At 55.6% G+C, this 57,671-nt stretch carries 45 protein-coding genes (1 of these 45 only partly in view); 30 read left to right on the forward strand and 15 right to left on the reverse strand.

The features are described 5' to 3' along the window. Positions 1-518, forward strand: the 3' portion of a protein-coding gene (locus DU506_RS00690) for a hypothetical protein (protein ID WP_147273700.1). The gene continues 214 nt to the left of window position 1, outside the view; 518 of the gene's 732 nt are visible here — the last part of the coding sequence; its start codon lies off the left edge, out of view; its stop codon occupies positions 516-518. 47 nt (positions 519-565) lie between these two features. Here the strand turns inward: DU506_RS00690 and DU506_RS00695 are convergent, their stop codons facing one another. Further along, complete coding sequence (locus DU506_RS00695; protein ID WP_114485032.1) at positions 566-1,729, reverse strand: plasmid recombination protein; 1,164 nt, start codon at positions 1,727-1,729, stop codon at positions 566-568. An 839-nt stretch (positions 1,730-2,568) separates the two neighbouring features. On the opposite strand from DU506_RS00695, the gene DU506_RS00700 reads away from it, so the two are divergent. The 6 genes from DU506_RS00700 to DU506_RS00725 all read left to right on the forward strand — a co-directional run bounded on the left by DU506_RS00700 (position 2,569) and on the right by DU506_RS00725 (position 14,450). Then, entirely contained in the window at positions 2,569-3,195 is a 627-nt protein-coding gene (locus DU506_RS00700) for a hypothetical protein (RefSeq protein ID WP_147273701.1), read from the forward strand. Between the two features lie 12 nt (positions 3,196-3,207). After that, the gene (locus DU506_RS00705) at positions 3,208-4,029 is read left to right on the forward strand and encodes a hypothetical protein (protein ID WP_114485034.1); all 822 of its coding nucleotides are present in this window, start codon (positions 3,208-3,210) and stop codon (positions 4,027-4,029) included. Between the two features lie 183 nt (positions 4,030-4,212). Further along, positions 4,213-5,007: a hypothetical protein gene (locus DU506_RS00710; protein WP_147273702.1), complete on the forward strand. Its 795-nt coding sequence runs from the start codon at positions 4,213-4,215 to the stop codon at positions 5,005-5,007. 65 nt (positions 5,008-5,072) lie between these two features. Next, positions 5,073-7,184 (forward strand): ATP-dependent helicase, encoded by a 2,112-nt coding sequence (locus DU506_RS00715; RefSeq protein WP_114485036.1) that lies wholly within the window; start codon positions 5,073-5,075, stop codon positions 7,182-7,184. A 62-nt stretch (positions 7,185-7,246) separates the two neighbouring features. Further along, positions 7,247-13,306: a strawberry notch-like NTP hydrolase domain-containing protein gene (locus DU506_RS00720; protein WP_114485037.1), complete on the forward strand. Its 6,060-nt coding sequence runs from the start codon at positions 7,247-7,249 to the stop codon at positions 13,304-13,306. A gap of 79 nt (positions 13,307-13,385) precedes the next feature. Continuing rightward, a complete protein-coding gene (locus DU506_RS00725; RefSeq protein ID WP_114485038.1) occupies positions 13,386-14,450 on the forward strand; it encodes a hypothetical protein in 1,065 nt (354 codons plus the stop codon). Positions 14,451-14,757: 307 nt separating this feature from the next. On the opposite strand, the gene DU506_RS00735 is transcribed toward DU506_RS00725, so the two are convergent. Next, entirely contained in the window at positions 14,758-17,580 is a 2,823-nt protein-coding gene (locus tag DU506_RS00735; protein WP_114485040.1) for a type IV secretory system conjugative DNA transfer family protein, read from the reverse strand. 81 nt (positions 17,581-17,661) lie between these two features. On the opposite strand from DU506_RS00735, the gene DU506_RS00740 reads away from it, so the two are divergent. Next, entirely contained in the window at positions 17,662-18,039 is a 378-nt protein-coding gene (locus tag DU506_RS00740; protein ID WP_114485041.1) for a hypothetical protein, read from the forward strand. 126 nt (positions 18,040-18,165) lie between these two features. On the opposite strand, the gene DU506_RS21530 is transcribed toward DU506_RS00740, so the two are convergent. Further along, on the reverse strand, positions 18,166-20,007 hold the full coding sequence (locus DU506_RS21530; RefSeq protein WP_181870647.1) for a hypothetical protein: 1,842 nt from the start codon (positions 20,005-20,007) through the stop codon (positions 18,166-18,168). A 234-nt stretch (positions 20,008-20,241) separates the two neighbouring features. Here DU506_RS21530 and DU506_RS00755 point away from each other — a divergent pair, with 234 nt between their 5' ends. From DU506_RS00755 to DU506_RS00780, 7 genes are all read left to right on the forward strand, one after another. Further along, complete coding sequence (locus tag DU506_RS00755) at positions 20,242-21,615, forward strand: hypothetical protein (protein WP_114485044.1); 1,374 nt, start codon at positions 20,242-20,244, stop codon at positions 21,613-21,615. A 72-nt stretch (positions 21,616-21,687) separates the two neighbouring features. After that, the gene (locus DU506_RS21415) at positions 21,688-22,023 is read left to right on the forward strand and encodes a hypothetical protein (protein ID WP_147273704.1); all 336 of its coding nucleotides are present in this window, start codon (positions 21,688-21,690) and stop codon (positions 22,021-22,023) included. 121 nt (positions 22,024-22,144) lie between these two features. After that, the gene (locus DU506_RS00760) at positions 22,145-23,758 is read left to right on the forward strand and encodes a hypothetical protein (protein WP_114485045.1); all 1,614 of its coding nucleotides are present in this window, start codon (positions 22,145-22,147) and stop codon (positions 23,756-23,758) included. Positions 23,759-23,899: 141 nt separating this feature from the next. Further along, positions 23,900-24,517 (forward strand): hypothetical protein, encoded by a 618-nt coding sequence (locus tag DU506_RS00765; RefSeq protein WP_114485046.1) that lies wholly within the window; start codon positions 23,900-23,902, stop codon positions 24,515-24,517. Positions 24,518-24,522: 5 nt separating this feature from the next. Beyond that, the gene (locus DU506_RS00770; protein WP_147273705.1) at positions 24,523-27,021 is read left to right on the forward strand and encodes a hypothetical protein; all 2,499 of its coding nucleotides are present in this window, start codon (positions 24,523-24,525) and stop codon (positions 27,019-27,021) included. A gap of 5 nt (positions 27,022-27,026) precedes the next feature. After that, entirely contained in the window at positions 27,027-27,983 is a 957-nt protein-coding gene (locus DU506_RS00775; RefSeq protein ID WP_147273706.1) for a hypothetical protein, read from the forward strand. Positions 27,984-27,996: 13 nt separating this feature from the next. Further along, positions 27,997-28,851, forward strand: coding sequence for a sigma-70 family RNA polymerase sigma factor (locus DU506_RS00780; protein ID WP_147273707.1), 855 nt, complete (start codon positions 27,997-27,999; stop codon positions 28,849-28,851). A 45-nt stretch (positions 28,852-28,896) separates the two neighbouring features. On the opposite strand, the gene DU506_RS00785 is transcribed toward DU506_RS00780, so the two are convergent. The 9 genes from DU506_RS00785 to DU506_RS00825 form a co-directional block, all read right to left on the reverse strand. Further along, positions 28,897-29,358 carry an RDD family protein gene (locus DU506_RS00785; protein WP_114485050.1) on the reverse strand — a complete coding sequence of 154 codons (462 nt, stop codon included), beginning with the start codon at positions 29,356-29,358 and terminating at the stop codon, positions 28,897-28,899. A 127-nt stretch (positions 29,359-29,485) separates the two neighbouring features. Then, positions 29,486-29,968 (reverse strand): hypothetical protein, encoded by a 483-nt coding sequence (locus tag DU506_RS21535; protein WP_181870648.1) that lies wholly within the window; start codon positions 29,966-29,968, stop codon positions 29,486-29,488. Positions 29,969-29,978: 10 nt separating this feature from the next. Beyond that, positions 29,979-30,338 (reverse strand): hypothetical protein, encoded by a 360-nt coding sequence (locus DU506_RS00795; RefSeq protein ID WP_114485051.1) that lies wholly within the window; start codon positions 30,336-30,338, stop codon positions 29,979-29,981. 13 nt (positions 30,339-30,351) lie between these two features. Further along, complete coding sequence (locus DU506_RS00800) at positions 30,352-30,663, reverse strand: hypothetical protein (protein ID WP_114485052.1); 312 nt, start codon at positions 30,661-30,663, stop codon at positions 30,352-30,354. Positions 30,664-30,735: 72 nt separating this feature from the next. Beyond that, on the reverse strand, positions 30,736-32,097 hold the full coding sequence (locus DU506_RS00805; protein ID WP_114485053.1) for a zincin-like metallopeptidase domain-containing protein: 1,362 nt from the start codon (positions 32,095-32,097) through the stop codon (positions 30,736-30,738). Positions 32,098-32,152: 55 nt separating this feature from the next. Then, on the reverse strand, positions 32,153-36,850 hold the full coding sequence (locus DU506_RS00810) for an LPD1 domain-containing protein (RefSeq protein ID WP_114485054.1): 4,698 nt from the start codon (positions 36,848-36,850) through the stop codon (positions 32,153-32,155). A 106-nt stretch (positions 36,851-36,956) separates the two neighbouring features. Continuing rightward, positions 36,957-38,168, reverse strand: coding sequence for a hypothetical protein (locus DU506_RS00815; RefSeq protein ID WP_114485055.1), 1,212 nt, complete (start codon positions 38,166-38,168; stop codon positions 36,957-36,959). An 11-nt stretch (positions 38,169-38,179) separates the two neighbouring features. Then, on the reverse strand, positions 38,180-38,764 hold the full coding sequence (locus DU506_RS00820; RefSeq protein WP_114485056.1) for a hypothetical protein: 585 nt from the start codon (positions 38,762-38,764) through the stop codon (positions 38,180-38,182). A gap of 2 nt (positions 38,765-38,766) precedes the next feature. Then, positions 38,767-39,462 carry a hypothetical protein gene (locus tag DU506_RS00825; protein ID WP_114485057.1) on the reverse strand — a complete coding sequence of 232 codons (696 nt, stop codon included), beginning with the start codon at positions 39,460-39,462 and terminating at the stop codon, positions 38,767-38,769. 150 nt (positions 39,463-39,612) lie between these two features. Between DU506_RS00825 and DU506_RS00830 the strand changes: the two genes are divergently transcribed. The 8 genes from DU506_RS00830 (at position 39,613) to DU506_RS00865 (ending at position 48,148) form a co-directional block, all read left to right on the forward strand. After that, positions 39,613-41,979 (forward strand): hypothetical protein, encoded by a 2,367-nt coding sequence (locus DU506_RS00830; protein WP_114485058.1) that lies wholly within the window; start codon positions 39,613-39,615, stop codon positions 41,977-41,979. Between the two features lie 109 nt (positions 41,980-42,088). Beyond that, on the forward strand, positions 42,089-42,778 hold the full coding sequence (locus DU506_RS00835) for a hypothetical protein (RefSeq protein ID WP_114485059.1): 690 nt from the start codon (positions 42,089-42,091) through the stop codon (positions 42,776-42,778). A 30-nt stretch (positions 42,779-42,808) separates the two neighbouring features. Further along, positions 42,809-43,741 (forward strand): hypothetical protein, encoded by a 933-nt coding sequence (locus tag DU506_RS00840; RefSeq protein WP_114485060.1) that lies wholly within the window; start codon positions 42,809-42,811, stop codon positions 43,739-43,741. A 13-nt stretch (positions 43,742-43,754) separates the two neighbouring features. After that, on the forward strand, positions 43,755-44,735 hold the full coding sequence (locus DU506_RS00845; RefSeq protein ID WP_147273708.1) for a hypothetical protein: 981 nt from the start codon (positions 43,755-43,757) through the stop codon (positions 44,733-44,735). After that, positions 44,735-45,826, forward strand: coding sequence for a hypothetical protein (locus DU506_RS00850; protein ID WP_114485062.1), 1,092 nt, complete (start codon positions 44,735-44,737; stop codon positions 45,824-45,826). The genes DU506_RS00845 and DU506_RS00850 overlap by 1 nt, the downstream gene beginning before the upstream one ends. Then, entirely contained in the window at positions 45,823-46,887 is a 1,065-nt protein-coding gene (locus DU506_RS00855; RefSeq protein ID WP_114485063.1) for a secretion/conjugation apparatus DotM-related subunit, read from the forward strand. Before DU506_RS00850 ends, DU506_RS00855 begins: the two co-directional genes overlap by 4 nt. A 74-nt stretch (positions 46,888-46,961) precedes the next feature. Then, positions 46,962-47,786: a hypothetical protein gene (locus DU506_RS00860; protein WP_114485064.1), complete on the forward strand. Its 825-nt coding sequence runs from the start codon at positions 46,962-46,964 to the stop codon at positions 47,784-47,786. Positions 47,787-47,803: 17 nt separating this feature from the next. Beyond that, on the forward strand, positions 47,804-48,148 hold the full coding sequence (locus tag DU506_RS00865; RefSeq protein WP_114485065.1) for a hypothetical protein: 345 nt from the start codon (positions 47,804-47,806) through the stop codon (positions 48,146-48,148). 260 nt (positions 48,149-48,408) lie between these two features. Here the strand turns inward: DU506_RS00865 and DU506_RS00870 are convergent, their stop codons facing one another. Further along, positions 48,409-49,653, reverse strand: a complete 1,245-nt coding sequence (locus tag DU506_RS00870) for a hypothetical protein (RefSeq protein WP_114485066.1) — start codon at positions 49,651-49,653, stop codon at positions 48,409-48,411. After that, complete coding sequence (locus DU506_RS00875) at positions 49,650-50,276, reverse strand: PDDEXK family nuclease (protein WP_114485067.1); 627 nt, start codon at positions 50,274-50,276, stop codon at positions 49,650-49,652. Before DU506_RS00875 ends, DU506_RS00870 begins: the two co-directional genes overlap by 4 nt. A gap of 93 nt (positions 50,277-50,369) precedes the next feature. Here DU506_RS00875 and DU506_RS21540 point away from each other — a divergent pair, with 93 nt between their 5' ends. Further along, complete coding sequence (locus DU506_RS21540; RefSeq protein ID WP_181870649.1) at positions 50,370-51,491, forward strand: hypothetical protein; 1,122 nt, start codon at positions 50,370-50,372, stop codon at positions 51,489-51,491. A 204-nt stretch (positions 51,492-51,695) separates the two neighbouring features. Beyond that, positions 51,696-52,070, forward strand: a complete 375-nt coding sequence (locus DU506_RS00885; RefSeq protein WP_114485068.1) for a histone-like nucleoid-structuring protein, MvaT/MvaU family — start codon at positions 51,696-51,698, stop codon at positions 52,068-52,070. A gap of 79 nt (positions 52,071-52,149) precedes the next feature. Here DU506_RS00885 and DU506_RS00890 read toward each other — a convergent pair whose 3' ends face one another. After that, positions 52,150-53,193 (reverse strand): hypothetical protein, encoded by a 1,044-nt coding sequence (locus DU506_RS00890; RefSeq protein WP_114485069.1) that lies wholly within the window; start codon positions 53,191-53,193, stop codon positions 52,150-52,152. Between the two features lie 239 nt (positions 53,194-53,432). Between DU506_RS00890 and DU506_RS00895 the strand changes: the two genes are divergently transcribed. The 5 genes from DU506_RS00895 to DU506_RS00915 all read left to right on the forward strand — a co-directional run bounded on the left by DU506_RS00895 (position 53,433) and on the right by DU506_RS00915 (position 57,209). Continuing rightward, positions 53,433-53,681, forward strand: a complete 249-nt coding sequence (locus DU506_RS00895) for a hypothetical protein (RefSeq protein ID WP_114485070.1) — start codon at positions 53,433-53,435, stop codon at positions 53,679-53,681. A 144-nt stretch (positions 53,682-53,825) separates the two neighbouring features. Continuing rightward, entirely contained in the window at positions 53,826-54,926 is a 1,101-nt protein-coding gene (recA, locus tag DU506_RS00900; RefSeq protein ID WP_114485071.1) for a recombinase RecA, read from the forward strand. A 113-nt stretch (positions 54,927-55,039) separates the two neighbouring features. Further along, on the forward strand, positions 55,040-55,639 hold the full coding sequence (locus DU506_RS00905; RefSeq protein ID WP_114485072.1) for a P-loop nucleotide/nucleoside kinase family protein: 600 nt from the start codon (positions 55,040-55,042) through the stop codon (positions 55,637-55,639). A 14-nt stretch (positions 55,640-55,653) separates the two neighbouring features. Beyond that, positions 55,654-56,229, forward strand: coding sequence for a hypothetical protein (locus DU506_RS00910; RefSeq protein ID WP_147273709.1), 576 nt, complete (start codon positions 55,654-55,656; stop codon positions 56,227-56,229). A gap of 71 nt (positions 56,230-56,300) precedes the next feature. Further along, complete coding sequence (locus DU506_RS00915; RefSeq protein ID WP_114485074.1) at positions 56,301-57,209, forward strand: hypothetical protein; 909 nt, start codon at positions 56,301-56,303, stop codon at positions 57,207-57,209. Positions 57,210-57,671: the final 462 nt, after the last annotated feature.

The raw sequence follows: 57,671 nt of genomic DNA on the forward strand, positions 1-57,671 counted from the left end.
GACAGCTGTTGATTCGCTACGGCTATTCCGATCAGGGGCAGCTGTTGATTGAGAGCGGGTCTGAGCTCCTAGATCCGCGCTACGAGGGCGCTAAAACCCGCGTGTTTGACCGCGATTCTCGCGCTTACACCATGCAGGATCCGCCGGGCGGTATGCGGTTCCAAAACATCGTGAAAAGCTGTTTCTACCGTTCGGGCGAACCGCGAAAGACTGGCGAGCCTAATGCGGCCAATACCCAGCAGATGCGCCTGCCCAGAAAGATCACCGCCCACCGTTTTGTCCCGGCCAGGCGCCAGGATGAAACGGACCGGAAAGATGAATATATCTTTGAAGTTGTCGGATCACCGTTTCATGCGGGGGCGCATACCGAGAAAAGCTATCAGGCCTACTTCTACGGCAGCAAAGTGGATTACGTGCCAGTTTATGGTCCAGACGGTGCTCAAATATCAGAAAAGCGGGTTGTGCGCCCACCGAGCTGGTATAGCTTCGCTTGCAACCCTCGATCCATTCGGTATTGATACCTGCTTAAAGGACTAAGGCGTACAAGGTACGCCTTTTTTAATGACTATTGCTCGGGAGTGGGTGGCTTTGGGGTCCTTCTTAGCTTCCCCAGTGTATCAAGAGGGCTTTCCGGGCGAGTATCACCACGACTGGAGTTTCGCACCAAGGAGTCTTTCGGTTGATTGGTTGCTGAATTATTAACGTAACTATCGAGTCGATCTTGGCGTGGCTGTGTGACTGTCGGATCAGGAGCATCGTCTTTTTTACGCTGGTCAGGCTTGCCTTCACCCTTGCGGGCATCTTCTTTCATTTCCCTGGCCAGCTTATCAATAACGGCCTGATCTTGAATTGCACGCGCCAGCATCATGTCGATAATCTCATCTTGGGACATTCGCGCTATAAGGGATTTTCTCTCCAGTGCAGTGCCAATCATCCGGCGAATGATTCCTTGCACTAAAGGGTCTTGCTCGACAGAAGGGGAGGTCTCTTTATCTGCAGTGGCGGGCTGCTTTTTCTTGAATGGAATGCCCATTGCTTTATTGGTTTCACCAAGGCCAGGTTCTCCAGGAGGAAGTCTGTTTTTAGCGGCTATTGCTCTTGAATGCTGGCGAGGGATTCTCTCTGTCGGTGGTTTTTCGAGTTCATCCACGTACTTGTGCCCGACTTCTCGGAAGTACGTCTTTCGCAAGGCATCTTTGTCGGGTAACGGTGGATTGGCAACGGCACCAACATTCCACTCTTTGCGTGAGAGCATGTCATCGCCCGGGGTAAACCAGAAGTGCAAGTGCGGGTACTTTTCATCAAAATGCTGGATGCAATAATCCAGCGCCATTTGCTTTTCTGCAAGATAGTTCTCCACCCAGGCGATCGACTCTTGAGTGAATGTATCTATCAACTTGCGGGAGGTATCCCCAGCAAGCGTGGGAAGGCTAATAATGATGGTGCCTAACGCAATGGCGTCGGAGCGAACCCCCCGATGAACCTTTCTTCCCTTGAAGTTCATCACCGAGACCGAGGCGCCCATCGTGTTCTCGATCCACTTCTGATACTCGAGTATCGATTTCCACCGCTGGCGCACGGGAATCACCTTGATATCGGCCTCTCCCTCGATGTGCCGGGAATGGGAAGGGGCACGACGCCCTTCCGCCGTAACGGAGCCGAGCGTGCCTTTCTTGCGTCCATCTCCACGGGGGTAACCCTGGATGCGGATGAACTGGTAGGTCGGCATGGTGAATTTCCCTCCTGAGAGATGCCCTTCTGGGGCCAAGACTACCATAGGTTACGCCACCTTTGGGCGGGATAGTTTCGGCTTTGCAGTAAGATAGTTTTGCGTATCTACCCCAAAAGAATGGGAGATAGACGCCATACAGAATGGGGTTATCTCATTTTTTGCCAAAACTATCCCGCTTTTGAGTAGCTTTTTTGTACTGTGCGAGGCAGAATAGTTTGACGATCGAGGCGCTGTTATCTGGCTAAATGAAGCAGGTCGGCATTGCTGCCCAGGAGATCAGACGAGGGAGGTCAGGTAGCGTTGGGTTCAGCATGCAACATTGAGGTATTTTGCCAGGTAACGAGGGTTGGCATGGGGCGACGGTGTGGTTTTTAGGCTGGAATTTGCTCGCAAGGTGGTTAGGTGGTGATAAGGATCTTCCCGAACTAGGAATCAGACCCGATCAATCACTGATCAAGTACCAATCAGACCCCGGTCAGACCCCAATCAGACCCCAATCAGACCCCAATCAGACCCCGGTCAGACCCCAATCAGACCCCGGTCAGACCCCGGTCAGACCCCGGTCAGACCCCGGTCAGACCCCGGTCAGACCCCGGTCAGACCCCAATCAGACCCCAATCAGACCCCAATCAGACCCCAGTCAGACACCGACCAGCCCCCCTTCTAGCTATATCCTTACTTTGATATACCTGTTTTATACCTTAATTTTCAGTAGCTTATATTGTGGTTGGCTTTAGTTTTTTGTGTTTCGGGCCATTCTTTTTGATCGACAACCACGCTCAATAATAAAATGCTATGCTGTATGTACCGGAAAAAACGAGTGAATAGCATTTAACATGGATCGACCTCCACAGCCTGATCTGACAGCTCAATTCTGCAACATCCCGACTAAAAAGGATCGGGAAGGTGGAGTCGTTGTGAGCCCAGAGGTTGCGAAGCTATACGAACGGCGGGAGCAGGTCTTGGGGCAGCTTGAAAAGTATTCCTTTAAAGAGGTGATTAGCGCCCTGCGTAAAATTGGCATCAGGGTCTCCTACGGCACCTTGCATAATTTTGCAAAGGTGAATAAGGGGAAAGACAGGCCTGAAAAATGGTTTGTTAATGAGAAGCTATCTCCTGAGCATAGGCAAAAAGCTCGCCATGTGACGAGTTTAGCTAAAAGCGACCTCGAGACGCCTATTGAAAAGGGTGACTCTAAAGTTGCGAACTCGGAGCCTCCCAAGCCCCGCAATAAGACTGCAATTCTCGACTCCAGCAAAGCAGACAAAAAAATTATATCGTCGGATGCCTGTCATGCCAACCTCCCAACTAAAGGTGAGCTAATCGATGATCGGCCATTTTTAAAAATGACCAAAGAAGAGAAAATGGCCCATAGACTTAAATTCATTGAAGAGGATGTAAAAAGAGAAGCAGAGCGAGACAGACGGGTAGAAATAAGCTTGAACGAAATGGATCGAAAATAGAGAGGTGATGAAATGCTGTCAATTGTAGTGAATACTAAAGGTGGTGTGGGAAAGTCAGCTTTTTCCATGCAGGTGGTTGCTCCTTATTTGTTGTCGCGGCTGGGAAGCGCGTCACTTATTGAGGTAGATGACCAGAATCACGATGCTTCTGACTACGACAATACTGAAATTCTTTGCAGGCAAATAAAGATTGGTGATAATCCGCATCGAGCGGTAGAGCGTTTGAACGAACTTACTATTGATAATAACGTTGTGATCGACGTTGGTGGGAATAAAACGGCAGAGGCTTTCCTTCAAGCAGCTGGAAATAATGGGCTTTCCAGATACGTTGACTTCATAGTAATTCCTGTATCGCAGACAGGAAAGGACGTAGAAAACGCTAAAAAAACACTGGATCTTATTAGAAAGCACTTCCTGGGTTTTGAGGGTAAAATACTTTTAGGTGCTACCCGTCTTAACGATGGTTCGGATAGGGATGCATTGCAATATTCCATGCCGGACGCAACCGAATTATACGCGTATGAAAAACTTGATGGATTTCTGATTTTACCTGAGAGCGATGCCATACCTATGTCACGCATGATGGGCATGTCAGCTTGGGAGATAGCCCAAGGTGCTGAAGGTATTCGTGAAATGTGCTTTGCTCAGATAGATATAGCTCGCAAAGCAGGGCAGGCGACACACGAAATGCGTGGATGGACGCGCAAATTGCGCTGCACGCAGTCATCGGTGAAGCTCATGCCTCACTTGGAGGATCTGTTCAATACCTTGGACGAGGTGCTGACCTGCCCAGCCGCTAGGTCTATTGCGCCCGTGGCTGCTGAGGACGAGTAAATGGCCACTGAGCGCGAAGTTCTTGACGACCTTTATGGCCATGCCATGGTTGTCATTGCGGCCCTTGACGGCTCGGTGGATCGGCCAGGTATTCTTCAGAAGCTTGAGGGTACCAGCGCCCAACCGGGCATGATTCAACGGGTGTACGGTACAACACAGCGCCTTGAACAGGCGCTGCTCGGCATGGAAGCTCTGCTCGACCTGGTTAGGCCAGGTGGGGAGCAGGATGCCTATCTCGCGCAGATCAAGGATCGCTTCGGTGAGATGCTGGCCTCTCAGGGCGAGCATGCCCTTCGGCCAATCATCGATTCTGTCCAGGCTTCTGTTCAGGAGGTGCTGAATGCAATCAAGCGTTCCAAGGATGAAGCCCAGGACATCCTGGTTCGCCTAAACGATTTTGATGATGCGCTTGATGACCAGTTTCATCAGGTAAAGGCTAATGCGGAAGCCACCAACGAAAGCCTTCATGAAATCATGGATTCGCTTTCTTCTCTCAGGAATGTGGATCTGACTCAAGTTCAGATGGACTTGCAGAGTTGCCTTGAAGAAGTGACCAAGGATGTTATCCAGGAGCATCGTGCATCGGATCAAAAAGCGCTTGATGAGATGCTCGCAAAGAGCCGCAAGGCTTTTCTGGAAAGCGTTCAAAGCGAGATGGATGGTCAAAACGTCTTGATGCAGGATCGGTTACGCAAGAGCAATGCCGATTTAGCCAAAGCCGTTGAAGGCACCACCTATACCGATGCGCTTAAAAAGCTCCAGTCGCAGGTCACTGACCTGACCGAAGCTAAAACAACCGCTTTATCCGAGCGTGACGCCCTGCAGCGCAAACTGGATAAGCAGAGCAGGGGTAAAAGTATCGACGCCGATACGCGTGTGTTGTCGCCAGCCTTTATCATCTCAGTCGCAGTCGGGGCATCTGTGCTCTCGGCGGCAGCCTCGGTGACAGGGGTTGCTTGGTTATTTGGTGCTATCTGAACGCCGGAAGTCACCTCTTGACCCCTATGTAGTTGGGTAGGATCGCTTAAACGAGGTGAACAGGCATGAGGCTCGATAAAGACCAGGAAGTAGTCGCACAACATAATCACGGCGCCATGCTGGTTCTGGCTGGGGCCGGATCGGGGAAGACTGCAAGCATTACTGGGCGGGCCGCCAACTTGATTAAACGGGGCATACGCCCCGATTCTCTCTTGCTCACCACCTTTTCCAAGAAAGCAGCTTCCGAGATGAAGACCCGGCTTGGCGCTCTGGTCGGCGACGAAATGGCGGCCCAGGCCACTATCTGCACCTTTCACTCGCTGGGCGACAAGATCATTAAGGAATGGCCAACCGAGTGTGAGCGAGAAATGGGAATGTCGATTCTGGATGAATCCGACCAGCGAGGGCTTTTCCGGCGACTGCTCAAAGAAGTGGTCAAAGTCGATAATCTTAAAGATCTTGATTATCGGAAGTGGCTGAGCGCCTATGACCGACTGGCTCAGGATGGTGCCCGGGCAGTTGAATCACAGCATGCCAACCGCTTCTGCGAGATTATGCAGACGCACGCCGGTATCGAGCGCCAGGACCAGCTGAATTGGCTTTGGCGTGTGTTTGGAGCCTTCGAGAAATTCAAGCGCGAGCAGAATGTTGTCGATTTCAATGACCTTCTTACGCTTCCACGAATGGCGCTCGAACGTCACGAGATGCTAAGGGATGCGCTCGCCTTTCGCTATCCTTACGTAACAGTGGACGAGGCTCAGGACACCTGCATTGCTCAATATGACGTGATTCGGCTGTTCGCCAAGAGCCACGGGAATATCGTGGTGGTAGGCGACGATGACCAATCGATTTATGGATGGCGTGGGGCGAGCGTTGACAACATGAAGCGCTTTATTCGCGACTTCAATCCTCAGGTCGCTCGCCTTGAGCGCAACTACCGAAGCACCCGACCCATAGTCGCTGCCGCAGCGCAGATGATTGCCAACAACACCGGCCGATTGCTGAAAAATCCCTATTCAGAGTGTGACGAAGGCGCAGCGCCTGTTTTTCACTCAAACAAGAATGATCACGATATGGCCCACTCGATCGTGGCCGATATCAAAGTGGCCAGGGCTCAAGGTGTGCCCTGGAATGAGCAAGCCATTCTTTACCGAAAGAATCGCATCGGAGAAATTCTGGAGCCGTTGTTGCTTGAGCACAACGTTCCCTACGAAGTTTATGGTGGTAAGAAGCTTACAGACCGCAAGGAAGTGAAGCTGGCAATGGCGCTTGCGCGACTGGTGATTAACCCCAGGGATCAGATGGCGTTTCATAAGCTAGCGGATGGAATAAAGGGGTTAGGTGAGCGTGGCGTGGAATCCCTCTGTAGTGATGCCGAGCAGTTTTCCGGCGGCGATCTCTTCGCTAATACCGAGGTGATTCGTAACGCCAAGGCCCGAGAGAGCGTGGAGCACCTTGGTTCTCTGGTGGGAATCCTGCGCAGACGTTCGCCAGAGGAGCTTATTCCCACGCTGGTCAACGAGATTGGGATATCAACGTATTTCCCTAAAGAGACCGAGAAGCAGCTTGAGCAGCGTATGGACCGCCTTGGTCGCTTTGCCGATTGGATCAGTCTGCTGGTAGAGAAGCAGCGCAAGATGCAAAGCGACCTGGATCCTTGGCACATGATTCTGCAGGCCACGCTCGAAGAGCCCGAGACGGATTTAAGCGACAACGACAAGGTGATTCTTTCAACCGTCCATCGTGCTAAGGGGCTTGAGTGGGAGCGTGTTTATATAGCGGGAGCTTCTGATGGCCTCATGCCGATGGCCAACAAGTCGGGTGAAGTGAGCGACGAGCAGGAAGAGCGCCGCCTTGCCTACGTCGGGAGCACAAGAGCCGCAAAGGTATGCACGCTCTATCATTGCGCCATGCTCAACCTTGGGTACGACACTCTGCTGATGAATCCCAGTCCTTACCTTGCCGAAATGGGTGCCACCCCAGGGCGCAGCCTTCAAGACCCCTTGCCGTTAATCCCAAAATTGAAGAGAGAGGGAGGTGTCGATGTTGGCAATCTGGTTGCCCAGCAAATAGCGCAAAGCGCTGAGCAGCGAGAGAGTGCGCCTGAACCAATAACGCAAGAACAGCCGGAACGCACTCGCTACAGCTGGGAATCACAGGAAATTCCCGGTTGGTAACACCCAGCCTGGCTATTTGGCCCCTATATGGATAACAGGCACGATTTCACAGGAGAGACAGGATGGCCGATACAACTATGCCCTGGGTGGATCTATCCGCATACCAGCTGCAGCTAGCCCTGGCATCGCTCGACGGTATGCCGCAGTACGTCGTTATTGGAACACCGGAGGCGCTTGCACAAAGTAAGGCGGCCCTTGATACCCTCGGCTTCAAGCCTCGTGGTCAGCATGTATACCTTGAGAGTCTCCATGACCTGCCGGCTTTCGCGGCATGGGAAGGTGTGTTGCCAAAAGCTGTCATCGACTACGCCAAATCCCCCCGCGACATAGCTAAGGATAAGGCCTCTGCCCTGTTTATGGTGAAGCTAAAGTGGGTGGATCCCAAAGGGTTTGCGGTGCCGGCTGTGCCTCAGGCGTCAGAACCAGAACCGGAGCCGGAGCCTGAGCCTGAGCAGGCGCAAGAAACGGCGCCCAAGAACACGTTGCGCTGGCTTGATTTATCGTCCTACGGGCTTTCCATTAGCTACCGCTCAGTGGGTGATACAGGTGAGCTTGGGCAAGGTGACATGGCGATTGCCGTGGTAGGCAGCAAGTCCTCGGAGCAAGCCTATGCGCGGATCTTTGAAGAGCTGGGTGCAACTGTCGATCTCGACCGGGAATCAGGGACCCATGCTCGTATCATTTTCAATGAGGGTTTTTCCCCGGAAACACTCGAGGCTATTCAGCAGGCGATGCCTCTGGCTGAAAGCAAGGAAATGCCCCGGGCAGAGGTGGTGGTTGGGACGGCAGATAATCCGTTCGCCGCCTGGGAGTCTCTCGATCAGATCGATTGGGCCGACTATCGCAACCAACTGGCTAGGGAGGTAGTGACCCGCAGTGCCAGTGATACCCCCCAGCCATTCACGGAAGACCAGCTGCGTGATCAGCTTGCCAAAAGTGCTGCGCTTCCCCCGGAGCTGGTTACGCGTGAGGCCGGCATTTCCGGGCGGCTGTTGCAGGAATCCATCGAAGCGGCATGCAGCCAGGGGCTCCGCGTCGTAGCCAAGCGATTCGATAACATAGCGCCCCTTATAAACCGTGCCGCCAATATCGATGCTCTGATGCCTCGCGATACGGTTAAGTCGTCCACCAGCCTTTTATTGCAACAGTACAGCACCCCACTCGCAATCAGTGTGGTCATGCAAGATATCCTCGGCATTGATGAAAGTTCGACAGTGTGGGAGCCGACAGCCGGTAACGGAAGTTTGGTATCACTGGCAAGCCCCGATCTGGTCGGGGGCTTTGAGCTCGATAGTGATCGCCTTTCCCGATTGCATGAGCAGGGCTTCACCAATATTCGGCATGCCGATGCTACGCGTAACGATGTGCCCGATGGTAAATACGATAAGTTCGTGGCCAACCCACCTTTCGGTGCTTTCTCCGATGGCAAAGGGGGGCGGATGATCGAGTCGTTCGTGCCTTTTGAGCCAGGCGGCAATGAGTACCCAGCAATGAAGCTTTCGCAGCAGGACCAATATATCGCGTTGCGGAATTTAAAGGCGATGCACCCCAAAGGAACCGGTGCGATTATCCTGGGCGCGGATCACCCAATGAATTATAAGGCGGGGGAGATTTCCGAGAAAACCCGCAACTTCCTTCGCATGCTGAACGACACACACGACGTCATCGGCACGCATTATGTCGACGGGGGGCTCTACAAGTCTCATGGTGCAGGGTGGCCGCTTATTTTGATTGTGACTGGCGGACGTCGTGAAGCCGCAATCGAGGCCACGGTTCCAGAGAAGCTGCCGGTCATCTCTACCCATGAGGACCTCATTACTTACCACGCCACAATGAAAGAAGAAGTGGATAAGTGGCAGCGTGATAACGACCCCATCAGGAAGCGCGAAAAGAACAACGACGGTAGCAATAGCCAGTCTCCAGACAGCACCGATTCGGATAAGGAAGAAAAGGACACTGAGAGTCCAGAAACCGACCTAGCCGCGACTGCAATACCGGAAGAAGAAGAGGAAGTGGAACAGGAATTCGAGACCGCTGATTTGTCGGACGTCGACTGGGATCAGCTAGAGGCCATGGAAGACGAGGCTTTGGATAATGAACACATGAAGGCTCAGCATGCGGTGGAGGATGCCGAGGTTCCGTATCTTCCCCGTTCACGCATGCCTTCGCTTAACAAGATGATTCCCGCAAACCTTGCGGTTGCCGTATCCCAGGCGCTGGACAATGTGCAACTGCAACACGGTGAAATTGATTCATTCGTTGCCGATGAGTTGGGCTGGACGCTGGAAGAGCTGGAGGAGCGGTTGGCCGCCGAGCAGGTAGATGCGATGGCTCTATCAATCTACCAGGCAAAAATGGGAAAGGGCTTCATCCTTGGTGACAATACGGGTATCGGGAAGGGCCGGGTAGTAGCCGCAATGATGGTGTGGGGGATCAAGAATGGACATAAGCCAGTATTCGTCACCGCCAAGGCGGGGCTATTTGTGGATATCATGCGTGATCTTCGTGATATCGGGTCCGACCATTTGCTAAAGCCATTAGTGATGAATGACATTCCTGTCGTTAAGGACGCGGACGGCACGGTCATCATTAAGAATACGCCAGCCAAAGACCTTAAACCGCTTTTGAAAGAGCGCACGATTGGCAAAGACCATAATAGTGTCTTCATGACTTATTCTCAGATAAACCTTGAGATGGGAAAGTGTGAAAAGGCACAGTGGCTAACAGCGATCGCAGAAGACAATGTGTTGTTATTCGATGAGGCGCACCTTGCGTCTGGCGCAAGCAGTAATACCGGCCAGAACGTCAAAGAGGCCATTCGTGCCGCTAAGTACACGATGTATGCCAGTGGTACGCCTATCAAGCGCGTAGTGGTTGGGGATGACAGCCTTGGCGCCTACATCGCCACCAGCATGTTCGATGGCTCCGATCACGAAACGTTGGTCGCTACCATTGCTGCAGGTGGTGATTCTTACCGGGAATTCCTGGCCAACGAGCTTGCTCGCTCAGGACAGATGATTGTTCGCAGTCATCCAGAGGCACCCTCACCAGAGCCGGTACTTTTAAGTGGCGAGTATGACGGTCTCGATGTCCGTGAAATATCCGATCGACTGGCAACGGTGCTAGATGCCATGACGGGTCTTTCTGAGGGTGCGGAAGCCATCGTTAACGAAGAAAACGATGAAATAAAGGCCGTGCTCGAGGCGATGCATGAGAGTGAGCGACCCAAATTCCAGCACTGGAAATCAAGTACCGTCAACTTTGGATCGATACGACACAATATTGTTCGTCAAGCCGTGCTTGCAATGAAGGCTGAAGGGGCTGCCCAGGCGGCCATCCAGGACATACGTAGTGGCAAGCGCGTAGTGGCTGGCTTTGACAACACTATGGAGTCGTTTCTCGAGTTCGCCATCGACAGCGTTCGCAAGGAAATCGCTGCAAATGATGCGGCAGGGGCGGATCATGGCGATGGTGAGCAGGCGGACAATACCGTCGATATAACGCCAGAAAAGCTAAAAGCAGTACCTGCCAATATCGGTTACCGGGATGCCATTCGTCGTTTGATGGATCGCTTGATCGTTATCGAGTCGACTGATCGCTATGGCGAAACAACGATGAATCCAGCATTCGACGTGAAAGAGAAGCGCGTAAGCTGGGAGGATGGCTCACTCATGGAGCGATTGGCCATGGGCAAGCCCTTAGAAGGTGATCATCTTGCCCATCTGTATTTTGAGACCGAAGAGCATATCTACAAACTGCCTGAAGGGCTCCCCGCGTCTCCGATCGATTACATCCGAAATCGGATTGAGCAGGCGGGGATCAAGACCGTCGAAGTGACGGGTCGCTCCTTGCGCATTGATTATTCCGATGAGGAAAGTCCGGTGTTTGCCCGCCGAGATTCCAAGGATCGTGATAGAAAATTGGCAGAGGAAAGGTTCAATAACGGCGATGCTCAGTACCTGATATTGAATGCCAGTGGTGGGACTGGTTCCAGCTACCATGCCCACAAGGATTTTAAGAATACAGAGGACCGTGTGTTCCATGCTGTCCAGCAGTTGCAAAATCCAGCTGATCTTATCCAGATGATGGGTCGAATTCACCGCTCTGGTGCTGTCGAGGGGTACACCCCCTCCTTCAAGATATTCGGGCTACCGCTGATTGCCGAGCTCGCAGCCATGTCGGCGGTCATTAATAAGGAGCGCCAACTAAGAGCCAGTAGTCGTGGGGATCGCGAAGGCAAGATGGTGATGTTCGGCGAGCCGATGTCGAATCGTGTAGGCGATCAGGTCACCCTGGAAGTGCTTCGGGATTATCCAGACTCCAAAAAATTGTGCAAAAGGCTGGGCATCGATCTGGAGAAAGAGAGAAAGCAATTTTCCTCAGTGTCATTCGAGCAAGGCATAGGTAGTGATACGAAGCTCTATCACAAGACGGCTTCCCGTTTTTGTATGCTGCATCTTGCTCAGGCCGAACCGCTTAATGAAGCTTTGCAGGAGGCATATTTGCAACGCATTGAGCAGTTGGATCGGACGGGGAGCAACCCCCTGAAGACCAAGATACTCGACCTGCGCGCTCAGATGATGGCAGAGGAATATGAAGTAGTACCCAAATTTGGACCAAGCTCATTTCAGGATCCAGTGATCGCTCGAAAGATACGCTTCAAGCAAGAGGTCAACCCGATATCATTCAGCGCCGTTGAAAGCATGCTCGATAGCTCACGGCAACGCTTAAAGAAGGTTGGCGCCAGCGAAATGCCGATGCAGGAAAAGTGGGAGGAGATCAACACCAAACAGCTCAGGGAGGCGGGGCGTCAGGCCAAGAGTCGCTGCAAGGAGTTTTTCGAGAGCCTCGGCAGTGATGAAATGGAAGCGGCCGACAAGTTTATTCATACCGCAATAACGACCCCGGGCAAGCTTCGAGTCAAGGATGAGGATCGGGACATAATAACCAACATGGCTCGGCGCCACACCCTGATGAAGCATTTCCGGGACAAAATCGGGCTTGGAATTAAGGTGTCGCGGGTTCCCCCAGAGGCCCTTGGCGGCGAAGAAATTGAAGGGGTGCCGCAAGCGGAGTTTGTGATTACCTCAGTACGTCCGCCTAAGCCCACGGATAACCCAGCAGCTCCGAGTTCCTGGGGCGTCACACTGACCTCGCCGGAGGGTAAGGTAGGTGCATGGCGAGTGTCACTTAGCCAGTTGATGACGGTGGTTCATGAAAACCCGAGCATTATGTTCGGCAATGACCCTCTCACACCAGAAGCGCTGAAGGCGCTTTTCAATGATGATCGAGAAGCCTACGTGGTGGACCGAGAGAAGGTCGTGCTGACGCGCAATCTCATTTCTGCCGTGGCGGCGGCAAAACAGGCTCAAGAAATGAATCCGCACTTAGGCCGATTCACCCCTGCGGTGTATACGGATGAGGACGGTCATAAGACCCTTGCCGTCATGGCGCCAGACAACTTCAGCTTGGACAAGCTGGACTTGCTGATGGACGTCGACTTCACCATCTCCAAGCCAGACGTGGCGATGGCTTACCTAAACCACGCCATTTCGGCAAATGAACAGGACGACAGCCAGAATGTGCAGCTTTATTCGAGCAATGCCTGGTACAGCGTCAGTGGTGCTCGGGCCAATGACAAGGTAGACACCCTTGGGGCGGGCATACATTTAAAGCGTGATAAGGACAGCCGTGAATGGGTGATGTCAATTTCAGCAAAAAAGAAGGATAACCGAGACTTTTTGAAAGACGGTGTGCTAATGGAGCTTTTCAAAAGCGACTTTGAGACCAGCACCGAATATCGGAAACAGAACATGATGACAGCCTCTCTACGAAGCAATGCGTTGTTGCCAGAGTTGATTCAGCGGTTGGTCACTCACCACCAACTGTCCTTTCATGGTTCACATAAACACAGTGACTGGCACCGAGATTATTTGCGCCAACGTGGAGAGAAGCTCCAGCAGGAGGAAGACGAACTAAAGGCTCAACTGGCTACAGCAACCAATGAAAGTGACCCGAACGTCCCAGGGAAGGAGGCCCGTGCTACGGATTTTGCAACGGAACTGGCAAGCGGTTTGATGTCACGCGATCAGAAGAGGGTATCTAGCAACATGAGCCTTTAAACAAAAATACTGCATTGATGTGTATACTAGAAATGGTGATCCTATCGGGTCACCATTTTCTTAATTGGCGAGGTGCGTCATGAAAAAGCCGCTAGTGATCAGTCCTGTAGCGCTGTCCTGCCTAGTGCTTGCTTTGTCATCCTTCAGTGCATTTCCGGCGTTAGCTGCTGGGCAAAATGCATTTGATAAGCTGAAAGACAAGGAAACTCTCAAAACCACATCCAGCGCCTATGCCGCCGAAGAAGGCGCCGGGGATGCCGACAAAAGTAATAGCGCTTATAAGAAAAAGTCGACAAGTGTCTTTAGCGGCAAGACGACAAGTGCCTATGGAGATGGCAAAAGCGTTGCTGTCGATGAGAATGGTATTTCCAGTGAACCCGACTATCCCGATGCCAAGGGAAATAGTGCTTACAGCAAGACGTCAAACAGCGCCTATGGGGACCGGGAAAGCGTATATGACGATGGTGCGACAAGTGCCTACGGAGAAGGCAAGAATGCGTTGTCGGGAAAATCGAATGTGTTTACTGTGGATGTGGAAGAGGGTAAGAGCGGGTTAAAAGCAGAGAGTGCTTTCAATGCAAAAAGTGCCTTGGGTGGTGATGGCCAGAGTGGATTCAAGGCAAAGAGCGTGGTTGACGGTGATGGCCAGAGCGGTTTCAAGGCCAAGAGCGTGGTTGACGGTGAGGGTCAGAGCGGTTTCAAGGCCAAGAGCGTGGTTGACGGTGAGGGCCAGAGCGGTTTCAAGGCCAAGAGTGTGGTTGACGGTGAGGGTCAGAGCGGTTTCAAGGCCAAGAGCGTGGTTGACGGTGAGGGCCAGAGCGGCTTCAAGGCCGAGAGCGTGGTAGACGGTGAGGGTCAGAGCGGTTTCAAGGCAAAGAGCGTGGTTGACGGTGAGGGCCAGAGCGGCTTCAAGGCCGAGAGCGTGGTAGACGGTGACGGCCAGAGCGGTTTCAAGGCCGAGAGCGTGGTTGCTGGTGATGGCAAGAGTGGCTTTTCAAGTGATGGAGGGGCTTTCGCAAGCCGTATAGAACAGGCAAATAGCAAGGATGATGAGTGGCGCAAAGCCAAAAGCGCTTTCACTGGAGCGATTACAGACACTCCAGATGACTCGAAAAAGCGTGGATTTGGCAGGAGTGCTTATTGAGTTTTGCTAATTGAGAGGCGGCATTCTTGCCGCCTAAAAAAGCCTTTCAATCTTCTCCCTGCACGATAACGTTGTTAATTCTACCCTTTCCTAACCTGTCCTCAGCGCTCTCCCAGACATCTCCCACTGTGCCACCTTTAGGGTCAAGCATCGTCGTAGATTTGCCGTCTGTGAATTGTATTGTGAAACGCCGCATATTGCCGGTTGCCACGCGGCCCGACTCGCCTCGCTCCCTCATGATACGACCCTTTTCTTCTGCGCTGAGCGGCATTAGCAATCTCTCCGTGTTGCGTGGTGGCTGAATCACTTAATCCAACTTGGATAAACGCTTGCGCTTTTTGGCTGCGGGCCTAATGTCGGCGAGTAGACCGGTAGGGCTGTGTCCTGGCGTGCTCTTGATGCCCAAGTCGGCTGAGGGATCATGCTCGATTTCCAGGTCATGAGCGCTTAATTCTATGTCGTCATGAGCGCCTTCATCATCACCATTATCTTCGTAGTCTTCCTCGTAATCCTCCTCGAAGTCTTCCTCGTATTCAGATTCATCTGCGGGTTCATAGGAATCTGTTGGCTCAGGTTCAGCGACGTGTATATCGGCCGCCTCGGGTTCAATGTCGGAAGCTGGCGACGCCTGAGTGCTGCCATCGCCAGTTCCCTTAAACTGACTTAGCGCGAGCCGCATGGCTTCTTTCTTGTCGATTGCACCCTCTGTCTTGCCACCGGTTTCGGACTCTTGGGACTCGACCGGTGCGGGGGGCTCGATTGGGGGTTGGGGCTCGACGGGTGCTGCCGTGCTTTCGGATGGGGTGGGAGTTTCTTCTGCTGGTAGCGGCTGGTGCTCAGCATCGGCGTTGTCGAGTAGCGAGGCGATTCGGGCTGCAACAGCGTCCGTCTCACGGCTTTCCTGGCGTACACCCTGGCCAAGGCTGCCTTGGGTGCTAAGAGACTCCTCCTGGGGATTATAAGGCGGTTGGCTGGGACGACCGTTCCTAACTATCTTGCGCGCCTTCTCAAGCTCTTCATGCCTCTCAGTGGATGTATGGATGAGGTAGTCCAGCGCTAAAGCGCCTTTGGACGGGTTAACGGCATGGATCTCGCTTGAATCCAGGCGGCCAGCAGGGGGCGGGCTTTCTTCCCATGGAATAATTACTTGGTGCTTGTGGGCGTAACGTACCAGCTTTTCCATCAGGCGCCAGCTATCTTGAGCGGGTTCTTCGGCTGCTTCGCCAAGCTCTCGGCATAGACCAACGAGGTTCAGTGCAGGCATTGCCTGCTCGAGGATTTCTTCTGTCACATCCCGCTTGTTGCGCATTTGCTCGCGGTCAGTCGCCATGCTGCCGGGGATAGGCACTAGGTCATTGCGCTGAGCCCGGACCACGGCGGGAGGCTCGACGTGGGGCATTCGCAGCGGGATCAGCGTGTCGCGCCATTTCATGAACGCCTGACCTTCAGCCAGGTTGGTAATCTCCTGCACGGTGACTCGAGGCACTTTCTCGAGGCTCTGGGAATCCTCTACCCACCGTCCCTTATCAAATCGCTTGCCGCCTGAGCGGAGAATTTGTGTTTCACCTACGGCATTTATAAATTCGTCGCAGGTTTCCTTGTCTTCGGTTTTGAGAATGACCTTGAGACCCGAGTTCGACACGATGCGCTGCGCTTCCAAGTCGCCGGCCGATTTAAAGCTGGCCCATTCCTGGCCGGAGAAAACGTTAAAGACACCAAGGCTACGTGCCTGGGAGGCAACGTCAGCGGTACCGGCCTGCAAATACGAACCCGCTTCATCGTAAATCAGCAGCATGGCGCGCAGGGAGTTTGTTGGGCGACGATCGACGATATCGGCTTTCAGGCCAGTCAAGCGGCCAGAAATGGATTGGGAAAGGGCGGACTTGATGCCGGAAAGCGCCATACGGCCAAGCTGACTCATGGAGTTCGGGCTTTTTTCCAAAGCGGGAAGCTGACAAAGCAATATGCGGCGCCCGTACACGATATCCGGGAAATAAATATCTGAGAACTGAACATTGGCTATGTGGCCGTAGGTACCAATCAACATGGCGTAGAGGGCTGAGAACTGCATAAGCAGGAAGCCGAACTGCTTGGATGGTTGGTCAGCGAGGGCCATGGAGCGTTGCTGGGGATCATCGATAGACATGGCGTCGCGATAGCCGGGGATTTCGTTCAGTACCGCCGCTATCTGATCACGCGCTGTCTTGTCGATGTCAGGGTCCTTCTCGAGCTCGGATAATTTCTCAAGGCTCATATACTCCTGCAGCGACTTTACCGATATTTGGATACGTCCTTTATCGCGTAATTCCACGAGACCTTTGAGCAACGAGCGGAGCAGGGCTTCGGCACGTTCCACCCACATCTTGTTCTCACCGCTGGCCTCAGAGCCGAGTAGCGATGCCCCAATCTCGAAAAGCGTATCGGAGTTACCAGTACCAAACAGATTGAAAGTATTACTTTCGACCGCTCTAAACTCTTCCCACAGCGCCTTTTCGGCTGCGCTGTAAAAGCTGTAGTCCGCTTGCTGAGAGGCACCCACCACGAAGTTGAGTACCAGAAAATCGTCCGCACGCCCTGCGGCGACGGCCATGGCAAAAAGATCGAACCAGGTTTTGGGATCGGCTTTACCATCGATCATCACCATGCCGGAGCCGGAGACAAAAGCTGTGTAGGCGAAAGCAGAGGTCATGGTCACGGTCTTGCCCGAGCCGGTGGTGCCGGAAAGCACCATATGCGTTCTTACTAAATTATCGGCGGCTACTACTTCTTCGCCGGTGTTGAAGTTATTGCCCATGGGCCAGATGCCATCACCGCCGCGATGGGAGGGTGTGGACAAGACGGACCATTCTTCTACTGTTTTTTTCTTGCCAGGGGTACGCTTAATGTAAGGACCGGTACCTCGCCCAAAGGGGTCCTGTTTTCTTAGCCGCTGATTGGTGTCGATGACATAAAGCACCATGGCGAGGGATAGCCACAGTACAGGCGTTCCAGGAAGGGCTACTGCAACGAGGCCAAGGGCGAGAATATACCGATGTACGCTGCGGCGAACCGAATAGCCCGCTTCAAAAAACGCATTGTAAGATCTTCTTTGCGTTTCGCGGTTGCCATCATTGAAGGACGTAAGTGCCAAGGCCGGTCTCCTGTAATATCTTGCCGCATCTTCATATATGGTACTGTGACCATAATACCTGTTCTTTAAGGAGTTTTGTTGATGGACACGTTGGATAAAGAGTTAGAGCCCTTAGTGACACTCTTAGGTCTGGTAGATTTCCGGATCGCGGATCGGATTGTGCTGGGCGAGGATGTGGATACGTTCAATATGTTTGCTGACGCACAAGTAGGGGAGTTTTTGGTGGGTGTACAGTTTCTTCCCGCTGAAGGGGGTGGTCCCTTTGCTGAAGGCATGCGAGAGCTCTTGCTGGAGTACCGTCTGGTGGGGGAGTCACCAATTCAGGAAGTGAGGGCTGCTTTGCCGGCACAGGCACCGTTTGGTCTGGTCGCTTACCTGAAAGAGTCACCCTCAGTTAACGAGTTGGCTGAGTTTGGGCGCGAAGTGCTTCGGGACATCAATGAGCGTTTGCCCATGTGACTGCTCTCCGCCGATTCTATTCTGTGAGTTAATCGGTGGAGGGTTCAAAAGCAAGAAAAACTAAAGGGGCTCGCGCCCCTTTAATACTGCTTGAGACTCGCCTGCACTGCGCGAGGGAAATGCCTATTAGGTGAAGGGCATATCAAAGGAGCTATTTCTTACTGGCGCGGTTTTTGTCGCCGGGTTGTCAGAATTGTCGATCTCACTGCCTTTGTCAGAAGGTGGGGTATCATCAAAAGTGTCGTTGAACCCATCTAGCCAGTCAGGTTCACCTTCATTTTCAGCAGCAAAGTTGCCGCCAAGAGGAAAGTCTGCATCCCCTTCATTCTCAGGCACAGCATTGCCCCCAAGGGGGAAGTCAGGATCAGGTTGAGTTGCTGGCGCTGACTGAGCATTGCCTCCACTAGCATTGATGTAGTCATTTATACGCTGATTAGCGTCGAATTCAGCACTGCTATCATGGTGGTGTGCTGGCTCCTGGGCTTGCTGGGTCTGTTGTGGCTCTTGGGCTTGCTGGGTCTGTTGTGGCTCCTGGGCTTGCTGGGTCTGTTGTGGCTCCTGGGCGTGCTGGGTCTGTTGCGGTGCCTGGGCTTGCTGGGTCTGTTGTGGCTCCTGGGCTTGCTGGGTCTGTTGCGGTGCCTGGGCTTGCTGGGTCTGTTGTGGCTCCTGGGCTTGCTGGGTCTGTTGCGGTGCCTGGGCTTGCTGGGTCTGTTGCGGTGCCTGCGTAGAGGCATTCGGATTCATTTGCTTGAAAGGGTGCGAGGGGTGGTTGATTGGCACCGCAAGTTCAGGCTTCATCTTCAGGGACTCGCCATTGTATTGGCATTGAGTCAGTGGGTGTTGTGGCCCTATGCCATAGCTGTGGCGAGTGGTGATGTATTTTGAAAAAGTTGAGCCCTTATTGGCAGCGTAGGTGAAGGCTACTGACGGCACAAAAGACAGGTTTTTCTGCAACGCGTCAGGACTGGTGTCTGCGGGATCACGAAGATACACGTTCTGGTTGTCTTTGTGGCATGAGTCCAGCGGTCGATTCGACCCTTCCAAGGCTCGCATATCGATATTGTCATCATCCACGCTGCGACTGGCCTTGAGTTCGGTCCCACGGATGCAAACTAGCTTGGCGTCATCACCGTACTTGCCGCGCATGTAATCCAAGGCTTCATGAGCGATCCGGTTGAGCATATTGGCATGTAAAGGAAGTTTGCGTGGATACGTCTTTCCGTTCCAGATGCGGATGCGCTCACTCTCGGGCAGCCAGTCCGGATAATCGGAAGGCTCTGGGTGGGGAATTTCTTTATAGAGCTCCGTTGTTTCTATCACCTGATTGTCTTTGTCCAGGATGGCGAAGATGGCACTCGATGAAGGCATAGAAGCCCATTGGATAGATTGGCCGGCGCCGTTCTTCACCGTGCTGGGGATCGTGCACCGCTTAAAGTGGTCTTGGCAGATATCCAAAGATTTGGCCATTTCAGGCGAGAGCTGGCCATCATGAAACACATCGAATGCGTTAGGGTTGATTACGGTAATTCCCGCGGTCTCAATCATGGCCTGGCCTTCATGCACGACCTTGCGCGTATGGATCAGGGCTGGCTTGTTCTCGGTACGCTCGCTGTTAGCACTATTGAGCCAGCGGACGACGGCATGACCTGGGGCCGTGGCTTGAAACCCCTCGGCGATCAGAGGTTCCCCGACCTTGCTGGCCATCTTTTGTCCGATTAGCCCGCCGAAATAGCGTGATTTACTCTTCTGGGCGTAGCGCTCCCTGTCACTGGGGGATATCGCATTCATGTCCATAGAGAGAACGTAATCGCCGGGAGCCACGGTCAAGTTCTCGGGATTGTCTTCAAGGGTGACGCTGCAGGTAAGGGTTCCAGCCTGTGGATCGACATCCTTGACGCGAAGCAAGATTGGGGCCGTGGCGCCTGTTCGGGCAACCCGTTTGGCTTGTGACTGTGACGTGAATGCCATGGTTAGCTTCCTCTAAAAATTGGACTCAGGTCTGGGAGCATTCCCCCATGGTATCTATATAGGGGCCAAGGTATGTAGCCGGGCGAAAAACTCTTCAACGACTGCCTCCCATGTTGCTAGTTGATGCACCGCAAGTGCCATAACGCTATTTTCACCCAATTATGAAGCAAGACCCCTATATAGTGGACATAGCGATGTATAAACCAGTGCGTTGGTCAGAGAAGGAGAAAAGCGATGGCTACCTCAGAGGCAAACCGGGACGAGGATCAAGGGAGTGCGGTTCAATATCCTATGAGTACGCAAAGTGCCAATGATAGGCCTGGCCCGGAAAGCACTCAGGGCGGTGGCGCGCATGAAACGCAGGAGCAGGAACGTGAACGAGAGGAGCATAATCGTCGTGAGCGTGAAGAGGCTGCTCAATCTCAGGAAAGAGAGGATGAGGCGGCGCGTGCCAAACGAGCCCAGGACCGAGAAAGTGCTCAGGCAAATGCCAGCCAGTCGGCGGGACCATCCGCCCAGCGCCAGGGTGAACCAGCCGCCCCACAAGGGCCTGGCGGCCCCGGCTTTGTTGCGCGTGTGAAGCGGGGCGCGCGGGCGCTAAGGCCCGGTGTCAACGGGCTCAAGTACCTTGCGATGTTTGTCATTGACGCCATTGCGACTGCCTTGCGCCGCTTATTTGGGAAAATCACCAATCAGGACCTCGAGCAACAGCGAAAGGAAGCGCAGAGCACTAACGCCCAGCTGGCCAGCGATAATAAAGCCCTTCATAACGAACAGTCTGACCTTGAGCGCGACCTTCAGCGCAAAAAGGATGACTTCATGGAAGCTAAAGAGAAGTCTCGGCATGCAGAGATTCTTGGGGCAGCAGAAAGCATCAAAAAAGCAGCGGAAGCTTCCGCTGCGCAAGCCAAGCCAGGCATAGGATTCACGCCAAGCAGTGAAACGGAATTAATGCAACGCAATGACTATGCAGATGTTGAGTGGAAAGATCTCGCATGGAAGAGCAAGTTGGAGGGCTATTTGAATGGACAAGTCCCTGCCAAGGAGTTGTTTTCACATCGGCAGCTGGACGCCATTCTGGACAAAAACACTATCACCGAGAATGGTGACTTTCAGTATAGCGGCCTGACGCGGGAGTCGGCCGAGTATGCAAAAGAACGAGCCCTTGAGCTTGCAGAAAGGCTGACCTCAGGCAAGCCGATTGCCTCGCAGGACATGTCGGATGCATTGACCTGCATCGCCTACCTTCGCTTAGCCAATGAGCATAGAAAGGGTAGGGGGTACAACATGATACCGAAAGAAGACGCTCGGAAAGGCGTAGAGCAACACGCCATGCAGTATTGCGCGTTTTTGCGGGACTCGGACCTCATGCCTGACGGCTGGCCAGAAGATTTCTCCTGCGAACTGGAAGAGGTGGTTGTCGAGATGCTTCGAGAGCAGCAAGCTCCGGCAAATGGACAGACTTCCCCCATCCGGGCGGGGATCTCCCTGGGATCGACGGCGCACACCGACAAGAAGCCGAACGCAGAGACGCGTGCGTTGCCTCCTGGAGAAAATCCCAAGCCGGGCCCCAATCGCCCGTATCCTGGTTTGCCAGGCCCTACGTAAAGTGGCATTTGTTCGAATCAGAGCGATGAGTTGTGGTAGATATGGTTTAAAAGCTCTTAAAGGAATATCGCCATGTCCCACTTAAAACCGCCGGCATCGGTATTTGCTGCATCAAAAGATCGGCCAGGGCTGTTTGCGGGTAAAGACCAGGATCGCCATTACCAGCCACTGTACTGGTGGTCCATGAACCGGACGGAAGTGATGCGTGCCGCCTTGATGGTGCCGTATAAGTTATTACCAACGTATTTGATCGACAGGGATCAATTGCCTCTGGGCGGGATACGCCGGGTGTTTACAGCTGAAAGCGCAGATCATCGGCGTCTTTCAAGAGCGGCGGCGTATGATTCGCGCTTGATCGGCGCGACAAGTTCCTTGTCCCGCCCGAGAACTCGGTTGCGCCTATCGTGAGAGTGGGTCGTGTGGAGGATTTCGAACCAGAGCCCAGTCTCTGGTTTTTTTTCGCCCGTTTTTAATCCGAGACCCCTATGTATGGGGGTAAGAACACAACGGATTTCAAGAGGGTGCGTAAATGGCGTTTATTCCGGAAGGTATGTCCAATCAAGACCTTGAACTCCATCATGACCATCGCCGGCTGATCACCGGTACCGGGGCTGCGGTCCTGATGGGCCATGGCTATCGCAATGACGGCGATCTTTCGCACATGGATGGCATTGTACGTCTCTATGCCAAGATGCGCGGCGAAGCTATAACCAGGGTGAAGTCCAATAAGGCGATGCAGACAGGCATCGAGCTTGAGCCTGTGGCCTTCAAGCACCTAAAGCAGCAGCTTGCGGCCGGGGAAATTGATGGACTCGACGAGGTGACCCTTGTCGATGAGATGGCAGGGCTTCGCCTTGATGGTACCGATGGGAAAGGACTTGGATTCGGCGCCAACATTGATGCGCCAGTGGTGCGCAAAAGCGGCGAAATTGAAGATCCGGCCTCTGGAAAAATGATCCCCATGCAGGATTACATCGATAAATGGGCGCGCTTCGAAAGAGAGCGAAAGCGCACCATGGAATCGAATTTAGATCGTGTGATGGTAGGCGATCCGCTGTTGAGCGTGCCTGAAAATCCCATGAAAGAGCCACCATTTGTCGGTGTTTTTGATATCAAGGCTACGATGGTTTATGACATCAGGCTTGAAGTAGAGACCCAGGGTCCCATGCCTGGCTGGGTTGTGCAGATTCACCATTACAATGCAGCCCTGAGAGCGAAAAACGAAGCCAACGGCTATCCTCCCGAAGATTATCCAGACGTGTTGGGGATATCGCATATCTATTCGGGCGATATGCAGACGCGGTTTTATCCGGTGCCTTATGACCCTGCTCTTGAAGCAGAAATGAATCGTCGTGCAGAGCTCTTTCTGGATTGTGTGGAGAGGGGTGTCTCACCAGACAGTCCTGCAGTAAAAGATCATTTCAGTGTCTACCCGGTTAATCGTGGCATGCCCGGCGCCAAGCTTGCGTCAGAACCACTTGAGAAAAAGCTTGAGGCCGGTTTCACGCAACTGGATTACTGTGGCGAGATGGTCGCGAAGTGGACCGATAAAAAGCGCGCAACGGAAGCAAAAATCTGTGATCTCTATAAAGAGGAAGTGGAGAGAGAGGGCCAGTCGCTTTTTGCCAACGGTCGGGAGATGGTGCTTAGTTCTTCGAGTCGCCGAACGACTTCTCTCAACAAGGAGGCGCTGAATGCGGTTATCGATGCGTCCTCCGATGCGCGCTGTGCCATTGACGAGGCGCTTTTGGCGTTGGATAACCAGGAAACGGACAAAGCTCGGGAGGCTCTGCTGGCGGCGCGAGCGGAGCGGCTCCCCGAAGAGAACGTGCGTGATGTCAGTGCCTATGAAGTGACAATCAAGAAAGATACCAAACCCTCTTTTTCGATCAAGGCCACTAAAAAGGCCGAAAAACAGCATGGGATGTTGCTGAAAGCAAACCGAGTGGCGCCAGATGCTACGGTAGCAAAGGAATCAAGCGCCAAGGAAATTTCAGTGGAAGATGAGCCATTAACGGTTCCCGCGTCCCTGGTATCCGGTCCTGCTTTGCCGGCCAATAACGATGAAGCACCAGCTGTCCCAGCGAAACCGGCTACGAGCAAGCCTGCCTTGGCACAGTCGATACCCAGACCCTTCGGTTAAGCCCATCTGGTCCAAACGGTCACCCCAGGCTTAAACCTGGGGTTTTTTGTGCTTCGCCTTTGGGTTCCAGGGAGTGCTGAAAACGCACGACTCCCAAAAATGGTATGATGGTGACAACAACGGAACATTGAGATAACCCCCATGCCGCTAGCTCTTGTTTTGGCCGAACCGCCTGCAGTTCAGGCAATGCCCGTCCCCGAGACCTATCAGGAGGCGAGAGAGGCACTGTACCAGGTAGGCCGTATATTGCTGGATACCCTTGAGGCTCAACCGCCCCAGGGGTCCAACGCCCAAGTTGTCACTGCCGAGATGATCAATGGCGTGGGCGAAGGGTTCTTTCGCCTAACCCCCTATACCGCGGAACGAGCGGGGGAGCCTGAGCCTGGTGACATCCAGTTTTCCCTGGATTTAGGCGGAGAACTACAGCTCGCATTTGGAGAGCAGCCCTATGCAGCAACTAGCGAAGTTTGCGCAGGCATCGATGCTTGGCGCAGGGCGGGTTACTGGTGGCTGACGAAGGAGCGTATAACCCCGTCCACGTCGACAGAAATGATGATAGATACCTTCCTGGCTTCCCAGGAAGGCAGTGGTTTCACGCTGGAAAATGTCCCCGTCAAGGATGCCATTAAAGAGGTGATCCCCTTGATTGTCAGCGAGATGTTCGACATGGAGGGCGGGGGTGAGTTGTTTAATTCCGTAAGAATTGGCTGGCGCGGTGCGGACTCATGCTTTGAATACGGCATCAATCAAAGGAGATGACGCTGATGCGTGCAACGCTACGGGATGCATCGGGACGCATGCTCCGACCGGCAAAAATACTGCTGGTCCTTATGTTTTTAACTCTTTTCTCTGCCATGGCGAACGGCGAAGACCCCCCGGTTAATGGCGCCAGCACCGCCAGCACCCAGATAGGGTGGTCCACCGCTTTAGAGGGGGCCGATAAAGCCAAGCTGGCATTTGGCGGAGATGCCTCCTGGGGCAGCGCCAGAGCCTCGTTGCAGGCCGCTAAAACCAGCTTGCCTGACATTCAGGCCATCGCGGCAAGCTCCAGTGGTAGCTTGTCAGCCATGTTGGGCCTAACCCCAGAGTTTCAGCTGGGTGGTATCGGTGGCTATTTCCTCAACGTAATCTTTGGTAGTGATCTTCTGGCTCGCGTGGTCGGGGGTGATTCTCAAGAAGGGCCATCAAATCACTTGATGGGCGCGATCATTAAATTTGCGACTTACCTGGGGATGGCTGTCGCGATCGCATTCGGCGTCGTGCACGCGATAACGATGTTCTTCTCCTACTTAGAGTACGGAGACATTCTAGGGGAAGCTCGAGAGCGCATGATCGGTGCCTTTCGTGCCGTTATCACGCTGATGCTGATTTCGCCAATGACCACTGATGGGCTGGCGCCAGCGCAATACGCCGCCATGTGGGCGGCGGCCGGTTCCAATGGCATGGGCAACAAGCTGGCGTTCGTCGTGGCTGGTAAAGGCTTTGGTGATCCCCAGGAAGGCGGCAGTGTTTTCTCGCTCGATAGCTCAGCTTCATTCGATCCGCGTGAGAACGCCTCGGCGTTCAGTGAGATGGTGGGGGCCGAATCATGCCGCCGCCAGATGGGCGCAATGGGGCGAAGTGCTGCGAGCGTCAGGAGTGTGTGTGGTCGTATCACCATTTCCTCGGTCGACATCGAAAATGCTACAACGGTTGATATCAACATAGGGGAGCTTAGCGATTCGCAGATCGAGGCATCCTGCGATGACATGGATGATACTGCGCTGAAAAATACCTGTATCTCAGTTCGTCAGCAACAGCGCGCTTCGCAAGCGTCTATTTCAGATCTGTATGAGACATACGGCAACGACCTTAGCTCCGATGCGGCGCGGGCGGATATGGAGGCGTTGGCTAACGTCTACGTGGAATCTATTGGGACTAGAGTAGAGGACATTAATGCGAGTGTTTGCAGCGAGACAAATGCCTGTCAGAACTCGGCGGTCGATTCCCTAACAGAGAGAATGCATGAAGCTGCCGTGGCGTCAGGTGTCGATCCTGCCGACGCCACCTTTGAAATCGATAACGTGGTAGCGACAACCGCGATCGGCCAGGAGTTTCAGGGCATGATCGTTCAGCTGGGTTGGCCGGGCCTTGCCACGATTTATTCTAGCCTGGGCGACCGGGTTGACGCAGTAGGCCGGATTCAATCTAACGGTACGGATAGTAGCGGTTGGCAAGTCAGGGACAGCATACGCCAGGCCAATAGCACCTTGGTACGAGTGAACAGCCAAATCCAATCGGACCGTGTTCAGGCATTGGTGGCCGCTGAAGCCGCTGGAGATGCATATGTCAGGCGTGGTGTTGGTGAAACCCTCGGTGATTTAATTGGGTATTGGTTTGGTGAAGGGGCGGTAGTCGCTAATGAAGCAGCCCAGACATTTTTTATCTGGCTTTTAGATCCCTTGTTCACTCAGCCGGGCCCGGCAGCAACGTATGAGCTAGGTGCCAACGTGCTCGGTACGTTGATGGCAGCGGCTGCCATTCACGACTTTCTGACCTTGATCCCGGGAGGGGAAGTTGCGACCTCGGCGGTGACCACTCTGGTCGAGACCGTTTCCAGCAAACTAGGCAGTGGAACGGAGGGCATTCCTTTTGGGGAAGGGTCGTTAATCCTGTATGCACTGATGGCGGGCTTTGGCTTGCTGCTCATATTCGTGATGATGATCTCGCTGTTTCTGGTCATGGTACTGCCCAAACTGCCCATCCTTATTGTCGCCATGCTTATGGCGGAATGGGCGATATGGTCGGCCATTATTGTGTTCGGTTCGACCATCTGGGTGGCGGTAAATCTCTCGAACCTGACCAATACGCCGCATCTTGCCACCATGGCGTTCCTGCGTGGGATTGGCGTCCTGATGTATCTGTTCCTCTACCCGATGCTGGTGGTGGTTGCCATTGTGATCAGCGTGATCATTTACAACCTCCTGGTACCCACCCTGGCGATGATGCTTATGGGTTCGTTTAATGCCGGGTTCGTGGACTCGATACTCGGCATCTTTGCGCTGCCTTTCGTCATTTTGTTTGCCGTGGCGCTAGCTGCCTTTCTCTCCATTACAGCGATCGCTCGTATCCCAGACATGATCAACGGGATGCTGGGCATCCAGTCGCCTGGGCAGTCCATTTCCGGCTCCATGATGTCCTACATGGGTGGCCCTCAGAACTATAACAATGCCGCCGATCCGCGCTCTGCCTTCACCAATGCGATGGCGGCCGGAGGCAAGTGACGCGAATGAGCTTACACATAAACCAAAGCAGTGAGACAGAGTACAAAACCATGGCCGGCACTCACATGCAGAAGCAACAGGTCACCGAAGACTGTCTCAGGCCAAGTATTTTCGGAACCTACCCGGAAGCGTTCAATTTCGGGACAACCACACCGATATGGCTGGGTTGTCCGGCGAGCGTGTCCGTTCAGGCATCTGCTCAGGACATGAGTTGCCAGGTGGTGATTGAGCAAGGTGCCGCGTCCCATGGATTTTATATTTCGTCGCAGGCGGTGTCTGAAGTCAGCCTGTCGCGATTTTTGAGTTACTGGATGCGCGATGCCTTTCACAAGCTTCCGCTTGTCTCGCCTCAGGCAGCCTATGCGCTCGTGACATCGCTTGCCGCAGAGGGACATTGCTGTATTTGGGAAAATGCCTTGCTCAGTCAGCGTGAATGGAAGCGCGTGCTCAACAGGGCTCGACTGGAGACCTGCGAAAGAGACGTAAGCCTGAGCATTATCAAATCGCTCATACTGGAAGCGGATCTAATGGCCATGCTGAAAAGCGGCCGATCGGTGGATCATCTTTTTCAAGGATTACAGGAGGCCTTGGGAGCGTCTCTTGGCCCTGGCATCGCCGATTCGATACACCGCATGGCGACATGTATTCAGGGAGGCAAAGGTGTAGCGCTTTTGTCAGATCGCTCGCGGGGCCGTGAGGCGTTCGAAAAAGTCGAAGATGCACTGGAAGGTTACGACTGGCTGGTGGTGTGTGGCGACAGGATGCTCGAGCGTCACGCCGCCCATGTGGCATCCAAGCGCAACATGCCGGTCATCAGCATGCTTTCGAAAAATGAGCTGCGTAACAACCTTCTGAAGTATGCCAGCGACGTGCAAGTAGTCGGCAGGAAAGAACAGCTGGGCGTGTACCGCACGCAAGTCGTAGAGGCATCCACAAGAAAACAAGGAGGTGTGAGTGGCTAAGTTTTCGGGAACGATGGCCGATGCCATTCTCGCGGCTCAGACGGGTGACAGGGATGCCATGGAACACTGCATCGTCACGATTCAGGATCCCCTGGAAAAGCTGGTGCGAACCTACACGAACTTCTCTGATCGCCACGCCCAGCCAATCGAAAGACAGGATTTATATAACGATGCCCTGTTGAGCATCATGGAAGGGATTGGGAAGTTTCGTCCGGACCCGGCCCTGCCGGATGCCATGGTCAGAAACCAGTTTATTCGCTACTACCTGGATCATGTCCGCCCCGTGGTGAGGCGATCATGCCAAGAGGCTTCCCAACCAATCTCCATGCCTGACTGGGCGATAAAATTCGCGCCAAAAATCAAGCGGGCCATTAGCAAGATCAGTAACCGCACCGAGGGCGAATTCAATTATGCCTCCCTCGACCCAGAGGAAGTGGCGGCCTTGTCAGGGGCGCCCTTGTCTCGAGTGAAGCTCTTTCTCGCCAAAGGGCTTGGTCGGGCTCCCACGATGATGTTCCAGGACTGGGGGTCCCTTGTCGAGTCGAGCATGAGTCGAGATGGTATTGCTCTGGATGCGGATTCCCCGGATTCCATCGGCGACAGTCAGGATTTAACGGTGATCGAAAAAGCATTACTCAGTGATGAGACAAAGGAGATTGTCGCAAAGGCCTGGCGCTTGATGACGCCAATGCAAAAGCAGGTGTTATCAATGCGCTATGGTTTTGGCGTCGAACCCCTTGGGCGCATGGCGACAGCCAAGACGCTCGGTGTCACCGAATACACGGTACGCCAGGCCGAAGAACATGGGTTGGAGCTGATCCGCGAAGTGATAGAGATGCCGTCTCGCAATCGCTATGAAACGGCCTGACGCAGGTGTTGGATCCTCACGCGCTAGCGCGTGAGGCAGGAAGTGTCACTCGGTGAAGGTCACAGGCTTGGGCTTCCGATTTTTTTGCCGGACAACGACGGTGCCCGCAAGCTTATCGTGCCAGCCTTGCTTTCGGTCATCGAAGACGACCCATAAGAAACCGAGCCCGAGCGGCAACATTGACAGATAGTAGGCAAAGTATCGCCCGACCAGTTGCCCCGTACTTGCCGGGTTCCCACTTTTCGCATCAACAATTTTTGCGGCAACGGCCATTTTTCCAGGGGTTGCCTGCTTTACCACCCAGAACAAGATTGCCGCGACGGCCGGAAATATCCAGGACAACAACAGATCCATCGGCCCTTGGACGAAGCTATCGCTGAGCCAGTACGAGTCGCCATAGAATACGGTCAGTAGCGGCCATATTATGACCCCCAGCAAAATGGTGTCGATCACAGCGGCACCGGTTCGTGGCCAAAACCCCACATATTCCAATTCATCTGATTGCACTGTTATCTCCTATATCCACGGCGCCTCGGTGCTTAGGGCGAAGTGCGGTCACCCGCCGCCTTCGAACAACTATATGCATCGTCGTATCCGAGAAAAGCGGGCGGTCCTTTGTACATGGGTGAGCCAATTACATGCCCGGGCCTTTGAAGCCTGGGAGTGTTGGCTTTGAAGGCCCAGCTTCTTGCTTTTTTTCCTTGGCATTCTTCAGGCCGGAAAGGATCGCATTGAGCGACAGCGCCTCTTCCATGGTCTGGTTGCTGGCATTCTCAGGATCCATGCTTTGTTCAGCGCGATCTGGCTGAAAGCCCCCTTTTTCCGCTTTTGAACCAGGCTTGGACATCATGTTGCCAAGTTTCTCCTGGGCACCGGACGTCATTTTCCCCGTGGTGTTCACGGCCTGATTGGCGAGTTTGAGCTTTTGCATGATTGGCATGGCTTTCGATGCGACACCCGCGGCTCCAGAGGCGCCAGCAGCACCTCCGGCGGCTGTGGCACCACCGGCAGCGGCGGCCCCACCGGCAGCGGCAGCTCCACCAGCGGCGGCGGCCCCACCAGCGGCGCCTGCGCTACTAACGGCGGCTGCGCCAGCGATAACGATTGGAACTGGCATAGAATTCACCTCACTTGGTGTAGATATCCACGAAATCTTGGATCTGAATGATGAGTGACTGGGCAATGCTGTAAACCAGGTAGGCCCCATTATCGGGATCAAGCACCTGCCCGGGAAAGCGGGTCTTGATCGAGCGCAGCTCCCGCAGCGTTGCGCGCGAGGCGCCGCCTTGCTTCAACAGCTCTACATAGGTCTGGTTGGCGAGTTCCAGTGCTTCATCATTTTTCCCCAGTCGATGGCGATAGTTTCCCGGCCTATGCATTAGTAGCCGCTCCAGGGCTTCGTTAAGGCCATCCTCGAGAGTGTTGATAATGTCGAGCTCTTTATCCCAGATTTCCATGATGCTCTGGGCGTTGCGTAGTGACGCCATGGGCATTCCTTGATCAGTGATCGATTTGTGCAAGACGAATGATTTCCTTCTCGGCCACGCCTTGATCGAGCAGCACCGCCACGGGGTCATCGTGTTGCTTGAGGTGAAGGGAGATCCGCCCGGACCCAAGCCAAGCATTGTCCAGCGGCGCCTTCCCATCAAAGCCGTGGGCACGCTGTTCACCCCCAAACAGGTCTTCGATACGTACATGATCCTGTGAAATCTCAGCCACAGGCAGATTCAGGGTATCCATATCGTCTTCCTGCCAGTCGGCATAGAGCGGGATGCCCAGCTGATGCAGTTTTATGGCGTGATGTAAGAGCATGACGTAATCCTTGTTCGCTTTAGCCCAAATCTTCGGTGTTACTTCTTAGCTGATGCCCCTTCAATTATACCGTCAAGGCGTCGGCGCAGGGGGTGTTGAAACGACCCTGACATTGGACCAGCCACGACCGCTGCGCGTAGTGTCCATGGCGTTGTTTCGCGGCTGGCGAGGCTTGGGCATATCTAGCTCCTCCATCGGAGCCTGCGTGACACCGACAAGGGCGGGAGGCAGGGTCTGAGTATCGATAGTGGCGACTTCAGCGGCAACTGCCTGGTTTTCAGCCTCGCGGCTTGTGTCGGCAGTAGCCGGGAGCTGCAGCGAGTCGAAATAGGCTTGGGTCTTCTCAGGCCAGGTGGTCTTCTTCGGGAACCAGGCAATCTCAGGTTCCTCGCCCACCATAAAGCTCTGCAGGGCCGTCACCACTGGCGCAATGTCGTTGATGGCGCTACGTATGGCATCGGCACGGCCATTGGGGGCATCCTTGTCGGCGGCTCGGGTTCCCCAGCCATCCAGGTAGGCGGCATGGTCACGCAGGCTATAATCCAGGTTGAGCATGCGCCCGGCGACGCTGGCGAAAAACTCGGCACGCACTTCCTCGGCGGCATAGCCTTCATGAAAAAGCTTGTTCGCCTCTTCTGCGGTCTCGGCCTCAAGGTAGCCGAAGCGATCCTGACGCGACGGCACACCGGTCCAGTGATAGAACTCGTGCAGGCAGTCAGCGGCCCATTTGTCGGGGGAAGCGTGATCCTGGCTCAGCGGCATGCTGATGACCCCGCCATCCGAGCGCTGCTTGCTTGGGATGAAGGCAGGGGAGCCGCCAGGCTCGATCGTCGCCCCGGCGGCGGCGACGAAATGCGACACCAGCTCGTGCGAGGTGATTTCAGGATGATCTTCCAGCGGTGGTGGCTCGAAACCCGCAATGTCATTGATGTGGAAGGCAGCGAAGGGCTTGAAGCCCACCGGCCTGCCCCGGTTTTCCTCTTCTTCCTGGTCGTCGGGCTGGCTGAGGTCGACGCGACGGGCTTTGGACGATGCCTGCTTATGGTCGCCATCGGCTTGAGCGGAGGCTTCATCCTCCTGAGGCTTCCTGCCGATATTCACGGGGCGCATCAAGCGCGTGGCAGCGCTTCCCTTGACTGGGAACAGCTTCTCACCAGCATGTTCACGCGCCTTGGCGAGCGTGCAGAAACGCCCATCTCGCGTTCCCTTGCGCGCCATGGCAACCATGGCAAGAATGGCGTTGAGGCCACGATAAGGCCGCTGCGTGATGGCGTTTCGCGGACGCGAAAGCGCCGGGTTCTTAACCACACCGGAAAAGTCTGCGGCCGTGACTCCTTCGTTCTCCAACAGGTTAAGGATGTCATCGCCAACTTTCTCGATGACCTCCTTTGTGGTGGGCGCTGGTGGACGTGCCTTGCGCTTGCTCTCTGCCATGATCGCCTCCGGAATGCCTGGTTTGTCCCTGCTGTCATTGATATAGGGGTCAAACTCAGAAACCGAGCGAAGTCTGTGTGGGTAGTGGCTTGACCTTATTGGCCGATGTATCGTTTTCCGGCGTCGGCACTGTCTGTTCCTTCATGTCCTGGTTGGTCTCAGGATCGCCAGGCAGGCTGGATTGAAGCGCCAGCGGCAGGTCGGTTTGATCCTCAGGCTCCTGTGGTTCCTCCGCAGGCGAGGGCGCGTCAACGGCTGCTGTCGGCCGTTCCGGCTGATGATCGGCATCTAGCTCCACGGTCGGCGTTGCCTCCCTTGATATATCGGTGTCATGAGACGCCAAGGGCTCAACCTGACCGTGGTTTAGGTGAGCCTCTTCTGGCTCAGGCGTGGCGTCGATTGCTGCAACGGTTGCATCATTTGTCTGGCTTTCGGCTTTTGCCTCGGCTTCGGCCGCCTTTCTGGCCATAACCCGCTCGTGAAGCGCCACAGACTCGGGGTAGAGCATGTCCAGTGCCGGTTTGAGCGCTTTTACCAGGGGAGCGTAGACCTCAGGAAGTTGTTCCCGCTGAGCGCCGCTTGGGTAGTTGTGGCTATAGTCCGTGGGCGTTCGGAGGTAAATATCTGACTCGTAGTGGCTAAACCCGCCGTCCCGCTGGAGGGTAAGTTTCGCAAGCTTCGTATCGATGGCATCCAAAGCACGTTGCTGGCGGTCTTTTTCCACCACGCTGACCAGGTAAGTCGGCCCCTTGCCGAGTTTGTCGTAGCCATAGGTTTCAAACGAACGAGCAAATAACTCGACCGGCTCTGCCCAATATTTGGGCGAGCCTTTCCTCATGTACCCGTTCAGACCCAGGTCCCGTCCATCACGGACGGCCGAAGATCGCGCCATGCGGGATACCTGGTATTGCGGGAAGTCCTTCACGCAATCCTTGCGGTAATCGCGCCTTATAAGCGCCAGCGTATTCGCCTCGCCCCCCCTCATTTCAGACCGGTGCATGCGGCTAGAGCCGGTCTGCAGCACCCGGGTCCACCACTGATCCGGGGTTTCGTGTTGAACCACGTCGTGGGGGCGGCTGAAATTCGTATGGACGGCTTCGAATTTATTTGAAAGCAGCATCTCCTTGGCCCGTTCTGGCGTCCAATCGATAGTCACTCCAAGGGCATCCTCCAGAAGGTGCAGGCGCTCATTGGCCTCCATGTAAGCGAACTGGTTTCCGTATGTCTGGCAAACGTCGGCAAGTTTTCGCAGGCCGTCCTGGTAGGGCCGTGCCAGCACGCGTTGCATCCGTTCATCTTGGGATGGGTAGTAGGGGTGATCTCGACCTGGGTAAAGCGACATTTCCGTGAGGTGATCAATGATCCAGTTGGTAGCCCTGCCTTGTTTGTAAATCTCCATAGCGGGGACTAATTGGGTGGAATCGAAGTCTCTTGCCCGTCGCAACAGGCTTTGGAATTTGCTTTCAAATTTGCTGCGCAGTTCACGCTGGAAACGCTCGCGCTCAAGCTCGGACAACCTGTCTCCCGGAGTGTCGGTGAGGGCCTGGTAGGGCGCCAGGTAACCATCCATGGTAGCCGCCTGCTCGGCTATCGACTGGTCGTCGGTAATGTGGCGAAAGTTGGTCAGCCAGTCGCGGCAGTCGGCCAGCTGTTCGATTAAGCCGGCGTATTGCAGGGCGGGAGTGGCTTCAGCCAGGCATGGCTGGACTTTTTCACGCAGCAAGTCGGTTCGCGCAAGAAGGGCGGCCAACGCCCAGGTGCTGGAAATGTACGGGACCTTCTCACCCAGCGAGTCGCCGTCAATGATTTTTTGGCGCAGGGCTTCGAGGGTATCGGGATCGCGTAGAGCGGCAGCGGCCTTGTCGGAGGGAATGCTCGGGTGAATGCGATCGGTCAGTGATTCCTCGATCCCCAGGGACTCAATCAGGGCATGCTCATGGTAAAAGCCGTTGTCGAGCAGATACGCCAGCCGGTGATTGATGTCCTGATTGAGACGGTGAAGTAGCCGTGGGTGAAGCGTCAGGCGGTTCTCGTTGATCTGAACGTCCTGAGAGGTGAGCGCTCGATGCAGCCCCAGGGTTGCTTCGGCTAAGTCGGCAGATTTATTAGTGGTGGTGGTGGCGCACCTTAGTTCGACAAATAGGTTTGCTGAAGCAGTGCCCGTTCCCATAAGCACGATTGGACTCGGACGTACCGCCACGGTGGATTCCATATCATGCGGGGTCGGGTTCTCAAGCTCCCATTTCTTGGATTGCTCCGCATCGTTGGCCAGGCGATCGTGATAGCCAATGCTCCAGAGTATGGTATCGACTATCTCGTGATCTTCTGTGGGCACGTTTCGCAGGTATTCGGCGACCTGCATGGAGCGCCACCCAAATTGAAAGGATTTCGTCACCTTACCGTCATGATCTTTTAGGTGTTTTTCTCGTTCTTCCTCGAGAAGGCGCTGGCCGCTTTCGGATGGCCATACAGGCGCGTCTTTAGCCTTCAAAAGCAGTTTTGCCCGCCAGGTGATGGCCCGAACGGAGTCGGTGATAGGCTGGATAATCGCATTAACCGTCGTGGGGTGCGGGTCGCGGCGGGTGGCTTGAAAGATCCCTTTGGCAATCTCGGTCCCCAGCAGCTTCTGGATACGATTCAGGGCACTGGAGTTGGCGAACGTTAATGACGCGATGAATTCAAGTCCGTCATCATCTTGGTTGGACGCCGGCCAAAGATCCTCTTTGACGAGGATGGATAAAGCATCGTCTTTGGAGATCTCCTTGTCATCTGTGCCGTCACGCGACTGAATCAGTGCAATCAGAAGCTCTTCCAGATGGCGGATGTTTACTTGGGCGTCTCTCGCCAAAGACGAGGCGTGCTCACGCATCAAGTGGTCATCGGACACTTCTTCGGCATAGATTGAACGCATGACATCGCTGAAGCCCTTGATCAGATCAAGGTATTCGGGCGTGTTGTATTCGGGCTTGAGAAGCCTTGATGCAAATTGCGTGACCTCTTGATCGGTCGGCATCGCATGGCCGCGTTGAACATGCTTGTTGGTCGCCATGGTCCAAAACATGGCAAATGCCTCGGACAGGGTAATAACCCCGGTGCCGACTTTTCTGCCGGTGACGCGGGCAATGGACTTGTCGTCAAACTGGGATTTGACCTCATCCAGGTTACATATCCGAGAGGCGATCGAGAAATCCAGGGCGTGGCCTGATTCATGCAGAAAGCTGCCCGCGCCCTTGTCGCGAGTTGCGGCGAGGATGTGAGACCCCGGCTCGTAGTGGGCAGCCCCCTTGATGCCGCTTCCCCGGGCGCCGAACGCCAGCCCCAGCGATTTATGCGCATAGTTCTGGGCTTCAACAATCTCGCCGGTATTGAGTTCGTCAGGTAGGGGGTTACCAAGGGCAACCTGCGTTGGCAGAATATCCAGTATCTCGGCCTGGTCATGAACGGCCCTATAGACTTCGCCGGTAAGAAAGCGCCGCATCTTCTGCGGCACATAATTACCCAGTTGCAGGGCACGAAACCCCATGTCATCAATCAAGAAGCGAAAATCGGCAAGCGCAGCCTCTTCGGATTGATCTTCCTCGCCGTCGATGTCGATGTCATCGACCATGCTGGAGAGATCCAGGCGTTCGGGTCGGCGGGGCTGGGAATAGGGGTTTCCGTCTTCGTCCACCGGGGTACCCAAAGGAAGTTCGGCGGGTTCTTCGTTGTCCGGGTCGTCCCGGCCAACCTCGGCACTCTTGGGTTTCAGTCCCAGGGCGCCAGCGGCATACACGCCGCGATCGATTAGCGGTACTGGGGAATCGGGTTCGTCGTCGGCGTCGGGGAGGGCGTAGACGTCTTTCATGCCGGTGAATAGGCGCCGGCGACGTGATGAGTGGATTTTTCCATCATCGATTACTTCTTGAAAAGGCCTATTGGTCGTAAATCTCGATAAGCGTACCAAGTCATCTAAGTCGCTGAGTTTGTTGCGGACCATTTTTTTCTGGCTGCGCTGCTCCCAGGGCGTTTGGTTATTCAGCAAGTCTATGTGGTTTCTCTGGGCAGTCCTTAACGTGGTACTGGACGTTTCTTCCTTGAAGCGTTCGATAATGGAGGTGGCGGCGCTCAGTTTGGCGCGAGGTTCCCCTCCATAAATACGTTGCCGCCTAGCGAGAGGCATTGAGCCGTAGGGGGAATCTTCTTCAAAAAATAGCCGTTCGGCGACCACCGGGTCTTTCCCCAGGGTGTAAACGCCGCCATTGATCATGAACGACAGTACCAAGGAAAGGTGCATGTCGCGATAGGCTTCCTCGCTCATGCTGCCGTCATCGTTGCGGAAAAGGTCGGCGAACTGGCGTAATTCCTCGAGCTTGCGCGTCTCCCAATCAGCTGCGGCTTCGATGAGCTCGGTGTATTGAATGATCAGGCGAGGATCAGGGATAAATGGCCTGGCTGGCAGGGCGTCACGCACCGCCTTCAAAGTGGCTAGGAAAGGCAACGGCAGGTTTTCATCCATCAGCTCTTGGAAGCTGAGCTTCGGCAGCATGCGCGATTTTGAAGTGATCTTTTGCCACTCTTCCAAGGAGCGTTGTTGTTCCGGGGTCAGATCCTTGCTCGACTGTTCGGCTAGATCATATTCATCGATATCCAGACTGGTGCTGAGCATTTGCGAAATATGGGCATGCACGCCGTCGCCCAGCTTGACGGCATTGTCGAACATCAATTTCGGTGCGCCTGGAAGGATCATGCCTTCATCGCCGATACGCTTGGCCATGTACCAACTCCCTGAGTCTGTTTAGTCTTACTGAATTCAATAGGGGTCAGGCGCCACTTCCGGGCGAAAAAAGGCGGCTAGTAAAGCCGCCTTGGGTGGGGGTGGGTCAGTAAATGGAAAGGACCACTTCCTGATGGGGCCATTTCAGCTGGATGCTGTCGCCCTTGATAGACGTAAGGGTTCCCCCGTAGGCCAGGCTATCCCCAGGCGCTAAACGGTAGGTGCGCCCAGTATTCTGTCCCCTGAGCACAGCCTTGCCGTTTTCGATGGCAATGGCCTGATAAAGCCCCTCGACGTTCGGGCGTGCGCTCACCCGAGCCGTTTCACTTCGTTTTTGTTCGATCTTCTGCTGCTGTTCGGCAAGCGAGGCCACCTGCTCGCTGAGCGTATCAAGCTTGCTGTGCATATTCTCGAGCTGGGAGGCGTCAATGCTGGGTTCTTTCTGGGTCGCGGCCAAGGTTTCGATCTGAAGCGTTAGCTCACCCATGTAGCTGGCCATGTCTTGCATCTGGGCTTTCAGTTCGCCGAGTTGCTCATCCAGGAGCGCGAGAGTCAGGCTATGAACCGCATCATCGAGGTCGGCATCGTGCTCGCCCGGGTAAGCGTCGTCATTCGCGCCGGGCTCAACTGGATCACCTGACATGTGCTGGGAAAAGGTCTGATTTTCGATGGCAGTGGGTGACGGGATGTTGCTCCCGAAAGTGCTGTTCCCCTCGAAATTACGCTTGGAAGGATCCAGGCTGACATTTGTCTCTGTTACCGTCTGAGTGTCCGCACCCGCACCCGCACCCGCATCCGCATCCGCATCAGTGCCCGTATCCGGATCACCATTGGTATCCGGCTCATGTGACATCGCTGGCGCTTCCTCGGTGCTAGCCTCGGGAAGAAGGGGTGCGGTCGCCACCGATCCGTTATCGACGGCTACGGCGGGCGCCGGCGCGGGCGGCTGGGCTGCCGGTCGATCAAAGTTGCTGAGCTGACCAAAGCTATTTTCCGGAAGTGCTTCGTCGTCTGCGGCGGAGGTGTAAATGGCGTCTTCGCTGCCTTCGTAGGTTTCCGAGAGCTCAGAATCCCGTGTGCGTAGCTTATCCAGGCGGCCTGCCGTCACCGCTTCAAAATCATACGGGTTATCTAGCTCCTCGGGCGCTTCTTCATACTGAACGGTTGTGCTTATTGGCGGCGTGTTGACTGCGGCATTTTGCGTTGACGGTTGATTGGAGCTTGCGCCTTGCTGCGAGAGGAACACGAACATGCCGCCCACCGTCACCACGCTTGCAAGCCCGATTATTGCCATGGGCATCATGTTTTTCTTGGTCACGCGAAAACTCCTTATTGGCCGGCAAAGACATCATCCAGGGCGGTCTGGTCGCCCAACTGGTGAATGGCGGCCTTGATGCTTGGAACAGCCCAGGCCGGCCCGGTGACAAGAAGGGTGATGAAGTCCTCGGAGCTTTCCACCACGGTTATCGCCGCCTCAATGTCGATCCGTTCGACCAGGACCCGTGCGGTCGCCTCGTGGCGGCGGGGAAGGGTGAAGTTCCAGCGAGCCACGGTCGACAGATGGATCACTTCATCGTCATGGGTGATGGAAAGGCCCGCTGCGCGACCCAGTTGATCGAGGTAGTGCACTGGAGAAACATTTTCAACCCAGACGCTGACAGGGCTGTCCAGGTCAACGCCAGGGTCGCCGACGATGGTGGCATCCGGGAAAGCATGCTTGATTGCCTTGCGCAGGGAGACATCCTTGGCGACATGGGAAATATCCCCACTGCCCGTGGGGCTGCCCTGAAACTGCAGATGCATTTGCGGGGCGGGGGCGGCAGGTTCTGCTATCGATGGCTGAGATTCGGTTGTCTGGCAGCCGGCCACAAGGGTACCCATGGCGATGATCAAGGCGAGTCGCTTTAGCGGCATGGTTAGAGCGCTCCTTTCTGGGAGATGATCATCAGCGGCTGATTGAAGTCCGGGAAGGGCTTTAGGGTAAGCCCGGACTGGGAGAGCAGTTCGTGCATCACGTCCCCTCGCGAAAGGTTGGTTGCGGTGAGATCGGTTCGTTCGGCAAGGGTGCTCTCACTGATTCGCTGAAAGCGCACGCGCCAGCCTTGAGGCGCCAGGTTCTCGAGGATGTCCTGCAATGCCATGTCCACGACATCGATGGTTACCGGATCAGCCATGGCAAGGGCGAAGTCACGGTTGGCGAAACCCGACGTGGCGGTGGGGGCGGGGATCGCGGTCGAGCGTGCTCCGGGAAGCGCTGTGACAGCGCCTGGCGCTTGGCTGGCAGCGGTAGCACGAGGCGCGGTCTGTGATGGCTGCGCATAAGCGCCAGCAAGGCTTTGCGTCTGTTCCGGCACACCGCTGCCACGCGAGTCATTGCCCTCCGGCAAGGGCGGCGGCATGTGGCGCATCGAGGAGCGAACAAGTGACATTTCTTCGGCGGCGCGGCGTGTCAGAAGCTCCAGCTCTGCCTGTGAGCGCTCTTCCGCCAGACGGCTCATGCGTTGTCCAGGCAACTCGCCGGCGGCCGAAAAGACGCCATATTCGTCGGCAGAGGCAATGGACGCGGACGTAAGCATTGCCACCAGCGGAAGGATAAAGGTAGTACGATGCATGAGGTTCCCTCAAAGAATCCGATGTCTTGTAGTTTACATTATTTCATTAACTGGCGGGGTGATGCGATTGCACCGAATTTCGCCCAAAAACGCAGTTTGGCCCCTAGATGAAGTAATGCGTGCCACAAACCAGTACCAGGAATGAATGCCATGTCTCGCCAGAGTCGGCTTGAAAAGGATCAGGGAGCGGAGGTGTCGGCGCTGATCGACGCCCTCGCCAGCGGCATGATTGCCGCCCCGGCGAATGTCATCGCAGCGGTGGAAGCCTACCCGGGCCCGGTTTCTGATTGGCGGGCGCGGCTGGTGACCCAGGCGCTGGAAGGGGTTCAGGAAAAACTCTCCCTGCGTCGCGGTGAAGCGGCCATGGTGGTTCCAAGCAACGCCGGTGCAGCGGAAATACGTCGCTACCGCCGGCAAGGCTGGTCGGTCTACCGCCTGGAGGATCTGTTGGCGGCAAGCTACGGCCCCAAGACGTTTCGGCGTCTGGGCAGCGAAAGCTTGCCCAAGAAGCGTCAGGAGCGCTTGAGAAACTTGCTGGCGGATCTTTCGGCCTCGCGAAGTGCCTTGTGGCCGGTGATGAAAGCCCTGGATGCCTTTTATCTCTCCGGGGCGGATGCGCCCCGTGCAGAGCACGTCTCGGGCAAAGGGCGAGCAAACGCTGAGGTGCTGGGCTGGGCGCAGACGATATGGCGCCAGCAGCGCAACGATCCGGTGAACACTGGCCTTGGGCTGAGTCGTGAGGCAGCCGCGAAGTGCTGGGCAGCGAACGGGGCGGCGTGGCCGGACATGGCGCCGGACCTGCCGCCACGCTTGTTGGTGATTCCGGAGGCCGAGAGTTTCTGCGAAGCCGAGCTTGCCGCCTTGCTGGCCCAGCCCTGCCCGATCTTTTGTTTCGGCGATCCCGCCGTGGGCGTGAAGAACGCCGCCCCCGAGTCGCTTCGCCATTTGCCCCTGGGAAGCGAGGTGCTGGCGCACCACCAGGCGGCTAGGCTTTCCTGCGATCAGGCGCTTGAGGCCACCATCGATCAGGCCGTGCGAAATGATGTTGAATTTCCGGATGCTTGGGTGCAAAGCCTGGCGGCGCTTTCCGGGGTGGCGCTGGGTCGGCACCGACCGGGCTTTGATACCTTTCGGGAGAAGGCGGGGGTGGCGGACGATGCGCCAAGACAGGCCCCCTTGGCGAACGACAACGTGGCCCCCAGGGCGGTGGTGTCCCGCACGGGCGTCGGGAGCCTTGAATACCTGCTGGACGCCCTGAAACCGGGTGCCTCGGGCAAAACCTCCCCCAAGCTATTAATTGAAATGGATTCCATCTGGGCGTCGCTGGTGCGTGACGCCTTTGAGGTGGCCCAGGTGATGCGGGCTCCGCGCCCTGAGTGGGACAGCCGCCTGGCCAGGCGCTTCAATACCCGTGCCCAGGCACTGGACACCCTGCTGAAAAATCCTGACAAGGCGCGCATCGCCGAGATGATCGAGCGGCGTACCGACCTGCCGGTATACCCTTTGCTCAAGGCGCTGACGGGGATCGAATACCGGGGTGTCCGCGTGATACACAAGCGGGGCCTGAAGGATGCCGACTACGCCGATGGCAGTGAAGGGCGCTTATATCTTGGCGATCGGCCAGACCTTCAGGGGTTGCCCGCGAATGGCACGCTATTGCTTGCCGGTGAGTTTGATGAAAGCACCGGTGGGCAGGCGCAGGCTCAGTGGCTGTATGCCTGCATGGGGCAACGGGCCTGCCGGGTAAGTGCAGCGGCGCTTGAGGCCGTGGACTTCATCGAGCGTGCCACTTCATGGCTGGGCGTGAGGCTGACCCAGGGTGATCCGGAGCAACCTGACCCCGTGAGCGCTTCCCCTGTCGAGCCAGAGGACACCAGGCCAACCCGGGAGGCGGTCCAGTCGGCGGCAGAGCCATCTCAGGCGGATATTCCCGCGGCAAATACGATGACGCCCACGACAAGCGGTGTTGAAATCCCCCACGACGATGTGGCTATCCCCATGGGGGCCTGGCACGAACCCGCGGCGCCTGTGTTAGAGCCTGTCAATGTGCACGATGACCCAGGAGTGACGGGCGCTTTCCCCGAAGAGGCGGCCTTTACTGAAAGTGACATCCAGCCATTGGGGCGATCGCCGGACGAAACAATTCCGCCCGCCTTGCGAGAGGTGGCGGCAGCCGACGCGCAGGAGAGGGCGACGCCAGTGGTCAGTCCCGCGTCGGATGGGCAGGACGCCATGCCTCCTGCCTTTGCCGATTATGGCTGGGATGATGCCATGCTCGATGAGGCTGCCGCGCATGAAGCATCCATGAGTGGTGACTACGAGCCAATGGGTGTCGGCGAGACAGCGGGCGGGTGGGATGTGCCACCATCGCTAGGGTCGTCACCCGACGCCTCGCCCCTGAAAAATGAAACTAATGGTCTTGACCAGTGGCCTTCTGTGGTCGCCGGCATTCTGCAGCGTAAAGCCTCTGCATCGCCTCGCCGTGGCCGAGGAACGACGTCTAATCCGGGGATGTGAACGCCGTCACAGGTTCTTGCCCGGCCAGCCTTGCTATTTGTTCCCGTAGCGCCAGCCAAAACAGGTAGAATGTAAAATAATGGTGCTATGTACTAGACAAGGGAATCTAATGAATATGATCCGCGGATGGGCTGGTGCGGCCGCCGTCGCGCTAGTGATGGGCGGTGGCCTGACAGGGTGTGCCGTCAATGAAATCGAACCGGACGGGATAAAGGTTCACCCAGGCTACAGTGCTTCGGGTGCTGCCTGGCGATACCGGCAAGCCGAGGGTGCGGAACCCATTCTTGTTGGAGCGTCGGCAAGTTTTCAAGATGACGTTGCGGTTCTTCGCGATATCTGGGGGGGTCTCCCGGGTCGCGGTGCGACGGTCTCTGTCGAGAAGGACAGCGTGTCCGAGGTGTTGCTGATCACGCTGGACCGCAGCGCTCTGGCCACCGACAACCCCTTTCGTGGTGGGCTTCACAGCTGGTGGTACGACGAGATCTATTTTCGGCTGATCGAGACCGTCGAGATGACTGCCAAGGGGGGTGATCTCCCTTACCGGCACTCGATTCATCTGGCTGCTCGCACCGTGGACCGTTCTCTGCTTTATGACGCTCCCGCCAGGGCTCAGGTAAGGCTTCGCAGCCTCGCCACCTGGCTTATGGAAGACGGCCTGGATCCGCGCATGATCACGGCACAGGTGATGGAATCAGAAAAAGGCCCCAAGGGGGCTTGGGAGCTTGCCATTGCGCTGCGCCCCTATCAGTACGGGAAAGAGCTGGCCGCGGAAACCTTCTTGCCGCCATGGCTCTACTAGCCGGCGTTACCAACCCATGGAGAACCAGACATGAAACTTCCCAAGCCTGCCAGTAGCGAGCCCTTGCGCGACGACTCGGAATCAAAGGGGTGGCTGATGTCCACCGGCAGCGCCTTCAAAGGTGGCATTGTCGGCGGCGTGGCGGCCTTTGCGTTATCGGCCCTGCTGTTTACCCAAAAGCCGGCCGAGGCCAGTGCCACGGTGCTGCTGCCATCTCTTGGCACGATTATCACGACGGTTACCTCGCTTTACGATCTGTATGTGACCTACAAGCAGTTGTGGGAAACCTTGAAGTCAGAGGGCATCGACCAGGACAAGCTGATTGCCGCCCTTGCCGAGCATCATGAAGTCTTCGCTATCATGCATCAGGCAAACCAAGATTATGCCGCCTACCACGCGGAAGGCGGCGATGGCATGGAGGTGGCTGCCAGAGCGCTGCTTGGGGACGTGATGGACGATGACGGCAATATCGATCCGGTTAAGGCGGCTGAATATCTGTTGCCGCCGGCGCTTGAGGCCAGCGGGGTGATGAGCGCAGACGAGATGAATGTGATCCGTGATCACGCCTTGATGATTACCCAGGATAAACCGTTGATGCAGGCCCTTGAAGGTGATCGGGACGATATCAAGGGCGTCCTTTACGAGTACGGTCGGATGGCTATCCTCCAGAACCGTTTTCTTGCTCAGGATGCCATCACCCAGTACCCCATGAATGGTCCCAGGATCGCCGGTTATCGGAAATACGTCGAGGAAGTCCAGGTGGCGACAAGAGATGCCGATTTGACCCCGGGCAAGGCACTCGCCAACCAGCTTGCGGTGATGTCGGACGTAGCGATCCCGGTGATTCTCGATAGCCTGGAGTCGGATCTGCGGCGAGAGCGGTTGCTCGGCGCTCAATTGGCGAGCCTCGCCAATTATTACTACGAAAAGGAAGGGATGCGACTCGCAGGTCGCGGCCAATGATTCGGGGGTCTGTATGAACCGCACACCCTTTGCACGATGGGGTAGCCGATTGGCGGGGTTTGTTGTTGCCGCCGCGATAGCCCTCCCGCTTACCGTGTCCAAGGTGGATGACGCCCAAGCGGCTGGCCCCGTGTGTTTCACGGTTAACGGCAAATGCTTTTGCGTGGATTTCTTCGTCACCGAAATCACGGATATGGCCTGGGGCAAGTTTCAGACGCTCAGCGCTGAATTTCTTGAAGACTTCCTGAATGAGCAACTGGATACCCAGTTGGTGCAGCTGCTCGGCGACATTCTCACGCCCGGAGACCTGCTCGCCTGGCGCGAATATGGCCTGTTGGTGCGTGAATACCTCAATGACTACGCCGTCGAAGAAATGGGTATCCCGCCCGAGGTGGTGGCCACCGCATCCAGCATGCTCGAAGAGCGCCCCGAAGTGCTTGCCTATCTGGCTGAGCATGAGGGCGATGATGCGGACAACAAGGTGCTTCCCATGATGCGGGCAATCGCCTACGGCCTCGCGGCGCCGGAGAGCATGATGCCGTACACCCCTGGCACCCTGAATGAAGCCAATCGGGAAGTGCCCGTCGAAGACATGGTGCTTGCCAAGTCCTGGGCCGACCGCATGATTCTGGTGCCGCCCCTTCCGGAAACCATTGATGCCGATAAGGTCCCCGATCTCAGCATCGATGAAATTGATCGCGCCTATCTGGAAACCCGCATGCATGTGGCCGGGAAGATCGCCCAGGATGGCATGCTGGCGCCCATGGTGTATGAAGCCAGTGCGCAAGGGTTGCGTGAGCAGGCGGGTCAGCTGATCTCCATCTCGAACGCCACCAGCAAATCCGTGGCCGATGCCCAGAGTGGCGTGGTGCTCAGTGAAGCCCTGATGGCGCATAGCCTGATCGAGCGACTGGAGAGCAACTTGCGCCAAGAGCGGTTGCTGGGTGCCTTGGTGGCCTTTAAGCAAGAGGAAGTCATGGAGTCTGCGCGCTGATGACCACGGAGCGAACAAAACCCAAGACATTGATCAAGGATGCCGCCATTGGCGGGCTGTTGGCCGTTACGCTGATTGCCGGCAGCGGGGTGGCGATTAGCGCCTACGAGAGCTGCACCCAGATCGATGCGGCCACCAAGCTGGTGTCCTATTACAACCGGATTCAGGAAATCAAACGTCAAATCGACGCCATGGAGATGTGGGTCAATGAAACGAAAACGGAAATCACCAGCCGCATCTCCAATACCAAAGATCGCCTGGAAAACCTGAAGGAGACGCTGAGGGAGGGATTAGATCCCAAGCAGCTGGCGCGAGAGCTGGCGGGCGAGGCCATCCAAAGTCTCACCGACGAGGCGTTTGACGGGCAATCCCCGTGCGATGCTCTCATTAAGGGCGTGGGTCCCAGCGTGGAGCTGGCAGATATGGCCCTGAGTGAATGCGAAGACGCCTTGGCCAAGTATGCGGTGGTCCTTGATCCGGCATCCGGTGGCGATATCGCTCCCAGTGCCATGATTTCCCTCAACAGCATGATAAAAACCGCAGAGGGTGTGTGGCCGATGGCTGACCTTATGCGCGACGACCTTGCCTGGGTTACCCAGAAAGGCGAAGAAGCTCTTGAGTTTGGCGCGGGGTGGAGCCTTGAGGGTGATGGCCATCAGGACGCGACCCAGCAAGAGGTGATGAATGCCATTGCGCATGAAATGCGCCTTGGCAACATCCTGGTTGGACGCGGCGCCACCAACATTCGACAGAGCAGTAGTCGTGAGACCACCCATAAGATCATGGCCGTCGTCGAGCGCAATGCTCAGGCCGCCGCTAATGCCTATGTCGTGGAAGCCGTCGCCCGTGAGGCCTCGGCAAAACCCCGAATCGCGCTGCTGCGCGAGCAGCTCAACAGCATCAATATCGACAACCTTGATCAGATGACGGAAGGGCAGCGCTACGCCACGCGTCTTGAAGCTCAGACGACAATGCAGGAGGTTCAGGCAATGCTCAACGCCTCCCGCATGCGTCAAGACCAGCTTTTAGGGGTTTTGCATACCCTTGAGACCAACCGGACGGAAGAGATGCTTACGAGGGGTGGCCTGTGAAAGAAGAAGATATCTTAGCGGCGGTGGCTTTTTTCACGGCGGTCTTTGGGCTAGGGGTCTGGTTCTACCAGGACGAAATCAAGGGTCTCTGGTACTCGATGGACGTGGCGATGCTGTCAGCGCTGCAATATCTGCCGCTCCTGGACGACTACTACGCCCAGAAGCTCTCGGACTATAAAAGCATCGAGCCCGAATGGCCTAGCTACTGGCAATACCTGGTGGCGGGTCAGTCGGTATGGCGCCCTGCGGTGATGGTGCTGTTTATTCCGCTTTGCATCCAGTGGGCGCGGAAGGCCAAGAAGGTGCGCAACCAGCAGGGCTTTGATGAAATCAACAAGGCCTATATCGACAAGCACTATCGCACCCTGAGCCCGAGTCCCGCGACGCGCCAGCAATGGACGGTGCGTCAATGGTTTCATCATTACGAACTCAATAAGTACGTCTGGGGGAGTGATCTGTGGAATGAGCGGATCCACAAGGCGTTCGCCTTTCAGTTAGGGCCGCCCTCCAATAGCGCTGAAAGCCGAAAGCTTCTGGCGGAGTTCGCCGAAATCATCAAGAAAGAGCTGGTGGTAAGTTTCGGGAAAGATCGTAAGGAATATGTCGAGCGCTTCAAGCCCGATGAAGTGGTGGAAACGGCCATCAAGTGCCATGCCTTTCGCACGACCGCCATGGTGCGCATCCTTGCGGCAGCGCGTGACGACTACGGTGTTGTATCGCCCTATGCCATCCGCAATCGCCTTTTCGAGTCGCCTGACCTGATACCTGTGTGGTTTTCGCTCAACGGTCTTGGGCGCCAGACCACCCATATCGAAAGTCTGGGCGCCTTGTCACATTTCTATGTGGAGGTGGCCTTTGGCGAAGCCCAGCATGAGCCCTATTTTCGGAACGCTATCAAAGGACTTGGGCAGTACCGCGAGCACCTTATTCACCAGCTCAAGATTGAGGATCTCGATGAAAGCAGCAAGCATCAGGTTCCGGTGGAAGCCAACGGCCCGGACGAACCGCGTTTCGATTACTCCTTGACCGAGGAAGAAGACGAAGGAGTGGTGGCGAGATAAAACATTTTCGCCGACAACGGTGCCTTGGACCCCTATATGGAACTTAGGTACTTAATCGAGAGAGGGGATTGCTCATGACACAAGATATTCATGCCTGGCACCTGGACCGTTTGCACAGTTTGATGGATCAATGGCGCATGGAGGACGGGACCGAAGGGTTGACGCGGGAGTCGGCCGAGGCGCTCATTGAGGAAACGGCGGACAATGGCCGGCTTATGGGCCAAATTTCACGGCTCCAGGGCGGCTTGTCCAAAATGCGCGACACACTGCTCAAGATCATTGAGAAGCCCGCCCTGCAGGTGGCGGCGATTCCCGTGGTGGCCGCCGCGGCGTATGTGATCGCGGATGTCACCATGGTCGAGGGTGATCTTGAATACATGCGTGATATGGCGGCAATCACCCAAGCCGAATTTGCCGAGCGGATACAGGCGAACGGTATTGCCAAGGAAAAGGTGCGAGAGGTTGTCGGGGGCCTCATGGGCCTTGCGGCGGGATCGGCCCTGGCACTGAACGCCGATCGCGTGCTGGCGCTTGCGACAGGCTTGCGCGGCCATCATTCTCGACTCGAGAATGGCGTCGAGGGAGACAGTAACAGGCTTTACGCTCGCCTGACCGATTCTGAGCGTGAGGCACTCTCTGGTGTAATAAGGTCCTTTAGCGCGCTTGACCTGGGGCCTCGCACGCAGGAGCGGGAAGCGTTAATCAGCAAGTTGCTGGAGAACGTCGGCGAGGCCGAGCAACAGGTGTCGCTGGGGGATGGTCCTGCCAACCTCATCGAGACGCGCTTGGGTCAGTTTCAGGAGCGACTGGATAAAATCCAAGCCTACAGCCAAAAGCATGACAAGGAGCCCGGGGTTCAGCAAAATACCCGAGGGTTCGCGCCTGGCGCCCCGGCATAAAGCACAAGGAGAGAGTAATGCAACTACCCGCAAGCCAGTTAGTCATCGAATACGGCGGTAAGCTTCAAGCGTGTGAGCGCCAGGTCAACCGGGCGCTGGAATATATCCAGCAGCAAGAGCAGGGCGTTGAAAAGCGGGTGGGGTCGAAAGCGCAAGAAGCCAGCGTTGCCATTGCTGAGCTGCGGGCGCGGTATAACTTACTCATGGCGGCGCATGCCAGCGCCTTGCTCCCTATCCTCAACGGCACCCAGTCCCCCGATCTGCCTGGCGAAACGCTGATGTTGAATGCGGAGCAGGCGTGGGTCATTAACGGGATTGATGACCTTTATGACCGGCTGAAAGCAACATTGAACGCAGCTTAGCGCAGAGGCGAATAGCCCGGATTATCCGCGGTTTTTTATCTGTTAACGCGCAAAGCCGTTGAGGCCAAGCCAGTGGGTGAGAAATAAGGCTCTTTGGGCCTTGCCAGTCTCACCCCTGCTGTTACAATGCTGACGTCTTCTTGACCTACCGCTGGGCAGCCGGAAAGTTACGCTTGTGGAGACGATATTGTGGCGATAACCAAGCCATTCCTTCGGGGAATCGTCTATGAAGCAAGAATCCGCTCCTTTGGAGCGGAGTGTCAATCGCTGAGGCAGTCAAGCGCCGCTATCTCCTGCGGTTTAAGATGGCGAAACTGCCCGCTTTGTGACTCGAACAGCCCCAGGTAGCTTCGATCCAGTTCCTCCGATTTCATCACCTCTTCATTGTCTTCTTCGATACCCCTGCGCTCACGGTCGTCGTCCAATAGAGGGCTGAGCATATCAAGACTCGCAAGCGTGGCCTGAGTCCCATGCAGCAAGCGCCGGGGAGTGTGACCCAGTGCCGGTGCGTCCCAATAGACCCATAGCGAAGGCCCAAAGCCGTTCTGGCGGGCATCCCCTTGCTGCCACAGCTGGACGGCAAATCGCTCCAGGGAGCGCTGTATCTCTGCCCGTTTCTCCTGAAGGTCAGGCGCACTCAAATCGACATACCAGTGGTTACGCTGGCGCAGCCCATTGGCCATTCCCATGACGTGCAAGCTTGCCGCCACGTTTGCGGCCTTTTCATCTGGAATAACCCAGGTGCCCCCTTGCTTGATACACCGCTGTAACTCCGCAAGAAAGAAAAACTCAGGGGGTGGTGCCGCGGCTATTTCGGCGGCCAGGAGGGTGATCTTTTGGGCGTGTTGCTGCCAGTCACGAAACAGTTGCTGGCTTTTCTGGTTGAGGCGTCGCTGCTCAGGATTCCAGTTGTCCTTGTCATATAAGGTTACCCGCTGGGCGACCGAAGGCAGGCTGTCGAGCGCGGCGAACGAGAAGGACGGGTGCATCATCAGCGCCTTGAGCGCAGCCCCAGCGGCACGCTCGCCCCCCATAGGATGCGTCAGTATCCTGATAAGGTTTTCGGGCTTGAGCTGATCTTCTACCCACTCAGGGAACAAAGGCAACGGGATCGGCTTCGGTGCGTCCATGCCCAGCATTTCCAGCAACAGCAGATCATGTTGGTGGTCGATCAGTTCGGTTTCGCCATGCAGCATGCGCAGCAGCATGGCGTAGGTGCCCGGCGACAGCGTGAGACCATCAAGCACTTTCTCGGGGATCAACGGCATGGCGTCGGGGAAGTGTCGCTGCTGCGTGGTTGGGTCGAGCCCGATGAGAAAGACCGCATCGCCGTTGGTGTGCCGGCTGCAATACTGCTGAGAGGCGCGTAGCAATGCCGCCAGCGCGTTCGGCATGTTGGCTTTATCGGCATGCTGGAGCGCAAAGCAGCCACCTGGCATAAGCGGAAGGTCACCCAGGGGGTTGGACTCAGGCTGGCGCTTTAGGCGCTTAATGAAGGCGTTCATAAGAGTCGGTTATCCATACGGTGTGTGCGGGAATGTCGTGTGAACCAGCCCTCAGGGGCAGGGTGGTGATACAGGGTCCATGGCAGGGGAGGCAGGCCCGACCTTGTGATTTCCTTCCAGCGAGACAACCACCACGTTGGGGCATTTTGCAGCCGCTCGCGCAGCAGCTGAGCTTCCAGTCGCTGGGCCATATAGGCGATCCGCGACAGCACCAGATTGATGTCCTTTTCTATCAAACCGGCAGGCACGCGAATGAACTTCCACCCGTGCTTATCAAGCAGGAAATCCTTTTCCCGGTCTCGATAGAAGCCTTCCTTGCTGAGACCGTGATGGCGAAAGCCATCCACCTCGATGCCAAGTTTATGCAAAGGCGACAGATGAAGGCCGATATCCAGGCTGAATTTTCTTCCCGGCACAGGATCTTTCACCTCCCAGACCCAGCTGAAGCGAGCCGTCTCCGGCACGATGCGCAGGGTCTGGAAGAGCGTTCGTTGCGGTGGACTTCTCTCGGCGGATGTTCCCAGATGGCCAAGCGCTCCTTTCGGTTTTGGCTTTGCCGGTGCGGGCGCTTTGGAATGGATGCCAAGCTTTTTGGCTTCATGTAATGAAAGGCGTAGGGACATAGGGCGTTCACCGTTACAGGGATACTAAATGGTATCATGGTGTGGCAAATAGAATGGTGCTTCGCCACCTTCCGTATCACTGGAGAGTTCCCTATGACCCAAATGGAAAGTTTCACTGCAGCGTCACCCGGTTTCCCTCAGCGGGGGATTGATGACTTGATCCAGGCTCTTACCTCAGCGCAATCACGCATGGCGACGTTGCTTGAGACGGCTCAGGAGGAAAATAATCGTATTTTGGATCTGATGACGACACTGAAGCAGGACCCGGATCTCGAGAACGAGGTTATCAAGGGGCACTTGGTGGCGATGCTGAGTGGGTATTTGAAAACCCTCGATGGTTCGGAGCTTGTCGTCACCCAAACAACGGAGTACCAGTCGCCGGAGGCCGAGGAGGCGTCCGACCATGTAAGTGATGAGCGCTCGGTGGTGCCTGATGACAGCGATGAAGCTGTCGATGAAACCGCAGCGGCTGCAGAGAGCGATGAAGCTGGGGAAGAGGCCGAAGCTGTCGAAAGTAGCGAGGACGCTGGTGCGACAGCAGGCTCGGGTACGACTCCGGCGATGGAAAAGCAGGACTATCGACAGGGTTCGGCCTCTTGGTCGACCATGCCGGATGATGTGGATGAATTGCTGAGCGGCGTGGATGACGACGTAATGGGCGTTGGGTACAGTGCCCCGCCAGCAGCCTCCCAGGCCGCAGAGGACGAAACTCACCAGCAGGCCGATTCCGAGGCTGGCCAGGGGCAGGATCAGGCAGACCCGGCTCAACAGATTCCTAAGCCGTTTGCAGAGGTGGGCACTCAGGCTGCCCGCGCACCGGAAACAGACGAAGTGGATGACGCTGACGTCGCCGCAGAAGGCGACGTTGCAGAGGAAGCCGAGGAAGCCGAGGAAGCCGAGGAAGCCGCTGATGCAGCCGATGAAGCAGACGTCGAGCAAGCAGGTCACGACGACTACGATCTCGCACAAGACAGCGAAACGGCCGTGTCTGGTGAGGCCGTAGACCAGACCTCAATGCAAGGCGACACGACGGCCAGCAAGGAAAATGACGTTGCTGGGTATCAGGCAGGAGCGGCGGTGGAAGCAACCATGGCGCCAGCGCCAGCCGCTGACTTGCAGGAATCGCCCCAGGGCAATGAGTCTCCAGCGCAGGAACTAAAGCAAAAGCGGGCGGTGGTCAACTTGCTGCTAAACATCAAAAAGAAAAAGAAGTAACAGTTTCTTTACGTTGTTGACTTAGCTCTTCCAAGCCCAAGCCGCTATAGATTTTCTATGGCGGCTTTTTATCTGCCGGGACATAAGCTGGCGCACAAGGGAAATTAATCCCGGCGGCGAGCGCAAACATTTAAACCATAATTTGAACACCTGAAACATGCTAGTATTAGTCGTGTAAATCTACTGTGAAGGAAGTTAAAGCGTATGAGCTCATTGATAAAGCGTTATGCCCAAGCCGAAATGGACATGAAACGACTGCAGCGGGAATTGGATGAGCTTTCCGAGGATCCCCGGCTGCAAAAAGAGCTTGAGTTTAAGTCCAAACTTGAGACATTAATGCAGGAGTATGAGAAGTCCGCAAAAGATATCTTGATGCTCATGGATCCCTCCGGCGTTGAAGCCCAGGCACTAAACACCACCCCTACTGGCCGCAAGAAGCGTCAACTCAAGGTATTTCAGCACCCTGAAACCCAGGAAGTGATCGAGACTCGCGGCGGCAATCACAAGGGCTTGCGAGCCTGGAAAGATGAGTATGGGGATGAAGTGGTCGAATCATGGTTGCTGCGGACAGAAGACTGATTCCAGTAGTGGGCGTTAACGATTGACGCTTGGAAAGCTGGAACCAAGAGGGAGTGCCCGATCGGGCACTCCCTTCTTATTACATGGCCGGTGTTGAATGAGATTTCATCTGAAAACGCGGTTTTGACGCTTCAGCCTGATGATCAGCGAGCTTGGCATCGAAGTCTTTCTCCGTGTCGGGGCTGTGATTGTCCTTGTTGATGAAATTGGTGTAATGAGCTTTCGCATCGCTGACCAGTTTAGCGTGTATCTCTTCGGGGCTCTTGCCGCTTTCGGCAAGCTTTGTCAGGTCTGCGTCACGGACAGACTTTTCAACTTTATCGACGTAGAAATCAACTTGTTCGGGCGTATCGTGCTCATTCATGTAGAGCACGCCGTTGGCGTTCAAGCGCTGAAGTTCTTCCATCGCCTTGGCCGCGTAAAGGGCGCGATTGATGTCAGATTCGCCTATGTTTGAATTGCTGTCTGTCGCCAGTAACGGAAACAGGCGGGCGTCAAGTTTTTCGATATTAGGCTTGTAAGGCACGGAATCGTTATAGCTGAGTTTGGTACCGCCTGCGCCGGAATGGTTAACCCCATCTACCTTCTCGGCGACGGCCTCTTTATGAACACTCAAAAGCTGTGCCGTGTTGGAGCGGTACGCCTTGAGGCTGTGGTCGTCCATCGGTTTTATATCTAACTTTTCAGAACTTCCGAGCTTGGGGGTGGGGCTGTCCGCCGACAGTGTGCGGGCGGCGTTCAGTAGTTTGGCGTGGTTAGTGTTAGCTAGATACGAGCCTTCCAGGGGCGCAACCGTTCCCTTTGACTCGGGCTTGGCCATTTCAGGCTTCACGCCAAGGTCGGGGTCGAGCTTATCCTTGCTCTTGCCCCCGGCAGCGGCTTGTTTTGCCGTAGCCGCTTCTTCCGTGGGGCTCTTTTCCTGGGCTTTTTCCTGTACCGCCACGCGACGACGAAAGAGGTTGGAAAAGAAGTCCATGATTCTTTGCATCATGTTGCGCTTTTGTTCGACTTCTTTCTGGGCCTCACCTTCACGCTCAGCCGACTCAGCGGAGGCCTTGCGGTTGGCTTTATCGTCGCTTGCGAGCGTTGACTGATCCGTGGCAGTAGTTTCGGGGGCTGGCATGGCATTTTCCTCGCTTAGGGTAAGTGCGGGTGTTTACCGAGGCATTGATGCCGCTTTCCACCCGCCGGGACTCATCAGTGATATAGGGGTCCTTGATTAAAAATGGGCGAAAATACTCGCCATCTCTCCAGGGAGCAGCAACTGGCAAATGCCGCTAGGTATCATTTTCCCATGTTATAGTATGTGTACGGGAATTATTTATAAGCAAGACGGCTTGAGCCTAAAACAGGGTGACTGGCATGAGTGGATCAGATGACTTCATGGATAGGCCTATCGCGCATGGACTGGGCATCTTTGCCCTTTCCGTGATGGTTTTCTGGGGCATTCCGGTGGCTGCGTTTCGCTTGGCAATGGATCAAACGGCTATGGCGAGCGACATTTCGGTAATGAGCCTTACATCCCTGGTGCCGGCGCTCGGGTTTGGCGCCTGCATGGGCGTGGCGGGCTATCTGCGCGCTCGCCGCAGGGTGCCACGCGAGCCGAACTGATTGATTGCATTTGCTGAGAGAGTTTTCTCACCTATCTGTAGTGCTGAAGTGCCAATCATTCGGATGCTATGGTATCTAAATAGTAAAATGAGCGGACATGGAAAAGGATCTCCAATCACTCGCTTTACCAGAGAGGCAGACATCATGAGCCAGACCCAGAAGCAGGACGACAACCGCCAGAAAGCCCTCAGTGCGGCACTTACCCAGATAGAAAGACAGTTCGGCAAGGGCACGGTCATGCGCCTTGGCGATACGCCCCGCGTGACCATGCCGTCCGTGTCCACCGGATCACTGGGCCTCGATGTGGCCCTGGGCATTGGCGGGGTGCCCTATGGCCGTGTGGTGGAGATATACGGGCCGGAATCCTCGGGCAAGACCACGCTCACCCTGTCAGTGATCGCCGAGGCACAGAAGCAAGGCAAGACCTGTGCCTTCGTTGATGCCGAGCACGCCCTTGACCCCAGCTATGCCGAAAAGCTTGGCGTTCGCCTGGACGATCTTTTGGTGTCGCAACCCGATAACGGCGAGCAAGCCCTTGAGGTGACCGACTTACTGGTGCGCTCGGGTGGAGTGGACGTGGTAGTGGTCGATTCGGTGGCGGCGCTTACACCCCGGGCTGAGATCGAGGGCGAAATGGGTGATTCCCATATGGGGCTCCAGGCACGATTGATGTCCCAGGCGCTGCGCAAGATCACCGGCAACATCAAGAACGCCAATTGCTTGGTAATCTTTATCAATCAGATTCGCATTAAGATTGGGCAGAGTTTCGGAAACCCAGAAACCACGACTGGCGGAAACGCTCTGAAGTTTTACGCGAGCGTCCGTCTGGATATTCGCCGCACCGGCTCGATCAAGCGGGGCGATGAAGTCGTTGGCAACGAAACCCGCGTCAAGGTGGTGAAGAACAAGGTGGCCCCGCCGTTTCGTCAGGCCGAGTTCCAGATTATCTATGGCAAGGGTTTCAATCGGGCCGGCGAGGTGATCGATCTCGGGGTGCAGTGCGAGCTGGTCGACAAGTCTGGGGCCTGGTACAGCTACAAGGGCAATAAGATCGGCCAGGGCAAAAGCAATGCGTCGGATTTTCTGGATGAAAACCCGGCGTTGATGGCCGAAATCGAGGCGGGCATTCGCCGCCAGTTACTGAGCGGTGCCGGGACGGATTCAGAGAAAGAGCTGGCGCAGGCCTTGGCCGAGACGAACGTGAGTCTCGCCGACCAGGAAGACGAGCTGATCATGGTTCCCTGAGGCAAGGAGCCAGCGTGCCTTCTCGCTTAGCTCGCTGGCTCCTTGCCTAACGTAGTCGGAACCCGGTCACTTTTACTCAACGCATAGCGGTGCATCTGAACAGGCAACCCATTATGGCCAGACGATTAATCTTGATCGGAGGCATGCCGGGCAGCGGCAAGACATTAATCGGTAAGGCGCTAGCCGGACGCCTGGGCCTATTCGTAGACAAGGACACGGTGTCGCAGTTCTTTACCGAGCAGATGCTCCAGCTGCTGGGATCACACGTCGATGACCGTGAGTCTGGCGTTTATCTCGGCAAAGTGCGGGATATCGAATACGAGACGATGATGAAGCATGCGCTGGAGAATCTTGCGCTGGGGCACACGGTCATTTGCAGCGCACCGTTCATTCGCGAATTCGGTGATCCCCAGTGGCTGGATGGCATTCACTTTGAGGCCGAGCTGCTTGATGCGGACGTTATCAAGATATGGATTCATGTCGATCCGCGCACTGCGCGGGAGCGCATCCTTTCGCGTGGTGCCAGTCGTGATGTTTGGAAATTGATTAACTGGGATACCTATATCAGCACGATCCCCAAGACGGCGCCCTCAAACATTGGCGCGGTGGTGATCGATAATTCGTGCAGGCCAGAGTCACCTCTGTTCGAGCAAATTGAGGCGGTCGTGGCACGGTTGCAAGAGCCTATGCACGAAACAAGTCTCTCGCCCTAACGTAAGGAGCTGCGATGTCTATCCCACCATCCCTGAAAGCGTTACTCCCCGACAAGAACTTGAAGGAGGCGCTCGCCCGAATGATCGCCACCGAGGATGTCATGGGCATCACCTATAGCGAGGAAGGGGTGGCCTTGCTGGATAACGGACAGGAGATGGGAAAATGCACCCACTGCGCCTGGTGGATCATCGAGGCGCTGGGTGAGGGCGATGTCTATGGGTTTTGCACAAGGGACAACCCGGTTGGTAATCCCGATATTCAGGATTGGGTTGGAGGTCATGATTTCGCCCTGATTCGTGGTCGCTACATCGTTGACCCCTGGCTTGGGGTATACAGCGCCATGGTGCCGGCGGGAACGGTCTTTGACCTGCAGGAGCCTGCCGACAGAGCCGCCATTCGTCATCATTACGGCGACCCTGCGCGCTGGTCCTGGTTCTCACCGGACAGTCGGGAGTGTTGCTCTCCAGCCTCTCATGAGTACCCCAGCGACAAGCACCTCGTACTGCCGGACGCCAAGCCCATCGAAACGTTGAACCCGACGCCAAGGGTTTCAAGCGGTGCCTTGCGTTCAAAAACCTACGGCGGCTAGAGAGGCGAGATGCCGAAGGCAAAGGTATTCACGACCGTTTAACAAGATCGCCCATAACAAGAGGATGTCAGATGGATTTGTGCCCACGTTGTCACGGCGGCGAGATAAATGCCCCAAATTGCCCCTGCTGCTCGGGGAAAGGGTTTCTCACTGACGAAGCGCCTTCTCCCGAAAACACCATGACCGTCGTGCCGGACACGGTGCGAACTACACTCAATCGGCTGGGGATTGAGGAGCGAGAGAAAGAAAAGAAGCGCAATGTTCGCGTAGTGGCGGTAAAGAAGCCCCCTGCGCTCGTAGCCAAGGAAAAAGCCGACGCGCTGCGTAATGCAGAGGGGGAAGAGAAACGCCAGATTGCCGCGGCCAACTGGCAAGCCAAGATGCAGCGTCAGCGCCAGCGCCAGGCAGAAGCGATGTCTCGGGTGATCCATCGTGATGCGAACAACCGTCCGTGTGGCCCGGCGCTCGCCGCTCCCCAGTCTGAGAGAAAGCCAGCTCCGACCTGTCCGGGCCGCAAAAAGCCTACCCAAAAGAAGTCGAAAGTCGGCCGGAAAAGCGCGGCGCCAACCCCTAAGAAGCGTGGCGTCATGCCCCGGACTGACTGCAAGATTCGCTACTCAAAAAAAGAGGCATCCGCTGCTGAGATATTCAATACGCAGTTACAGGATCAACTTGGCCAATTGCTGGGTTTGCCGAAGGGTAAAGCGCAAGACGCAGGGTCACCGGCGGGCGACCATGCAAGGGCATCGGTAAGCGAGTCTCGCTTCGTTAGCCTGGGGTCATCTTCAGGTCGACCAGGCGGGGTGTCGCAAGACTTCCGGGACATCGATCGGGAAATTGACGAAGACGAGCGTGAAATCGCCAATGTGTTTCAAGCGCCACACACCGACGAAGATGCCACGCGCTACTTTGGCCATAGCTTCCGTGAAAGAGATGGGCGCTTTGGCTCGCTACCTGCCTACGACGACTACGACGAGTGAGATTCCCCGTGAAAGCGGGGATAACACCGGCAACAATTTCTCAAGACATAATGCGGCTATCCAGTTGCACCAAAATTCTCATGGAGAGGCTTGTCAACTACCTCGCCCTAAAGGGCAATGCTTGTAACAACAAGCCCGGTTGACCAGGGAAAGCGGTAGCCAACCCGCTACGTTTGCAACAGGTCGTCAAGACCCACCGCCGAATGCTTCTCTCAGTTCGGCGCTCTGGAAGATCAGGATCATGCTGGCGAAAGGTAAAGCGCCGAAGGTTCTGATCGCTGCGGAAACGCAGGAGCCGGTTGCAGACATTCCCGAGGGGAGATGGGGCGCAAGCCCCGCGTTACTAGGCCTTTACGGGCAGAGCCTAACAGCCCAGCAGGTGGAAAGCCTGCACCCTAATCCAGCACGGTGATGGCTATCGTTATCATCAAACAGCCACAATCTAACTGTAAGGAGAAGGGA

The organism is Vreelandella rituensis, assembly GCF_003336665.1.
GTDB classification, from domain to species: domain Bacteria; phylum Pseudomonadota; class Gammaproteobacteria; order Pseudomonadales; family Halomonadaceae; genus Vreelandella; species Vreelandella rituensis.

Coding starts and splice junctions, on each gene's coding strand:
- DU506_RS00695 (WP_114485032.1), bottom strand. CDS start 1,729: ATGCCGACCTACCAGTTCATCCGCATCCAGGGTTACCCCCGTGGAGAT.
- DU506_RS00700 (WP_147273701.1), top strand. CDS start 2,569: ATGGATCGACCTCCACAGCCTGATCTGACAGCTCAATTCTGCAACATC.
- DU506_RS00705 (WP_114485034.1), top strand. CDS start 3,208: ATGCTGTCAATTGTAGTGAATACTAAAGGTGGTGTGGGAAAGTCAGCT.
- DU506_RS00710 (WP_147273702.1), top strand. CDS start 4,213: ATGGAAGCTCTGCTCGACCTGGTTAGGCCAGGTGGGGAGCAGGATGCC.
- DU506_RS00715 (WP_114485036.1), top strand. CDS start 5,073: ATGAGGCTCGATAAAGACCAGGAAGTAGTCGCACAACATAATCACGGC.
- DU506_RS00720 (WP_114485037.1), top strand. CDS start 7,247: ATGGCCGATACAACTATGCCCTGGGTGGATCTATCCGCATACCAGCTG.
- DU506_RS00725 (WP_114485038.1), top strand. CDS start 13,386: ATGAAAAAGCCGCTAGTGATCAGTCCTGTAGCGCTGTCCTGCCTAGTG.
- DU506_RS00740 (WP_114485041.1), top strand. CDS start 17,662: ATGGACACGTTGGATAAAGAGTTAGAGCCCTTAGTGACACTCTTAGGT.
- DU506_RS21530 (WP_181870647.1), bottom strand. CDS start 20,007: ATGGCATTCACGTCACAGTCACAAGCCAAACGGGTTGCCCGAACAGGC.
- DU506_RS00755 (WP_114485044.1), top strand. CDS start 20,242: ATGGCTACCTCAGAGGCAAACCGGGACGAGGATCAAGGGAGTGCGGTT.
- DU506_RS21415 (WP_147273704.1), top strand. CDS start 21,688: ATGTCCCACTTAAAACCGCCGGCATCGGTATTTGCTGCATCAAAAGAT.
- DU506_RS00760 (WP_114485045.1), top strand. CDS start 22,145: ATGGCGTTTATTCCGGAAGGTATGTCCAATCAAGACCTTGAACTCCAT.
- DU506_RS00765 (WP_114485046.1), top strand. CDS start 23,900: ATGCCGCTAGCTCTTGTTTTGGCCGAACCGCCTGCAGTTCAGGCAATG.
- DU506_RS00770 (WP_147273705.1), top strand. CDS start 24,523: ATGCGTGCAACGCTACGGGATGCATCGGGACGCATGCTCCGACCGGCA.
- DU506_RS00775 (WP_147273706.1), top strand. CDS start 27,027: ATGAGCTTACACATAAACCAAAGCAGTGAGACAGAGTACAAAACCATG.
- DU506_RS00780 (WP_147273707.1), top strand. CDS start 27,997: ATGGCCGATGCCATTCTCGCGGCTCAGACGGGTGACAGGGATGCCATG.
- DU506_RS21535 (WP_181870648.1), bottom strand. CDS start 29,968: ATGCCAGTTCCAATCGTTATCGCTGGCGCAGCCGCCGTTAGTAGCGCA.
- DU506_RS00795 (WP_114485051.1), bottom strand. CDS start 30,338: ATGGCGTCACTACGCAACGCCCAGAGCATCATGGAAATCTGGGATAAA.
- DU506_RS00800 (WP_114485052.1), bottom strand. CDS start 30,663: ATGCTCTTACATCACGCCATAAAACTGCATCAGCTGGGCATCCCGCTC.
- DU506_RS00805 (WP_114485053.1), bottom strand. CDS start 32,097: ATGGCAGAGAGCAAGCGCAAGGCACGTCCACCAGCGCCCACCACAAAG.
- DU506_RS00810 (WP_114485054.1), bottom strand. CDS start 36,850: ATGGCCAAGCGTATCGGCGATGAAGGCATGATCCTTCCAGGCGCACCG.
- DU506_RS00820 (WP_114485056.1), bottom strand. CDS start 38,764: ATGCCGCTAAAGCGACTCGCCTTGATCATCGCCATGGGTACCCTTGTG.
- DU506_RS00825 (WP_114485057.1), bottom strand. CDS start 39,462: ATGCATCGTACTACCTTTATCCTTCCGCTGGTGGCAATGCTTACGTCC.
- DU506_RS00830 (WP_114485058.1), top strand. CDS start 39,613: ATGTCTCGCCAGAGTCGGCTTGAAAAGGATCAGGGAGCGGAGGTGTCG.
- DU506_RS00835 (WP_114485059.1), top strand. CDS start 42,089: ATGAATATGATCCGCGGATGGGCTGGTGCGGCCGCCGTCGCGCTAGTG.
- DU506_RS00840 (WP_114485060.1), top strand. CDS start 42,809: ATGAAACTTCCCAAGCCTGCCAGTAGCGAGCCCTTGCGCGACGACTCG.
- DU506_RS00845 (WP_147273708.1), top strand. CDS start 43,755: ATGAACCGCACACCCTTTGCACGATGGGGTAGCCGATTGGCGGGGTTT.
- DU506_RS00850 (WP_114485062.1), top strand. CDS start 44,735: ATGACCACGGAGCGAACAAAACCCAAGACATTGATCAAGGATGCCGCC.
- DU506_RS00860 (WP_114485064.1), top strand. CDS start 46,962: ATGACACAAGATATTCATGCCTGGCACCTGGACCGTTTGCACAGTTTG.
- DU506_RS00865 (WP_114485065.1), top strand. CDS start 47,804: ATGCAACTACCCGCAAGCCAGTTAGTCATCGAATACGGCGGTAAGCTT.
- DU506_RS00870 (WP_114485066.1), bottom strand. CDS start 49,653: ATGAACGCCTTCATTAAGCGCCTAAAGCGCCAGCCTGAGTCCAACCCC.
- DU506_RS00875 (WP_114485067.1), bottom strand. CDS start 50,276: ATGTCCCTACGCCTTTCATTACATGAAGCCAAAAAGCTTGGCATCCAT.
- DU506_RS21540 (WP_181870649.1), top strand. CDS start 50,370: ATGACCCAAATGGAAAGTTTCACTGCAGCGTCACCCGGTTTCCCTCAG.
- DU506_RS00885 (WP_114485068.1), top strand. CDS start 51,696: ATGAGCTCATTGATAAAGCGTTATGCCCAAGCCGAAATGGACATGAAA.
- DU506_RS00890 (WP_114485069.1), bottom strand. CDS start 53,193: ATGCCAGCCCCCGAAACTACTGCCACGGATCAGTCAACGCTCGCAAGC.
- DU506_RS00895 (WP_114485070.1), top strand. CDS start 53,433: ATGAGTGGATCAGATGACTTCATGGATAGGCCTATCGCGCATGGACTG.
- recA (WP_114485071.1), top strand. CDS start 53,826: ATGAGCCAGACCCAGAAGCAGGACGACAACCGCCAGAAAGCCCTCAGT.
- DU506_RS00905 (WP_114485072.1), top strand. CDS start 55,040: ATGGCCAGACGATTAATCTTGATCGGAGGCATGCCGGGCAGCGGCAAG.
- DU506_RS00910 (WP_147273709.1), top strand. CDS start 55,654: ATGTCTATCCCACCATCCCTGAAAGCGTTACTCCCCGACAAGAACTTG.
- DU506_RS00915 (WP_114485074.1), top strand. CDS start 56,301: ATGGATTTGTGCCCACGTTGTCACGGCGGCGAGATAAATGCCCCAAAT.